Annotated in this window: 58 protein-coding genes, 1 tRNA gene and 1 pseudogene (2 of these 60 running past the window's edge); 37 read left to right on the forward strand and 23 right to left on the reverse strand. The window is 54.5% G+C overall.

The window, feature by feature from the left end; translation table 11 throughout:
- From mutM to radC, 4 genes are all read right to left on the reverse strand, one after another.
- A protein-coding gene (mutM, locus tag ACOTZF_RS12225; protein ID WP_013094894.1) for a bifunctional DNA-formamidopyrimidine glycosylase/DNA-(apurinic or apyrimidinic site) lyase crosses the window boundary here: on the reverse strand, positions 1-168 show its 5' portion. The gene continues 642 nt to the left of window position 1, outside the view; 168 of the gene's 810 nt are visible here — the first part of the coding sequence; the start codon lies at positions 166-168; its stop codon lies off the left edge, out of view.
- 74 nt (positions 169-242) lie between these two features.
- A complete protein-coding gene (rpmG, locus tag ACOTZF_RS12230) occupies positions 243-410 on the reverse strand; it encodes a 50S ribosomal protein L33 (protein ID WP_013094893.1) in 168 nt (55 codons plus the stop codon).
- 22 nt (positions 411-432) lie between these two features.
- Complete coding sequence (gene rpmB, locus ACOTZF_RS12235; RefSeq protein ID WP_002436699.1) at positions 433-669, reverse strand: 50S ribosomal protein L28; 237 nt, start codon at positions 667-669, stop codon at positions 433-435.
- A 217-nt stretch (positions 670-886) separates the two neighbouring features.
- On the reverse strand, positions 887-1555 hold the full coding sequence (gene radC, locus ACOTZF_RS12240) for a RadC family protein (RefSeq protein WP_129253087.1): 669 nt from the start codon (positions 1553-1555) through the stop codon (positions 887-889).
- Between the two features lie 172 nt (positions 1556-1727).
- Here radC and coaBC point away from each other — a divergent pair, with 172 nt between their 5' ends.
- The 3 genes from coaBC (at position 1728) to slmA (ending at position 4092) form a co-directional block, all read left to right on the forward strand.
- On the forward strand, positions 1728-2939 hold the full coding sequence (gene coaBC / locus ACOTZF_RS12245; protein WP_129317657.1) for a bifunctional phosphopantothenoylcysteine decarboxylase/phosphopantothenate--cysteine ligase CoaBC: 1212 nt from the start codon (positions 1728-1730) through the stop codon (positions 2937-2939).
- Positions 2917-3375: a dUTP diphosphatase gene (gene dut, locus ACOTZF_RS12250; RefSeq protein WP_015570042.1), complete on the forward strand. Its 459-nt coding sequence runs from the start codon at positions 2917-2919 to the stop codon at positions 3373-3375. Before coaBC ends, dut begins: the two co-directional genes overlap by 23 nt.
- A 120-nt stretch (positions 3376-3495) precedes the next feature.
- Complete coding sequence (gene slmA, locus ACOTZF_RS12255) at positions 3496-4092, forward strand: nucleoid occlusion factor SlmA (protein WP_014830147.1); 597 nt, start codon at positions 3496-3498, stop codon at positions 4090-4092.
- An 83-nt stretch (positions 4093-4175) separates the two neighbouring features.
- Here the strand turns inward: slmA and pyrE are convergent, their stop codons facing one another.
- Both pyrE and rph read right to left on the reverse strand, forming a co-directional pair.
- The gene (gene pyrE, locus ACOTZF_RS12260) at positions 4176-4817 is read right to left on the reverse strand and encodes an orotate phosphoribosyltransferase (protein ID WP_013094889.1); all 642 of its coding nucleotides are present in this window, start codon (positions 4815-4817) and stop codon (positions 4176-4178) included.
- Between the two features lie 67 nt (positions 4818-4884).
- Positions 4885-5601: a ribonuclease PH gene (gene rph / locus ACOTZF_RS12265; RefSeq protein ID WP_062935117.1), complete on the reverse strand. Its 717-nt coding sequence runs from the start codon at positions 5599-5601 to the stop codon at positions 4885-4887.
- 125 nt (positions 5602-5726) lie between these two features.
- On the opposite strand from rph, the gene ACOTZF_RS12270 reads away from it, so the two are divergent.
- Positions 5727-6590 carry a YicC/YloC family endoribonuclease gene (locus ACOTZF_RS12270; RefSeq protein WP_013094887.1) on the forward strand — a complete coding sequence of 288 codons (864 nt, stop codon included), beginning with the start codon at positions 5727-5729 and terminating at the stop codon, positions 6588-6590.
- A gap of 205 nt (positions 6591-6795) precedes the next feature.
- Positions 6796-7413 (forward strand): trimeric intracellular cation channel family protein, encoded by a 618-nt coding sequence (locus ACOTZF_RS12275; RefSeq protein WP_013094886.1) that lies wholly within the window; start codon positions 6796-6798, stop codon positions 7411-7413.
- A 2-nt stretch (positions 7414-7415) separates the two neighbouring features.
- On the opposite strand, the gene ligB is transcribed toward ACOTZF_RS12275, so the two are convergent.
- Positions 7416-9086, reverse strand: a complete 1671-nt coding sequence (ligB, locus tag ACOTZF_RS12280; protein WP_040021022.1) for an NAD-dependent DNA ligase LigB — start codon at positions 9084-9086, stop codon at positions 7416-7418.
- A 251-nt stretch (positions 9087-9337) separates the two neighbouring features.
- Between ligB and gmk the strand changes: the two genes are divergently transcribed.
- The 5 genes from gmk to recG are packed head-to-tail and all read left to right on the forward strand — an operon-like array spanning position 9338 to position 15204.
- On the forward strand, positions 9338-9961 hold the full coding sequence (gene gmk, locus ACOTZF_RS12285; protein ID WP_013094883.1) for a guanylate kinase: 624 nt from the start codon (positions 9338-9340) through the stop codon (positions 9959-9961).
- 54 nt (positions 9962-10015) lie between these two features.
- Positions 10016-10291, forward strand: a complete 276-nt coding sequence (gene rpoZ / locus ACOTZF_RS12290; RefSeq protein WP_000135058.1) for a DNA-directed RNA polymerase subunit omega — start codon at positions 10016-10018, stop codon at positions 10289-10291.
- Positions 10292-10310: 19 nt separating this feature from the next.
- On the forward strand, positions 10311-12425 hold the full coding sequence (gene spoT, locus ACOTZF_RS12295) for a bifunctional GTP diphosphokinase/guanosine-3',5'-bis pyrophosphate 3'-pyrophosphohydrolase (RefSeq protein ID WP_013094882.1): 2115 nt from the start codon (positions 10311-10313) through the stop codon (positions 12423-12425).
- A gap of 4 nt (positions 12426-12429) precedes the next feature.
- A complete protein-coding gene (gene trmH, locus ACOTZF_RS12300) occupies positions 12430-13119 on the forward strand; it encodes a tRNA (guanosine(18)-2'-O)-methyltransferase TrmH (protein ID WP_020686483.1) in 690 nt (229 codons plus the stop codon).
- 3 nt (positions 13120-13122) lie between these two features.
- On the forward strand, positions 13123-15204 hold the full coding sequence (gene recG, locus ACOTZF_RS12305; RefSeq protein ID WP_062935118.1) for an ATP-dependent DNA helicase RecG: 2082 nt from the start codon (positions 13123-13125) through the stop codon (positions 15202-15204).
- Between the two features lie 2 nt (positions 15205-15206).
- Here the strand turns inward: recG and gltS are convergent, their stop codons facing one another.
- Positions 15207-16409 (reverse strand): sodium/glutamate symporter, encoded by a 1203-nt coding sequence (gene gltS, locus ACOTZF_RS12310; RefSeq protein WP_013094878.1) that lies wholly within the window; start codon positions 16407-16409, stop codon positions 15207-15209.
- 225 nt (positions 16410-16634) lie between these two features.
- Between gltS and xanP the strand changes: the two genes are divergently transcribed.
- Complete coding sequence (gene xanP / locus ACOTZF_RS12315; RefSeq protein WP_014830139.1) at positions 16635-18026, forward strand: xanthine/proton symporter XanP; 1392 nt, start codon at positions 16635-16637, stop codon at positions 18024-18026.
- A gap of 119 nt (positions 18027-18145) precedes the next feature.
- Positions 18146-19849 carry an AsmA family protein gene (locus ACOTZF_RS12320; RefSeq protein WP_029881892.1) on the forward strand — a complete coding sequence of 568 codons (1704 nt, stop codon included), beginning with the start codon at positions 18146-18148 and terminating at the stop codon, positions 19847-19849.
- 60 nt (positions 19850-19909) lie between these two features.
- Here ACOTZF_RS12320 and yicI read toward each other — a convergent pair whose 3' ends face one another.
- Positions 19910-22228 (reverse strand): alpha-xylosidase, encoded by a 2319-nt coding sequence (gene yicI, locus ACOTZF_RS12325; protein WP_062935120.1) that lies wholly within the window; start codon positions 22226-22228, stop codon positions 19910-19912.
- A 328-nt stretch (positions 22229-22556) separates the two neighbouring features.
- On the opposite strand from yicI, the gene ACOTZF_RS12330 reads away from it, so the two are divergent.
- From ACOTZF_RS12330 to ACOTZF_RS12345, 4 genes are all read left to right on the forward strand, one after another.
- Positions 22557-22651 (forward strand) — tRNA-Sec (locus ACOTZF_RS12330).
- 161 nt (positions 22652-22812) lie between these two features.
- Positions 22813-23991: a tyrosine-type recombinase/integrase gene (locus tag ACOTZF_RS12335; RefSeq protein WP_129317640.1), complete on the forward strand. Its 1179-nt coding sequence runs from the start codon at positions 22813-22815 to the stop codon at positions 23989-23991.
- Positions 23992-24047: 56 nt separating this feature from the next.
- Positions 24048-24914: an HAD family hydrolase gene (locus ACOTZF_RS12340; protein ID WP_129317641.1), complete on the forward strand. Its 867-nt coding sequence runs from the start codon at positions 24048-24050 to the stop codon at positions 24912-24914.
- Position 24915: 1 nt separating this feature from the next.
- Positions 24916-25548 carry a hypothetical protein gene (locus ACOTZF_RS12345; protein WP_318758640.1) on the forward strand — a complete coding sequence of 211 codons (633 nt, stop codon included), beginning with the start codon at positions 24916-24918 and terminating at the stop codon, positions 25546-25548.
- Between the two features lie 391 nt (positions 25549-25939).
- Here ACOTZF_RS12345 and ACOTZF_RS12350 read toward each other — a convergent pair whose 3' ends face one another.
- From ACOTZF_RS12350 to ACOTZF_RS12360, 3 genes are read right to left on the reverse strand one after another with little or no spacing between them, the layout of a single operon-like run.
- Entirely contained in the window at positions 25940-26503 is a 564-nt protein-coding gene (locus tag ACOTZF_RS12350; protein ID WP_310825690.1) for a phage polarity suppression protein, read from the reverse strand.
- Positions 26504-26531: 28 nt separating this feature from the next.
- Positions 26532-26750: an ogr/Delta-like zinc finger family protein gene (locus ACOTZF_RS12355; protein WP_129317645.1), complete on the reverse strand. Its 219-nt coding sequence runs from the start codon at positions 26748-26750 to the stop codon at positions 26532-26534.
- A 2-nt stretch (positions 26751-26752) separates the two neighbouring features.
- The gene (locus tag ACOTZF_RS12360; RefSeq protein ID WP_129317646.1) at positions 26753-27496 is read right to left on the reverse strand and encodes a capsid protein; all 744 of its coding nucleotides are present in this window, start codon (positions 27494-27496) and stop codon (positions 26753-26755) included.
- A gap of 537 nt (positions 27497-28033) precedes the next feature.
- Here ACOTZF_RS12360 and ACOTZF_RS12365 point away from each other — a divergent pair.
- The 8 genes and pseudogenes from ACOTZF_RS12365 (at position 28034) to ACOTZF_RS12400 (ending at position 34175) form a co-directional block, all read left to right on the forward strand.
- On the forward strand, positions 28034-28300 hold the full coding sequence (locus tag ACOTZF_RS12365; protein ID WP_000556587.1) for a helix-turn-helix transcriptional regulator: 267 nt from the start codon (positions 28034-28036) through the stop codon (positions 28298-28300).
- Positions 28297-28848, forward strand: a complete 552-nt coding sequence (locus ACOTZF_RS12370) for a host cell division inhibitor Icd-like protein (RefSeq protein ID WP_129317647.1) — start codon at positions 28297-28299, stop codon at positions 28846-28848. Before ACOTZF_RS12365 ends, ACOTZF_RS12370 begins: the two co-directional genes overlap by 4 nt.
- Positions 28845-29072, forward strand: coding sequence for a hypothetical protein (locus ACOTZF_RS12375; protein WP_129317648.1), 228 nt, complete (start codon positions 28845-28847; stop codon positions 29070-29072). Before ACOTZF_RS12370 ends, ACOTZF_RS12375 begins: the two co-directional genes overlap by 4 nt.
- The gene (locus tag ACOTZF_RS12380; RefSeq protein WP_129317649.1) at positions 29069-29389 is read left to right on the forward strand and encodes a DUF5375 domain-containing protein; all 321 of its coding nucleotides are present in this window, start codon (positions 29069-29071) and stop codon (positions 29387-29389) included. Before ACOTZF_RS12375 ends, ACOTZF_RS12380 begins: the two co-directional genes overlap by 4 nt.
- Positions 29390-29403: 14 nt before the next feature.
- Positions 29404-31737 carry a primase-helicase zinc-binding domain-containing protein gene (locus ACOTZF_RS12385; protein ID WP_129317650.1) on the forward strand — a complete coding sequence of 778 codons (2334 nt, stop codon included), beginning with the start codon at positions 29404-29406 and terminating at the stop codon, positions 31735-31737.
- 492 nt (positions 31738-32229) lie between these two features.
- On the forward strand, positions 32230-33042 hold the full coding sequence (locus ACOTZF_RS12390; protein WP_129317651.1) for a hypothetical protein: 813 nt from the start codon (positions 32230-32232) through the stop codon (positions 33040-33042).
- A 526-nt stretch (positions 33043-33568) separates the two neighbouring features.
- Positions 33569-33874, forward strand: a pseudogene (locus ACOTZF_RS12395) (RNase A-like domain-containing protein); the annotation flags it as partial.
- A gap of 7 nt (positions 33875-33881) precedes the next feature.
- A complete protein-coding gene (locus tag ACOTZF_RS12400; protein ID WP_020686479.1) occupies positions 33882-34175 on the forward strand; it encodes a contact-dependent growth inhibition system immunity protein in 294 nt (97 codons plus the stop codon).
- Positions 34176-34217: 42 nt separating this feature from the next.
- On the opposite strand, the gene ACOTZF_RS12405 is transcribed toward ACOTZF_RS12400, so the two are convergent.
- Positions 34218-34409, reverse strand: a complete 192-nt coding sequence (locus ACOTZF_RS12405) for a toxin-antitoxin system HicB family antitoxin (protein ID WP_028028019.1) — start codon at positions 34407-34409, stop codon at positions 34218-34220.
- 125 nt (positions 34410-34534) lie between these two features.
- On the opposite strand from ACOTZF_RS12405, the gene ACOTZF_RS12410 reads away from it, so the two are divergent.
- Positions 34535-34876, forward strand: coding sequence for a SymE family type I addiction module toxin (locus ACOTZF_RS12410; protein WP_038982749.1), 342 nt, complete (start codon positions 34535-34537; stop codon positions 34874-34876).
- Positions 34877-34935: 59 nt separating this feature from the next.
- Complete coding sequence (locus ACOTZF_RS12415; RefSeq protein WP_154693945.1) at positions 34936-35964, forward strand: virulence RhuM family protein; 1029 nt, start codon at positions 34936-34938, stop codon at positions 35962-35964.
- Here the strand turns inward: ACOTZF_RS12415 and ACOTZF_RS12420 are convergent.
- The 5 genes from ACOTZF_RS12420 to ACOTZF_RS12440 form a co-directional block, all read right to left on the reverse strand.
- Positions 35961-36401 carry a GNAT family N-acetyltransferase gene (locus ACOTZF_RS12420; protein WP_129317652.1) on the reverse strand — a complete coding sequence of 147 codons (441 nt, stop codon included), beginning with the start codon at positions 36399-36401 and terminating at the stop codon, positions 35961-35963. The genes ACOTZF_RS12415 and ACOTZF_RS12420 overlap by 4 nt on opposite strands.
- A 96-nt stretch (positions 36402-36497) precedes the next feature.
- On the reverse strand, positions 36498-37496 hold the full coding sequence (locus tag ACOTZF_RS12425) for a class I SAM-dependent methyltransferase (RefSeq protein WP_129253081.1): 999 nt from the start codon (positions 37494-37496) through the stop codon (positions 36498-36500).
- Positions 37497-37581: 85 nt separating this feature from the next.
- The gene (locus ACOTZF_RS12430; RefSeq protein ID WP_129253079.1) at positions 37582-38469 is read right to left on the reverse strand and encodes a GlxA family transcriptional regulator; all 888 of its coding nucleotides are present in this window, start codon (positions 38467-38469) and stop codon (positions 37582-37584) included.
- 238 nt (positions 38470-38707) lie between these two features.
- A complete protein-coding gene (locus tag ACOTZF_RS12435) occupies positions 38708-39190 on the reverse strand; it encodes a hypothetical protein (protein WP_129317653.1) in 483 nt (160 codons plus the stop codon).
- Between the two features lies 1 nt (position 39191).
- Complete coding sequence (locus tag ACOTZF_RS12440; protein ID WP_129253077.1) at positions 39192-39983, reverse strand: winged helix-turn-helix domain-containing protein; 792 nt, start codon at positions 39981-39983, stop codon at positions 39192-39194.
- 710 nt (positions 39984-40693) lie between these two features.
- Here ACOTZF_RS12440 and ACOTZF_RS12445 point away from each other — a divergent pair.
- The 6 genes from ACOTZF_RS12445 to ACOTZF_RS12470 are packed head-to-tail and all read left to right on the forward strand — an operon-like array spanning position 40694 to position 46726.
- Positions 40694-41296, forward strand: coding sequence for a LuxR C-terminal-related transcriptional regulator (locus tag ACOTZF_RS12445; protein WP_045293145.1), 603 nt, complete (start codon positions 40694-40696; stop codon positions 41294-41296).
- A 52-nt stretch (positions 41297-41348) separates the two neighbouring features.
- Positions 41349-41933 (forward strand): fimbrial protein, encoded by a 585-nt coding sequence (locus ACOTZF_RS12450; protein WP_013094864.1) that lies wholly within the window; start codon positions 41349-41351, stop codon positions 41931-41933.
- Between the two features lie 53 nt (positions 41934-41986).
- Positions 41987-42664, forward strand: a complete 678-nt coding sequence (locus ACOTZF_RS12455) for a fimbrial biogenesis chaperone (RefSeq protein ID WP_023621016.1) — start codon at positions 41987-41989, stop codon at positions 42662-42664.
- A gap of 23 nt (positions 42665-42687) precedes the next feature.
- The gene (locus ACOTZF_RS12460) at positions 42688-45210 is read left to right on the forward strand and encodes a fimbria/pilus outer membrane usher protein (protein ID WP_129253075.1); all 2523 of its coding nucleotides are present in this window, start codon (positions 42688-42690) and stop codon (positions 45208-45210) included.
- Positions 45201-45716: a fimbrial protein gene (locus ACOTZF_RS12465; RefSeq protein ID WP_023621018.1), complete on the forward strand. Its 516-nt coding sequence runs from the start codon at positions 45201-45203 to the stop codon at positions 45714-45716. The genes ACOTZF_RS12460 and ACOTZF_RS12465 overlap by 10 nt, the downstream gene beginning before the upstream one ends.
- Positions 45716-46726, forward strand: coding sequence for a fimbrial protein (locus ACOTZF_RS12470; RefSeq protein WP_129253109.1), 1011 nt, complete (start codon positions 45716-45718; stop codon positions 46724-46726). The genes ACOTZF_RS12465 and ACOTZF_RS12470 overlap by 1 nt, the downstream gene beginning before the upstream one ends.
- Before the next feature lie 3 nt (positions 46727-46729).
- Here ACOTZF_RS12470 and ACOTZF_RS12475 read toward each other — a convergent pair whose 3' ends face one another.
- Positions 46730-47254 carry a lipocalin family protein gene (locus ACOTZF_RS12475; protein ID WP_029881878.1) on the reverse strand — a complete coding sequence of 175 codons (525 nt, stop codon included), beginning with the start codon at positions 47252-47254 and terminating at the stop codon, positions 46730-46732.
- Positions 47255-47371: 117 nt separating this feature from the next.
- Here ACOTZF_RS12475 and ACOTZF_RS12480 point away from each other — a divergent pair, with 117 nt between their 5' ends.
- From ACOTZF_RS12480 to ACOTZF_RS12500, 5 genes are all read left to right on the forward strand, one after another.
- The gene (locus ACOTZF_RS12480; protein ID WP_038982482.1) at positions 47372-48097 is read left to right on the forward strand and encodes a MerR family transcriptional regulator; all 726 of its coding nucleotides are present in this window, start codon (positions 47372-47374) and stop codon (positions 48095-48097) included.
- A gap of 99 nt (positions 48098-48196) precedes the next feature.
- Positions 48197-48607 carry a hydroxyisourate hydrolase gene (uraH, locus tag ACOTZF_RS12485; RefSeq protein WP_013094857.1) on the forward strand — a complete coding sequence of 137 codons (411 nt, stop codon included), beginning with the start codon at positions 48197-48199 and terminating at the stop codon, positions 48605-48607.
- Between the two features lie 102 nt (positions 48608-48709).
- Entirely contained in the window at positions 48710-49669 is a 960-nt protein-coding gene (locus tag ACOTZF_RS12490; RefSeq protein WP_029881877.1) for a YbgA family protein, read from the forward strand.
- Between the two features lie 145 nt (positions 49670-49814).
- Entirely contained in the window at positions 49815-50903 is a 1089-nt protein-coding gene (locus tag ACOTZF_RS12495) for an AAA family ATPase (RefSeq protein ID WP_013094854.1), read from the forward strand.
- Between the two features lie 115 nt (positions 50904-51018).
- Entirely contained in the window at positions 51019-51750 is a 732-nt protein-coding gene (locus ACOTZF_RS12500) for a carbonic anhydrase (protein ID WP_013094853.1), read from the forward strand.
- 60 nt (positions 51751-51810) lie between these two features.
- Here ACOTZF_RS12500 and ACOTZF_RS12505 read toward each other — a convergent pair whose 3' ends face one another.
- From ACOTZF_RS12505 to ACOTZF_RS12520, 4 genes are all read right to left on the reverse strand, one after another.
- The gene (locus ACOTZF_RS12505) at positions 51811-52788 is read right to left on the reverse strand and encodes a GlxA family transcriptional regulator (protein WP_013094852.1); all 978 of its coding nucleotides are present in this window, start codon (positions 52786-52788) and stop codon (positions 51811-51813) included.
- A 25-nt stretch (positions 52789-52813) separates the two neighbouring features.
- Positions 52814-53593 carry an MBL fold metallo-hydrolase gene (locus ACOTZF_RS12510; protein ID WP_129253070.1) on the reverse strand — a complete coding sequence of 260 codons (780 nt, stop codon included), beginning with the start codon at positions 53591-53593 and terminating at the stop codon, positions 52814-52816.
- 89 nt (positions 53594-53682) lie between these two features.
- Complete coding sequence (locus ACOTZF_RS12515; RefSeq protein ID WP_013094850.1) at positions 53683-54933, reverse strand: HlyD family secretion protein; 1251 nt, start codon at positions 54931-54933, stop codon at positions 53683-53685.
- 6 nt (positions 54934-54939) lie between these two features.
- A protein-coding gene (locus ACOTZF_RS12520) for a hypothetical protein (protein WP_421636095.1) crosses the window boundary here: on the reverse strand, positions 54940-55468 show its 3' portion. It continues 221 nt past the right edge of the window; the window shows 529 of its 750 coding nt (coding positions 222-750); the start codon falls outside the window, past its right edge; the stop codon is at positions 54940-54942.

The following is a 55468-nucleotide window of genomic DNA, read 5'->3' on the forward strand; positions in this document are numbered from 1 at the left end:
CGCGCGGCGCTGGACGCTGAGGATCGGTTTATCGCTTAACGCATGGATCTCATCAGAAACCGGCCAACGGAGGCGACCGTTACGCACGGTAGCATGAAGAATAGTCGCGCCGACCAGATGCGGCTCAATACCGCGGCGGCTGGTCTCCACCTCAGGTAATTCAGGCATGATTCCTCCGTAGTAAGATGCAGAATGCAAAAAACCCCGCAGTTGCGGGGTTTTTCAATACAAGGAGGCTAAAATTATTTGATTTTAGCTTCTTTGTACATTACGTGCTGGCGTACAACTGGATCGAATTTTTTCAGTTCCAGTTTTTCCGGCTTAGTACGTTTGTTCTTCGTGGTGGTGTAGAAGTGACCTGTACCAGCAGAAGAAACCAGCTTGATTTTCTCGCGAATACCTTTAGCCATGATTTATTTCCTCTTTAAGTACTTAGTACTTTTCGCCACGGGCACGCAGTTCGGACAGAACTGTATCGATGCCTTTCTTATCAATTACACGCATACCTTTAGCAGATACGCGCAGGGTGACAAAACGCTTCTCGCTCTCAACCCAGAAACGGTGAGAGTGCAGGTTCGGCAGGAAACGGCGTTTAGTCGCGTTCAGTGCGTGGGAACGGTTGTTACCGGTCACCGGACGCTTGCCAGTAACTTGGCAGACTCGGGACATGTCTATTCTCCAAAAATCAAATTAGCTCGAGCTTCGTATGGGGTATCGGCGCCTCGTCAGGCTTTACAGCCCGGTCATCGCATAGTTCTATTGAACTCTCGATTGCCAGGCCCAAATGCCAAACCCGAGATTCTCAAAGGTGGCGTAGTATACGCTGACTCGGCGGTGTGCTCAAGTCCCGAACAGACAAAGATCCCGATGGATCGCGAGAAATAGCCTAAATCCAGCCATGTTCTGCAAAAGAAAGGTACTCTCCGCGGCCAATTATCAGATGGTCCAGCACACGAATGTCCATGAATTGACAGCATTTGACAATGCGGTCGGTGATCTCTTTGTCAGCCCTGCTTGGTTCTGCACAGCCAGAAGGGTGATTATGCGCGAGTATCACGCCGGCTGCATTCAATTTTATTGCTTCGCGCACAATTTCACGCGGATGAACCTCTACATGGCTTAGCGTGCCCGAGAAAAGGTGGCTATGCTTGAGCACCCGGTTCCGGTTGTCGAGAAAGATCACCATAAAGATCTCGCGTTCAATATCGGTTAACTGACTTTGCAGAAACTCGCGCGTCATCGCAGGAGTCAGTATCGGGTTCTCTTCCTGCATACGAACACACTGAAAACGGCGGGCCAGTTCGGCAATCCCCTTGAGCTGGGCATATTTCGCCACACCGATACCCTCCACATGCGCAAACTCCGCCAGTTCCGCCGTCATCAAACCGTAGAGTGAACCAAAATGGCCTATCAGATCTTTTGCCAGCGTAAAGACCGTTTTGCCCGACGTACCGGTGCGCAAAAAAAGCGCCAGCAGTTCCTCATCTTTTAGCAAAGTGACGCCATAGCGCAGCAATTTTTCGCGCGGCAAGAGCAGTTCATCCTCGTCGTCCATGCTTTTTCTCCCTGTTTTTTGCCCATCTTGCCATAGGCTACTCAGGTACCTGACTCTCGCGTCTCGTTCTTGCGTAACGCCTCGCAAAGTGACCGAAGGACAAGATCACCCCGTTTTTGGGATTGTGATAAAATGCCCGCTCTCTGGTGAAACCCAACAGGAAAGAATCATGATGAGCCTGGCCGGTAAAAAAATCGTTCTTGGCGTTAGCGGCGGCATTGCAGCCTATAAAACGCCGGAACTGGTGCGCCGTCTGCGCGAGCGCGGGGCCGACGTACGGGTCGCGATAACCGAAGGCGGCAAAGCCTTTATCACTCCTCTGAGCCTGCAGGCCGTTTCAGGATACCCGGTATCTGACAGCCTGCTTGACCCTGCCGCAGAAGCCGCGATGGGCCATATTGAGCTTGGGAAATGGGCAGACCTGGTTATCCTTGCCCCCGCCACGGCCGATTTAATTGCCCGCGTTGCCGCCGGGATGGCGAACAATCTGGTTTCGACCATTTGTCTGGCCACGCCCGCCCCTGTTGCCGTTGTGCCGGCCATGAATCAGCAGATGTATCGCAATGCCGCGACCCAGCATAATCTACAGACGCTGGCCTCGCGCGGCCTGCTGATCTGGGGGCCGGACAGCGGGAGCCAGGCCTGTGGCGATGTTGGCCCAGGCCGTATGCTTGATCCATTGACTATTGTCGATATGGCCGCGGCCCATTTTTCGCCTGTCAACGACCTGCAACATCTCAACATCATGATTACAGCCGGCCCAACGCGCGAGCCGCTGGATCCGGTACGTTACATTACCAACCACAGCTCCGGTAAAATGGGCTTTGCGATTGCGGCCGCAGCGGCGAAACGCGGCGCGAACGTCACGCTGGTCAGTGGCCCGGTCTCCTTACCTACGCCGCCTTTTGTGCAGCGTATTGACGTCACCACCGCGCTGGAAATGGAGGCCGCGGTACAGGCCCGTGCGCAAAACCAGCAGATTTTTATCGGTTGTGCTGCCGTCGCGGACTACCGCGCAGAGACCATTTCCGATGCCAAAATCAAAAAGCAAGGCGATGAATTAACACTAAAAATGGTGAAAAACCCGGATATCGTTGCTGGTGTCGCCGCGCTGAAAACCCATCGTCCTTACGTTGTTGGGTTTGCCGCAGAAACAAATAATGTGGAAGAATATGCCCGGCAAAAACGTACCCGCAAAAACCTCGATTTGATTTGCGCGAATGACGTATCGCTGGCCACGCAAGGATTTAACAGCGACAGCAACGCACTGCACCTTTTCTGGCAGGATGGAGATAAAATCTTACCGCTTGAGCGCAAGGAACTCCTGGGCCAACAATTACTGGACGAGATCGTTACCCGTTATGATGAAAAAAATCGACGTTAAGATTCTGGACCCGCGTGTTGGCGAGCAATTCCCGCTGCCAACCTATGCCACCTCCGGCTCTGCCGGTCTTGACCTGCGCGCCTGTCTCGATGACGCCGTAGAACTGGCTCCGGGTGCGACCACCCTGATCCCAACGGGCCTGGCGATTCACATTGCTGACCCTTCACTGGCGGCGGTGATCCTGCCACGTTCAGGCCTGGGTCATAAGCATGGTGTCGTGCTGGGTAACCTGGTCGGCCTGATCGACTCTGACTACCAGGGCCAGCTGATGGTCTCCGTCTGGAACCGGGGTCAGGACAGCTTCACCATTGAACCGGGCGAGCGTATCGCGCAGATGGTCTTTGTACCTGTGGTGCAGGCAGAATTTAACCTGGTGGCAGACTTTGATGCCACCGACCGTGGCGAAGGCGGCTTCGGCCATTCCGGGCGCAAATAACCGCCCGACAGACACGCATCTCACAGCGCCATAATGTCATAACAAACCGCAAACGCCAGTTTGCGGTCGCTGTGTGGATGCCAGCCTGACAAGTGCTTATTTTCAGGGGTATTTTGCAACATGGCAGAAAAACAAACCGCGAAAAGGAACCGTCGCGAAGAAATACTTCAATCTCTGGCTCTGATGCTTGAATCCAGCGATGGCAGTCAACGCATCACCACCGCAAAACTGGCCGCCTCTGTAGGCGTGTCTGAAGCGGCGCTGTACCGTCATTTCCCGAGCAAAACCCGGATGTTCGACAGCCTGATCGAGTTTATCGAAGACAGTCTGATCACGCGTATCAACCTGATTCTGAAAGACGAAAAAGACACCACTGCGCGTCTGCGTCTGATTGTGCAATTGATTCTGGGATTTGGAGAACGTAACCCGGGCCTGACCCGTATTCTGACTGGCCATGCGCTGATGTTTGAGCAGGACAGACTGCAGGGTCGCATTAACCAGCTTTTCGAGCGTATTGAAGCGCAGCTGCGCCAGGTACTGCGTGAGAAGAAAATGCGTGAAGGCGAAGGTTACAACACGGATGAAACGCTGCTGGCAAGCCAGATCCTGGCGTTTTGCGAAGGGATGCTCTCCCGTTTTGTACGCAGTGAGTTCAAATACAGCCCAACGGACGATTTCGACGCCCGTTGGCCGTTAGTGGCGGCGCAGTTGCAGTAACGTCGTTGCCGGATGGCGGCTTCGCCTTATCCGGCCTACGGATTGCGCAGGCCCGGCAAGCGACGCGCCACCGGGCGATTCCGTTACACGCCGAACTCTTCGCGATATGCCCGCACCGCAGCCAGATGATCCGCCATCTCTGGCTTCTCTTCCAGATACGCAATCAGGTCTTTCAGGTTGATGATTGACGTCACTTTGCAGCTGTAATCACGTTCAACTTCCTGAATGGCCGAGATTTCACCACGCCCCCGTTCCTGACGGTCCAGAGAAATCAACACGCCAGCCAGCGTCGCGCCGTTGGCCTGGATAATCTCCATGGATTCGCGAATGGCGGTACCCGCGGTGATGACGTCGTCCACCAGCATCACGCGCCCCTGCAGTGGGCTGCCGACCAGGTTGCCGCCTTCACCGTGGGTTTTGGCCTCTTTACGGTTAAAGCAGTACGGCACGTCGCGGTCATGGTGTTCTGCCAGCGCAACCGCGGTGGTGGTCGCAATCGGAATGCCCTTATAGGCAGGGCCAAACAGCAGGTCGAAATCAATCCCTGAATCCACCAGCGCTTCGGCATAGAAACGGCCTAACAGCGCCAGATCGCGCCCGGTATTGAACAGCCCGGCATTGAAGAAATAGGGGCTCTTGCGCCCGGATTTCAGCGTAAACTCGCCAAACTTGAGGACCTGCTTGTTAAGCGCAAACTCAATAAACTGGCGCTGATACGGTTTCATGGATTCGCTCCTTTGTCTTTTCTGTCTTACAGGCAAAAAAAAGGCGACTCATTGGTCGCCTTTAAAATCAATTTTGTAACGCCGCTTTCTGCGTCGTTACAATAGATTCAATTCCCCCTCGGGCCAGAGCCAGCAAGGTGAGAAGTTCTTCGTGGGTAAACGGTTCGCCTTCTGCGGTGCCCTGCACCTCGATGATACGTCCGTCTTCGGTCATCACCACGTTCATGTCAGTTTCGGCAGCGGAGTCTTCTACGTATTCCAGATCGCAAAGCGCTTCACCGTTAACGATACCGACGGACACCGCGGCAACCATCCCTTTCATTGGGTTTGTTTTCAGCTTACCAGCCGCAACCAGTTTATTCAGGGCATCCGCCAGCGCCACACAGGCACCGGTAATCGATGCGGTACGCGTGCCACCGTCAGCCTGAATGACGTCGCAGTCCAGGGTAATGGTGAATTCGCCCAGCGTTTTCAGATCAACAGCGGCGCGCAGCGCACGCGCGATGAGGCGCTGAATTTCCATGGTACGGCCGCCCTGCTTACCCTTTGCCGCTTCACGGGCATTACGGGTATGCGTTGCACGCGGCAGCATGCCGTATTCAGCCGTGATCCAGCCCTGGCCCTGACCTTTCAGGAAGCGCGGAACGCCTTCTTCAATGGAAGCCGTGCACAGCACTTTGGTGTCACCAAACTCAACCAGAACGGAGCCTTCAGCGTGTTTTGTATAGTTACGGGTCAGGGTGACGGGACGCACCTGATTGGCGCTACGACCTGCTGGACGCATGATGAATTCTCCGGCTTGAAACGAATGTGGCTGCGCATTATACGGATAAAGGACGCTTATTCCTATCCTGAGAAGCCCCTGAAAGCTATAATCCCCCCATCTCTCCTTTAAAAACGGGAATATCTATGATCCGCAGTATGACCGCCTACGCCCGGCGTGAAATCAAGGGTAGCTGGGGTAGCGCTACCTGGGAAATGCGTTCGGTAAACCAGCGCTATCTGGAAACCTATTTCCGTATGCCGGAGCAGTTCCGCAGCCTTGAGCCTGTGGTGCGTGAGCGTATCCGTACGCGTCTGACGCGCGGCAAAGTGGAATGTAATCTGCGTTTTGAGCCGGATGCCAGCGCGCAGGGCGAACTGATCCTCAACGAAAAACTGGCAAAACAGCTCGTCAATGCGGCGAACTGGGTCAAAATGCAAAGCGACGAAGGCGAAATTAATCCGGTTGATATTCTGCGCTGGCCTGGCGTCATGGCTGCCGGAGAGCAGGATCTGGATGCAATTGCCGCTGAAATCCTTGCCGCCCTCGACAGCACGCTGGATGACTTTATCGTTGCTCGCGAAACCGAAGGCCAGGCGCTGAAAGCGATGATTGAACAGCGCCTTGAAGGCGTCAGCGCCGAAGTGGCAAAAGTACGTACCCATATGCCAGAAGTGCTGCAGTGGCAGCGCGAGCGTCTGGTTGCCAAACTGGAAGAAGCGGAAGTTCAGCTGGAAAATAACCGTCTGGAACAAGAGCTGGTGCTGATGGCGCAGCGCGTTGACGTTGCCGAAGAGCTGGACCGTCTGGAAGCACACGTTAAAGAGACCTACAACATTCTGAAGAAGAAAGAAGCCGTTGGTCGTCGTCTCGACTTTATGATGCAGGAATTCAACCGCGAGTCGAATACCCTGGCGTCTAAATCAATCAATGCCGACGTAACGAATTCCGCCATTGAGCTCAAGGTACTGATTGAGCAGATGCGCGAGCAGATCCAGAATATCGAGTAATACTATTCGGGTGGCGTCGACCGACGTCACCCATTACTATTTCTAATCCATTTTAACCCGTCTTTTCTCGCCTTGCCGCCACCAATCAACCTTCTCCACTATGGGTTGATAAAATTTTATATGGCAAACCTGCTCACTTTAGAAAATCTCAATCGTGATCGTGCGCACAAAACGTTAACCTTCCCGGCTTCACACCGGAGGTTATATGCTGCTTCACACTCTTTATCTCATTGGCATTACTGCAGAAGCCATGACTGGCGCGCTTGCAGCCGGTCGTCGCCGAATGGATACCTTCGGCGTGATCATAATTGCCACAGCGACCGCGCTGGGCGGCGGTTCCGTGCGCGATATTCTGCTGGGCCATTACCCGCTGGGCTGGGTGAAAAACCCCGAGTACGTGATTATTGTGGCGACCGCCGCCGTAGTAACCACCATTGTCGCGCCCGTTATGACCCATCTGCGTCGCCTGTTTTTGGTGCTTGATGCGCTCGGGCTGATTGTCTTTTCCATCATTGGCGCACAAATCGCGCTCGATATGGGTGAAGGGCCAGTTATCGCCACCATTGCCGCCGTGGTGACCGGGGTGTTTGGAGGCGTGCTGCGCGATATGTTCTGCAAACGTATTCCTCTGGTCTTTCAAAAAGAGCTGTATGCCGGCATCTCCTTCGCGGCAGCGGTGCTCTATATTGCCCTGCAGCATTATGTTTCGAACCATGATGTGGTGGTCATCTCCACGCTGCTGTTCGGCTTTACGGCCCGCATGCTGGCGTTGCGACTGAAGCTCGGCCTGCCGGTGTTTCACTACAAACACAGCGCTCACTAATTTCAGAATCCCTTGATGTGCTGTTCAGCCAGCCACTTTGCCAGCACATCCACCTCCGGCGCGTGGAGCCAGTTAACGATTTGCCGCGCTTTCTCCTCTCCCGTCCCCGGCAAGGTCTGCCAGTCCATAGCGCTACGCTGGTGCATGATCTGCCATGATAGCTCTCCGGCGGCTTTCAGAGTCGCCTGAGCCAGCGGAACACCCATCGCCATGATCCAACGAATAAAAGGACGCTCGCGCACCAGATTAAACTGATGCCAGAGCGCCAGTCCGCGTGCAGCCGAAAACCCCGGCGTGGTTTGCAGCTGCGCCTGGGTTAACAACAGCCATGAGAAAATATGTTCAAAGCGATGCGCCTGCCAGAGCGCCCGCCAGCCTGACTCGCCTAAACCGGCAATATCCAGCCCCTGCTTAGAACTGAGCCACGTCAGCCGGGCAAAGAACTGCTCCATACATTCCGGTGAAGCGTAAAAACAGCTGAGAGAATGGTACTGCGGGACTGGAGGTTCTGGTTTTTGCCGGTCGGTCCCTCGCCAGACGACTTTGTCGAATCGGGGGATCCCCTGTCCGGCCAAGCTTACCTGGATCTGATCGCCCGGCGCGATATCCAGCCTTTGCCAGCGGCCAACGGACCCGAGGCTAACCCGCTGCACCTGTTTATCATCCAGCCGTACTGGCTCCAGCCCCGCCACAACGGCAATTTTCCCCGTTCGGCCCACAGTGAAGTGAATATCCCGTACTTCAGCAACCTGCGCGACAGGGGGATATTTCCAGGCAACAACCCAACTGCCCTCTCCAGGCAGCCAGTTTTCACCCGGCAGTTCATCCGCCGAGCGAACCACAATGCCGTCCGTGGCAAAGGGTAATGCTGCGGTGTGCCACGCTGAGCGCTGCTTTTCGACGGCCTCAATATGCTCTACGGGCAAGGTATAGCGCGCCGTCAGGGTAAACCCCGCGTCAGACAGTTCCGCCAGTGCGGTTTTCATCTCTTTTGGCCCGTCTGGCCAGGCCCAGATGAATACCCCAACCTCTCTCAAAAACGCGTTATCCTGCTGGCGCATCATCGCACCTGCGACTTTTGCGCGTGCATTCATTCCGCCCATCTGCTGCTGAATGTGGTTTTCACGCTGCCAAAAAAGCTCTCCCTGTAACACGCTGTTCGCCAGCGCGCCGGAAAGGTGTTGTGGCACCGACGGTATTAAACGCACCTGCGATGTCCAGTCTTCACCTTTTAGCCCATCGCCACGGCTAATGGCCTGAGCCAATGTTCCCCCCCGATACACCAGCGTTACCGCTACACCGTCAACTTTGGGTTGCATCCAGAGATTGCGCCGGGCATGCATCCACTGGCCAAGCTCTTCTTTACTGCTCACCTTATGAACCCCTGTATGGGCGACGGGGTGTTTGATACGTCCCGTCAAGGCGGGAAGTGCTGCGTCAGGTGATGCATGCCCAAAACAGTGCTGCCACTGTTTTAACCGCCCGTTGAGCTGGTCATACACTTCATCGTTCACTTCGCTGATACCCTGCTGCCAGTAGGCGTCATCCCAGCGTTTGATTTGTGCACTTAACGTCGTAATCTCTTTCTCCGCCCTCGCCTGAGACCACACCGGGCACACCGCCGCCGCAGAACCACACCACAACAGCATGAAGCCGCTTATCCATCGCCACATCGCTACCCCTCCTTTACGTTGCTGGAGGTATAACCCGGCGACGAAAACCACGCTAATGGCAACATTGCGCTTTGCGAGGCGCTATCCAGAGTGAATTTATGTTGCTGCAAAACACAGGTAAAACCTGAAAACGACACGCAAAATGCAATAATCCAGGGGAAAAAGTGTGACAAAGGCTACGTCACACAGCGGCGACGTGTATAATAAGCCCGTATGTAGGACTTCTTCGTTAACACATACAAAAGACTCTCATGGCTCAAGGCACGCTTTATATTGTTTCTGCCCCTAGTGGCGCGGGTAAATCCAGCCTTATTCAGGCACTGTTAAAAACCCAACCGTTGTATGACACTCAGGTTTCTGTTTCACACACCACGCGTAAACCGCGTCCGGGTGAAGTGCACGGTGAACACTATTTCTTTGTCGATCACGACGAATTTAAAGCGATGATTGGCCGAGATGCGTTTCTTGAACACGCAGAAGTTTTCGGGAACTACTACGGTACTTCGCGTGAAACCATTGAGCAGGTTCTGGCAACCGGCGTGAATGTGTTCCTGGATATCGACTGGCAGGGCGCACAGCAAATTCGCAAGAAAATGCCTGATTCGCGCAGTATCTTTATTTTACCGCCGTCGAAAGATGAGCTGGATCGCCGCCTGCGTGGCCGCGGTCAGGACAGCGAAGAGGTCATTGCAAAGCGTATGGAACAGGCAGTTGCAGAAATGAGCCATTACGCCGAATATGATTACCTTATTGTGAATGATGATTTTGATGCCGCACTGAGCGATCTCAAAACCATCCTTCGCGCAGAACGTCTGCGTATGAGCCGCCAGAAGCAGCGACATGACGCATTAATCACCAAACTGTTGGCAGACTGAACCCACTTTCAGTATTATGCCCAGTCATTTCTTCACCTGTGGAGCATTTTAAGTATGGCACGCGTAACTGTTCAGGACGCTGTAGAGAAAATTGGTAACCGTTTTGACCTGGTGCTGGTCGCCGCGCGTCGCGCTCGTCAGATGCAGGTAGGCGGAAAAGATCCGCTGGTACCGGAAGAAAACGATAAAACCACCGTAATTGCACTTCGCGAAATCGAAGAAGGTCTGATCAACAACCAGATCCTCGACGTACGTGAGCGCCAGGAGCAGCAAGAGCAGGAAGCCGCAGAACTGCAGGCCGTAACCGCCATTGCTGAAGGTCGTCGTTAATTAAACCTGCGGGTCGCCCTTGTATCTGTTTGAAAGCCTGAATCAACTGATTCAAACCTACCTGCCTGAAGACCAGATTAAGCGTCTTCAGCAGGCTTATCTCGTTGCACGTGACGCTCACGAGGGCCAGACACGTTCAAGCGGTGAACCCTATATCACGCACCCGGTAGCGGTGGCCTGCATTCTGGCCGAGATGAAACTCGACTATGAAACGCTGATGGCCGCTCTGCTGCACGACGTGATCGAAGATACCCCTGCCACTTACCAGGATATGGAACAGCTGTTTGGCAAAAGCGTTGCCGAACTGGTGGAAGGGGTGTCCAAGCTTGATAAGCTGAACTTCCGCGACAAGAAAGAGGCGCAAGCCGAAAACTTTCGCAAGATGATTATGGCGATGGTGCAGGATATCCGCGTCATTCTCATCAAACTCGCTGACCGTACCCACAACATGCGCACGCTGGGCTCACTCCGCCCGGACAAACGTCGCCGCATTGCCCGTGAAACCCTCGAAATCTACAGTCCGCTGGCGCACCGTTTAGGTATCCATCACATTAAAACCGAGCTGGAAGAGCTGGGTTTTGAAGCGTTGTACCCGAACCGCTATCGCGTCATTAAAGAGGTGGTGAAAGCCGCCCGCGGTAACCGTAAAGAGATGATTCAAAAGATCCTCTCGGAAATTGAAGGACGTTTACAGGAAGCGGGCATTCCCTGCCGCGTGAGCGGTCGCGAAAAACACCTGTACTCCATTTACTGCAAAATGGTGCTCAAGGAGCAGCGTTTTCACTCGATCATGGATATCTACGCGTTCCGCGTGATCGTCCACGATGCCGACACCTGCTATCGCGTTCTGGGGCAGATGCACAGCCTCTACAAGCCGCGTCCAGGGCGCATGAAAGATTACATCGCCATTCCAAAAGCGAACGGCTATCAATCTTTGCATACCTCGATGATCGGCCCGCATGGCGTCCCTGTTGAAGTGCAGATCCGCACCGAAGACATGGACCAGATGGCGGAGATGGGTGTCGCCGCACACTGGGCCTATAAAGAGCACGGTGGTGAAAGCAGCACCACGGCACAAATTCGCGCCCAGCGCTGGATGCAGAGTCTGCTGGAGCTGCAGCAGAGTGCGGGTAGCTCGTTTGAATTTATCGAGAGCGTAAAATCCGATCTCTTCCCGGATGAGATTTACGTTTTCACGCCTGAAGGGCGTATTGTCGAACTGCCTGCGGGCGCGACCCCGGTCGACTTCGCGTATGCCGTGCATACCGATATCGGCCACGCCTGCGTAGGCGCACGCGTTGACAGACAGCCTTATCCGCTGTCTCAACCGCTCGCCAGCGGCCAGACTGTCGAAATCATCACCGCACCCGGCGCACGTCCAAACGCGGCCTGGCTGAACTTTGTTGTGAGCTCCAAAGCGCGCGCCAAAATCCGTCAGCTGCTGAAAAACCTCAAGCGTGATGACTCCGTTAGCCTTGGGCGTCGTCTGCTCAACCATGCGTTGGGTGGCAGCCGTAAGCTGGCAGAGATCCCACCAGAACATATCCAGCGTGAACTCGACCGGATGAAGCTCACCTCTCTGGACGATCTGCTGGCGGAAATTGGGCTGGGTAACGCCATGAGCGTCGTGGTAGCCAAAAACCTGCAGCAGGGTGAAGCAATACCTTCCGCACCTGGCGCATCCGGCCACGCGCATCTGCCGATCAAAGGCGCGGACGGGGTGCTTATCACCTTTGCGAAGTGTTGCCGTCCAATTCCTGGCGATCCGATTATTGCGCACGTCAGCCCGGGCAAAGGGCTGGTTATCCACCATGAATCTTGTCGTAACATCCGCGGCTATCAAAAAGAGGCGGAGAAGTTTATGGCGGTCGAGTGGGATAAAGAGACGGCGCAGGAATTTATCACCGAAATTAAGGTGGATATGTTCAACCACCAGGGTGCCCTGGCGAACCTGACGGCAGCGATCAACACGGCCTCTTCCAACATTCAGAGCCTGAATACGGAAGAAAAAGATGGCCGCGTGTACAGCGCCTTTATTCGTCTGACCGCCCGCGACCGCGTGCATCTGGCAAATATTATGCGCAAGATCCGCGTCATGCCGGACGTCATTAAAGTCACCCGAAACCGAAACTAGTTTTATGAATGCACAACGTTATGCACGTATCTGCGAAATGCTCGCCAGGCGTCAGCCTGATCTGACGGTCTGCATGGAGCAGGTCCATAAACCTCATAACGTCTCTGCCATTGTCCGTACCGCAGACGCCGTCGGCGTGCATGAAGTGCACGCCGTCTGGCCCGGTGCCCGCATGCGCACCATGGCGTCGACAGCCGCAGGCAGTAACAGCTGGGTGTCCGTCAAAACCCATCAGACCATCGGAGAAGCCGTATCGCACCTGAAAGGTCGCGGTATGCAAATTCTTGCCACCAACCTGTCTGCCAAAGCGGTCGATTTCCGCGAGATCGACTACACCCGCCCGACCTGCATTTTGATGGGTCAGGAGAAAACCGGGATCACTCAGGAAGCGCTGGATCTGGCGGATCAGGACATCATCATCCCCATGATCGGCATGGTGCAGTCCCTGAATGTCTCTGTGGCCTCCGCGCTCATTCTGTATGAAGCCCAACGCCAGCGTCAGAACGCCGGGATGTACGAGCGCAGCAACAGCATGCTGCCGGAAGACGAACAGCAGCGCCTGCTGTTTGAAGGCGGCTATCCGGTGCTGGCTCGTGTTGCGAAGCAGAAAAAATTGCCCTACCCCCACGTCAACGCGCAGGGCGAAATTGAAGCCGATGCCGGGTGGTGGGCCACCATGCAGTACGCAGGGTAACCGATGAAAGGCCGCCTGCTGGATGCCATCCCGCTCAATAGCCTGACGGGCGTGGGCGCGGCACAAAGCAGTAAACTGGGCAAAATTGGCCTGCACACCGTGCAGGATCTCCTGCTCCACCTCCCCCTGCGTTATGAAGACCGCACGCAACTTTATAAGATTGGCGATCTGCTGCCCGCGATTTACGCCACCGTTGAGGGCGAGGTGCTGAACTGCAACATCACCTTTGGCGGCCGCCGGATGATGACCTGTCAAATCAGCGACGGCACCGGCATTCTCACCATGCGCTTTTTCAACTTCAACGCGGCGATGAAAAACAGCCTTGCAACAGGCCGCCGGGTGCTGGCGTATGGCGAAGCCAAACGCGGGAAATATGGCGCAGAGATGATCCACCCGGAGTACCGCGTGCAGGGCGATCTCAGCACGCCGGAGCTGCAGGAGACGCTCACTCCGGTCTACCCGACAACGGAAGGTATCAAGCAGGCGACGCTGCGTAAGCTCACCGACCAGGCCCTGGAGTTACTCGATACCTGCGCCATCGCCGAGCTGCTACCGCCTGAGCTGGCGCAGGGAATGATGAGCCTGCCGGAAGCGCTGCGTACGCTGCATCGCCCGCCGCCCACGCTGCAGCTCAGCGATTTAGAAAGCGGCAAACACCCTGCCCAACGGCGTCTTATCCTTGAGGAATTACTGGCGCATAACCTGAGCATGCTGGCGCTGCGCGCCGGTGCGCAGCGTTTCCATGCCCAGCCCTTAAGCCCGCGTGATGAGCTCAAGGATAAGCTGCTGGCCTCCCTGCCGTTTAAACCTACCGGTGCCCAGGCGCGCGTCACCGCCGAGATCGAACGCGATATGGCGCTTGATTTGCCCATGATGCGCCTGGTGCAGGGCGATGTAGGCTCTGGTAAAACGCTGGTTGCTGCTCTGGCAGCCCTGCGCGCCATTGCCCACGGCAAGCAGGTGGCACTGATGGCGCCGACGGAACTGCTGGCGGAGCAGCACGCGAATAACTTCCGCGCCTGGTTCGCCCCGCTGGGCATTGAGGTGGGCTGGCTTGCCGGAAAACAAAAGGGCAAAGCGCGTCTTGCGCAACAGGACGCCATCGCTCGCGGTGAGGTGCAGATGATTGTCGGCACCCATGCCATCTTCCAGGAGCAGGTGCAGTTTAACGGCCTCGCGCTGGTGATCATCGATGAACAGCACCGCTTTGGCGTGCATCAGCGCCTGGCGCTGTGGGAAAAAGGGCTGCAGCAGGGCTTCCATCCGCACCAGCTGATCATGACCGCCACGCCTATTCCGCGAACCCTGGCGATGACCGCCTACGCCGATCTGGACACCTCCACCATTGACGAGCTGCCGCCGGGCCGTACGCCGGTCACGACGGTGGCCATCCCGGATACCCGCCGCAGCGACATCATCGATCGCGTGCGCAACGCCTGCACCCATGAAGGACGTCAGGCGTACTGGGTCTGCACGCTGATTGAGGAGTCTGACCTGCTTGAAGCGCAGGCCGCAGAAGCAACGTGGGAAGAGCTGAAGCTGGCGCTACCGGAACTGAAGGTGGGCCTGGTGCACGGGCGCATGAAGCCCGCAGAAAAACAGGCCGTCATGCAATCCTTCAAACAGGGCGAGCTGCATTTGCTGGTCGCCACAACGGTGATTGAAGTGGGCGTGGATGTGCCAAACTCCAGCCTGATGATCATCGAAAACCCGGAGCGTCTGGGGCTTGCGCAGTTGCACCAGCTACGTGGCCGTGTGGGCCGTGGTGCGGTGGCCTCACATTGCGTTCTGCTCTACAAAGCCCCGCTCTCAAAAACCGCGCAGATGCGTTTGCAGGTACTGCGTGACAGCAACGACGGATTCGTCATTGCGCAAAAAGACCTGGAGATCCGTGGCCCGGGCGAGCTCCTGGGCACACGTCAGACCGGGAACGCTGAATTCAAAGTGGCAGATTTGCTGCGCGATCAGGCCATGATCCCTGAAGTTCAGCGCCTTGCCCGCCATATTCATGAACGCTACCCCGAACAGGCGGCAGCGTTAATTGAGCGCTGGATGCCGGAAACTGAGCGCTACTCCAACGCCTGATCTCAGGCGAACATCGGCAGCATCAGGTACAGCTTGATCACCAGCGCGTTGACGATATCAATAAAGAATGCCCCAACCATCGGTACCACCAGAAACGCCATGTGCGAAGGCCCGAAACGTTCGGTGATTGCCTGCATATTGGCGATTGCCGTTGGCGTGGCACCCAGACCAAACCCACAGTGCCCCGCCGCCAGCACCGCGGCATCGTAGTTTTTGCCCATCATGCGCCAGGTAACGAACATGGCATAGAGCGCCATAAACAGCGCCTGCACCGCCAGAATGGCTACCATCGGCAGCGCCAGCGACGCCAGTTCCCACAGCTTAAGGCTCATCAGGGCCATCGCCAGGAACAGCGACAGGCAGACGTTACCCAGCACCGAGACCGCACGTTCAAACACGCGATAGAAGCCCATCAGGGCCAGACCATTGCTCAGGATCACCCCGATAAACAGCACACAAACAAAGGTCGGCAGTTCAAAGGCCGTGCCCGCCAGCCATTGCGCAACCACTTTACCCAGCGTCAGACAGATGGCGATCATGGCGATGGTTTCAATCATCACCAGCGAGGTGATGGTGCGGCCAACGTCCGGCTTTTCGAACGCGGTGGGGACCAGTTCATCGTCCGGTCTGCCGTCCGGCGTGGTGGAGTGCTTCACCAGGTAGCGCGCTACCGGGCCGCCAATCAGACCGCCAAGCACCAGACCAAAGGTCGCGCAGGCCATCGCCACTTCCGTTGCGTTTTCAAAGCCATAGCGCTCGATAAACAGCTTACTCCACGCCGCCCCGGTACCGTGCCCGCCGGACAGAGTGATGGAGCCAGCCAGCAGACCCATCAGCGGATCCAGCCCCAGCAGAGACGCCATACCGATGCCGATGGCGTTTTGCATCAGCAGCAGACCAACCACGACAATCAGAAACACGCCCAGCACCTTACCGCCCGAGCGCAGGCTCGCCAGGTTGGCGTTCAGGCCGATAGTGGCAAAGAAGGCCAGCATCAGCGGATCTTTGAGGGACATATCGAAATCGATTTCCCAGCCCATGCTTTTTTTCAGCACCAGCAGGGCCAGCGCCACCAGCAACCCACCGGCAACAGGTTCAGGAATGGTGTACTTTTTCAGAAAGGAAACACTGTGTACCAGCTTGCGACCAAGCAGAAGAACCAGCGTTGCGGCAACAAGGGTCGACAACGTATCGAGATGAATCATAAGAGGCTCCTGTTATGCGCGTGTTCCATACACACGCGGCGTTATCCTGGGCCGGCTTATGCTCGTCATGAGCCACCGGCGCGAAAAGTGTAATTTTTTTTTCCTCCACGTTGTAGAAAACCTGCTCATACCGGCAGATTTTCTCTGTTTTTTTTGCTGGCAATCGTTTGCTTTTACCAGGTGGTCAGATAAAATGCCCGCTTTTCCACCGTGGGATTACCGTCGATGTCCGTTAACAGCATAGAGTCTCCTGATGCGCAACCGATTGCGCAGAAGCAAAATAGCGAACTGATTTACCGTCTTGAAGACCGCCCACCGCTTCCGCAGACGCTCTTCGCTGCCTGCCAGCATCTTCTGGCCATGTTTGTTGCGGTGATCACCCCGGCGCTGTTGATCTGCCAGGCGCTGGGTTTACCGGCTCAGGATACGCAGCACATCATCAGCATGTCCCTCTTTGCCTCCGGCGTAGCCTCAATTATTCAAATTAAAGCCTGGGGTCCGGTGGGGTCTGGCTTGCTGTCGATTCAGGGTACCAGTTTTAACTTTGTGGCACCGCTGATAATGGGCGGTACGGCGTTAAAAACCGGCGGGGCGGATGTCCCGACCATGATGGCGGCGCTGTTCGGCACGCTGATGCTGGCCAGCTGCACGGAGATGGTGATCTCCCGTGTTCTGCATCTGGCTCGCCGCGTGATCACCCCGCTGGTCTCGGGCGTGGTGGTGATGATTATCGGTCTGTCGCTGATTCAGGTGGGGCTGACCTCCATCGGTGGGGGTTATGCCGCAATGAGCGACCACACCTTTGGCGCACCAAAAAACCTGCTGCTGGCTGGCGTGGTGCTGGCCATCATTATTCTGCTCAACCGTCAGCGTAACCCGTACCTGCGCGTGGCCTCGCTGGTGATCGCCATGGCGGCCGGTTACCTGCTGGCGTGGGCGCTGGGCATGTTGCCGGAAAACACCGCGCCGACCAACAGCGCGCTGATCACCGTTCCTACTCCACTGTACTACGGCCTGGGCATAGACTGGGGTCTGCTGCTGCCGCTGATGCTGGTCTTTATGATCACCTCCCTGGAGACCATCGGCGATATCACCGCCACCTCCGATGTCTCGGAGCAGCCGGTGTCCGGCCCGCTGTACATGAAGCGTCTGAAAGGGGGCGTGCTGGCAAACGGTCTGAACTCCTTTGTCTCCGCCGTGTTTAATACATTCCCGAACTCCTGCTTCGGGCAGAACAACGGCGTGATCCAGTTGACCGGCGTGGCCAGCCGTTATGTCGGGTTTGTGGTGGCGCTGATGCTGATTGTCCTTGGCCTGTTCCCGGCCGTGAGTGGCTTTGTACAGCACATCCCTGAGCCGGTTCTGGGCGGAGCAACGCTGGTGATGTTCGGTACTATCGCGGCCTCGGGTGTGCGAATCGTCTCCCGCGAGCCACTGAACCGCCGCGCGATCATGATTATTGCCCTGTCGCTGGCCGTGGGTCTGGGCGTTTCTCAGCAGCCGTTGATCCTGCAGTTTGCCCCGGACTGGGTGAAAAACCTGCTCTCTTCCGGCATCGCCGCTGGCGGTATCACCGCTATCGTGCTGAACCTCGTTTTCCCGCCAGAGAAAAACTGATTGTCCTCACGGCAGGCTGTCAATGCCTGCCGTGACATCTCTTTACACCATTCCCGCCTTGAGCATTGCGCATAAATCGTGCATAACTCCTTTATGTACGTTTCGCGGGAAGGAAGACCATGAAATTTATTGGAAAGCTGCTCGTCTATCTTCTGGTAGCCCTGCTCCTTGTGCTGCTGGCACTCTATTTTCTGCTTCAGACCCGCTGGGGTGCGTCACAGGTCAGCAGTTGGGTAACGGTGAACACCGATTACGAACTTAGTTTCGACCTGATGGACCACCGCTTTTCGTCGCCTTCCCACATCCTTCTGGAAAACGTCACCTTTGGCCGCGACGGTCAGCCCGCCACGCTGGTGGCTAAAAAAGTCGATATTGGTCTTGGCAGCCGACAGCTCACCGATCCGCTGCATATGGACACCATCACCCTGGTCGACGGCACGCTGAACCTCTCTCCGCAGACCGCGCCGATGCCCTTCCAGGCAGACCGTCTGCAGCTAAACAACATGGCCTTCAACAGCCCCAACACGGAGTGGGATTTAAGCGCGCAAAAAGTGACGGGCGGCGTCAGTCCGTGGCAGCCAGAAGCGGGTAACGTGCTGGGCAAAAATGCGCAGATCCAGATGAGCGCGGGTTCGCTCACCCTGAACGGGGTACCGGCCACTAACGTGCTGATCCAGGGCCAGCTGAACGGCAAGGAGGTGGTGCTGAACACCATCGGCGCCGATATGGCGCGCGGCTCGCTTACCGGCTCCGCCCTGCGCAACGCCGACGGAAGCTGGGTCATCGACACCATGCGCCTGAACGAGATCCGCCTGCAGAGCGATAAATCGCTGCTGGATTTCTTCGCGCCGCTCAATACCATCCCCTCCTTGCAGATTGGCCGCCTGGAAGTCACCGATGCGCGCCTGCAGGGGCCAGACTGGGCCGTAACCGATTTGGATCTCAGCCTGCGCAACCTGACGCTGAGCAAAGGAGACTGGCAGAGCCAGGACGGGCGTTTATCCATGAATGCCAGCGAATTTATTTACGGCTCGCTGCATCTGTTCGACCCGATCCTGAATGCGGAATTCTCTCCGCAGGGCGTGGCGCTGCGCCAGTTCACCTCCCGCTGGGAAGGGGGCATGGTGCGCACCTCCGGCAACTGGCTGCGCGACGGTAAAGCGCTGGTACTGGACGATGTCGCCGTCGCCGGGCTGGAGTACACCCTGCCGCAGAACTGGAAAACGTTGTGGATGGATCCGCTGCCGGAATGGCTGAACAGCGTGACGCTGAAGAAATTCGGCCTGAGCCGCAACCTGGTGATCGACATTGATCCCGCGTTCCCGTGGCAGATCACCTCTCTTGATGGCTATGGGGCTAACCTGCAGCTGGCGCAGGACCACAAATGGGGCGTATGGGGCGGCAGCGCCACGCTAAACGGCGCAGCAGCCACCTTTAACCGCGTGGACGTGCGACGCCCGTCGCTGGCGCTGAACGCTAACGCCGCCACGGTCAATATCACCGATCTGAGCGCCTTTACCGAGAAAGGCATTCTGGAGGCCACCGCGACGGTTTCTCAGCTTGCGCAACGACAGACCACGGTGAGCCTGAACGGGCGCGGCGTGCCGCTCAACATCCTGCAGCAGTGGGGCTGGCCCGCGCTGCCGGTGAGCGGCGACGGCAATATTCAGCTGACTGCCAGCGGGAGTGTGCAGGCGAATGCCCCGCTGAAGCCAACGGTAAATGGCAAGCTGAGCGCGGTAAATATGGATAAACAGCAGGTTCAGCAGACCATGACGGGTGGTGTAGTTTCAACACCACCCTCACCCCAGCCCTCTCCCTGAAAGGGAGAGGGAGTAAACCATTCCCTCGCCCCTTTGGGGAGAGGGTTAGGGTGAGGGGAATTAAAGGTGAACCACCACCTCATCCCCCTCCGCGTTCACCACCACGCCCCACTCGCTGCCCGCGTATGAGCCACCTTTCACACCAGTCACCTTCTGCACGTTGCGCAAGCATACCGACCAGTTCCGCGCTTCACCCGCGCCGGTAAGGGTCATGGTGTCGCCCTTGCGTGACGCCTTCAGCGTAAACGCCACGGAGCCGTCAGCAGCAGGCACTTCACTCACCGCCGTTGCGCCCTCATCCAGGTTAAACAGCTGGAAGGCCGTGTCCTCATTCCAGGCGTAGTCCGGTTTGTGCTTGTTGTTACCCAGCGCCAGCAGGGTGTTGTCGCGCACATAAACCGGCAGGCTCATGAAATCGTGCTGCTGCTTATGCCAGCGACAGCCCTGAAGCTCATCGTTGTGCCACAAGTGCGTCCAGCGACCTTCCGGCAGGTAAAACTGCACCTCACCCGCCTCGGAGAACACCGGCGCCACCATCAAGGCATCCCCCAGCATGTACTGACGGTCGAGATAGTCACACGCCGGATCGTCCGGGAACTCCAGCATCATCGCCCGCAGCATCGGCGTGCCGCACTCCCGTGCCAGCGCCGCCTGACGATAGAGGTACGGCATCAGCTGGCATTTCAGCTGCGTAAAGTGACGCACCACGTCACAGGACTCATCATCGTACGCCCACGGCACCCGGTAGGATTTGCTGCCATGCAGGCGGCTGTGGCTGGAGAACAGCCCGAACGCGCACCAGCGTTTGTAGACGTGCGCCGGGGCGGTGTTTTCGAACCCGCCGATATCGTGGCTCCAGAATCCGAAGCCGGACAGACCAATCGACAGCCCGCCGCGCAGGCTTTCCGCCATGGATTCATAGGTGGCATAGCAGTCGCCACCCCAGTGTACCGGGAACTGCTGCGCGCCGACGGACGCCGAGCGGGCAAACAGTACCGCCTCCTCCTCGCCTACCGTCTCTTTCAGCACGTTCCACACCAGCGCGTTATAGATGAAGGCGTAATGGTTGTGCATCTTCTGCGGATCGGAACCGTCAAACCACTGCACATCCGTCGGGATACGCTCGCCGAAATCGGTTTTGAAGCAGTCCACGCCAATCTCCACCAGGCCCTTCAGCTTGTCGGCGTACCACCGGCACGCGTCCGGGTTAGTGAAGTCGTAAATCGCCAGCCCGGGCTGCCATTTGTCCCACTGCCACACGCTACCATCCGGGCGCTTCAGCAGATAACCTTTCTCTTTCAGCTCGTTAAACACCGGCGATTTCTGGCCGATGTACGGGTTGATCCACACGCAGACCTTCAGCCCCTTATCTTTCAGGCGGCGGATCATCCCTTCTGGATCCGGGAAGGTCACCGGGTCCCACTCAAAATCACACCACTGGAAGGCCTTCATCCAGAAGCAGTCAAAATGGAAGACGTGCAGTGGCAGGTCGCGTTCGGCCATGCCGTCGATGAAGCTGTTCACCGTCGCTTCGTCGTAGTTAGTGGTAAACGAGGTGGTGAGCCACAGGCCGAAGGACCACGCCGGCGGCAGCGCCGGACGACCGGTGAACTGCGTGTAGCGGTCCAGGACCGCTTTTGGCGTCGGGCCGTCGATCACAAAATACTCCAGATATTCGCCCTCGACGCTGAACTGTACTTTGGAGACCTTCTCCGAGCCGATTTCAAACGACACATTTTCCGGATGGTTGACCAGCACGCCGTAGCCGCGGTTGGTGAGATAGAACGGAATATTTTTGTAGGACTGCTCGGTGCTGGTACCGCCGTCGCGGTTCCAGGTATCGACCCGCTGACCGTTACGCACCAGGGCGGTAAAGCGCTCACCGAGGCCATAAACTGTTTCCCCGACGCCCAGATCCAGACGTTCGAACAGATAGTTGCGATTCGTGTTGCTGTCCTGCACGTAGCCGTTGTTTTTCAGTTCACTGCCGGTGATCCGCTGGCCGTTACGCAGAAAATCGAGCGCCCAGAATTCGCCTTTGGTGACGCGCACGCTGAGATTACCGCTTTTCAGCTCGGCGTATTCGGCGTTATTTACCGTCTCGACCCTTACGTCCTTCAGCACGTTGAGCGGATAGTGCGGGCCTTTGTCCTGCGCCCCCTGGAAGTGCTCGATGCGCACCCCGACAATCCCTTCCTGCGGTGCGAAGAGCCGGACGGTGAACATTAACGTATCGAGCTGCCACGCGCGTTCGCGGACGTCGCGCGGTGCCACATACACCACCAGGTCATTGCCCTGCTGCTCCACATCGAACACCTGGACCGGATACGTCACGGTCAGGCCAGGTTGAATAAGCCAGTTTCCATCACTGATTTTCATACTTTCGTCCTCCTGGTTCTGTAATCCTTTGCTGGCCGTCAGGTGCCTGCCTTGTGGCGATACGGGCACTGAGACCGGTTACAGAGGTTTTAAACCATTGTTTCAGGAGCGAGTATTGCGTTTTCTGGTTAGCAAATTACGTTTCTTGTTTTTTGTGATCGGGGTAAATGTCGCGGAGCACGAAATGCTAACCTGAGGATTTTCTTAAGAATTAACTGAAATGGGGGTGTTCAGGTCAAAAGAGAGGTGAAAAAAGTGTGTCGGGGTATGTGGTAAATGTCTGAAAGTAGCTATAATGCGCCCCGCCTCCATGTAGCAATGCAGGCGCGGAAGATCGTCATCTCCGGTGAGGTGGCTGGACTTCAAATCCAGTTGGGGACGCCAGCGTTCCCGGGCAGGTTCGACTCCTGTGATCTTCCGCCAAAATTCCTCCGCCGTCATCCGAGAACGTCTAAAAATCCTTTATTTTCAACATACATAGTAAATCACTTATCCGTAACCGTCCGACAGGTTCTCCCTGAATCCGTGAAAAATATGTATAGTGATGTGTATAGATCTTTTATACACATTTTTGACTTATACACATGCCACTCACAGACATTCAAATTAAACGAGCAAAGCCCCAAGACAAGCCCTACACATTGAACGATGGACAAGGCCTGTCATTACTCATCAATCCAGACGGCTCAAAGGGCTGGCGCTTCCGCTTTCGTTTTGCCGGTAAAGCACGGCTAATGTCATTTGGCAGCTACGACCTTGTGAGCCTCGCAGAAGCACGTGAGAAACGCGATACAGCTCGTAAGCAGGTAGCAAACGGCATAGACCCAGTAGAAGAACGTAAAGCCCAAAAGCTGGCACAGCAACTCTCAACAGAGAATTCATTCGAAGCCATATGTCGAGAATGGCACACCAACAAAGCTGACCGCTGGACAGTGGCCTATCGCGAAGAAATCATTAAGACATTTGAACAAGATGTGTTCCCGTTCATTGGTAAACGCCCTATCAGTGAAATCAAACCGTTAGAACTGCTTGAAGTATTGAGACGAATAGAGAAGCGTGGAGCACTAGAGAAGACCAGAAAAGTGCGCCAAAGATGCGGCGAGGTCTATCGCTATGCAATCATAACTGGTCGCGCAGAATATAATCCTGCTCCTGATTTGGCTATTGCTTTGGCCGTTCCGAAGCAAAAGCATCATCCATTTTTATCCGCTGAAGAGTTACCTCATTTTATTAGGGATCTTGAAGCGTATACCGGCAGCATCATCACTAAAAATGCAACAAAGATAGTAATGCTAACCGGTGTAAGAACTCAGGAAATGCGCTTTGCTAAATGGGAAGAGATCGATCTCGACAAAGGAATATGGGAAATCCCGGCAGAACGGATGAAAATGCGTAGACCTCACATTGTCCCTTTATCTATTCAAGTGATTGACCTCTTTAAGCAGCTCAAGCCTATCACCGGCCACTATCCATACATTTTTATTGGTAGGAATAATCGTAGCAAACCAATATCGAAAGAAAGCGTGTCACAAGTGATTGAACTTCTTGGCTACAAAGGGCGTGCTACAGGCCACGGATTTAGACATACTATGTCGACAATATTGCATGAACAGGGATTTGATAGTAAATGGATTGAAATTCAATTGGCTCATGTTGATAAAAATACTATTCGAGGAACATATAATCATGCTCAATATTTAGAGAAAAGAAGTTCTATGATGCAATGGTATAGTGATAACATTATGAATAAAGATAACATATAGAATAATTAGAATTAATGTTATATACTGTATATAAAAACAAATCGCAAGAGGTAAGAATGAAAAAGACAGTGCTCATAACCGATCTAGATAATACACTATTCGATTGGTTTAGTGTTTGGTATCATAGCTTTAATGCAATGCTAAATAAAGTTGTCGAAATTTCAGGGTTTTCTAGAGATGATCTCATAGCACAGATAAAACCCATTCATCAAAGATATGGCACTGCCGAGTACTCTTTTATTTTAGAGAGCATTCCTTTGTTGCAAGAAAAATATGGCGACAGAGATTCTATTAATTCAGCGATGGATGATGCCATACACGCTTTCAGAAGTGAGAGAAAGAAATACCTTACCCTTTACCCAACAGTTATGGACACCTTAAACACACTAAAAAATAAAGGTTGTTATATTGTTGCATACACTGAATCTAAAGCTTATTACTCCAACTTTCGCTTAACTCGCTTAGGATTAGATGGGGTAATCAATGTCCTTTTCTCACCAGAAGATCATGAAATTCCAGATGGTGAGAAAAAACAAAGTAAATATGACTTAATTCTTACAAAGCAAGAGTATACACCAGTTGATGAAATAAAACCTAACCCACAACTTCTACTAGATATAATAAAATCAATTGGAGCAACTCCAGAAGAGTGTGTATATATCGGTGATAGTGAAATGAAAGATATTGAAATGGCCCAAAAAGCGAATATTTCAGATGTATTTGCCAGTTATGGAACCGGTCATTTTGAAGATAACAAGGAAGGATATGAATTACTTCGTGCTGTAACTCACTGGACTGATGCCGACGTAGAGCGGGAGAGAAAAATTAAAGAAAACTCATTTGGTGCAAAACCAACTTATGTAGCCCAACAATTTTCAGACATTTTATCTTTTTTTAATTTCACCACATTCAAAGGTAAATGAAATGAGTGATTTAGAATTAAAACGACATGAAGACGCTATGAAACTCGAGCAACTAAAGTTAAAAATTGATGTTTGGAAAACGGTTATTGACGTCCAAAAACATTTTAATGACCTTGAGATGAAGGTCAGAAACTTTGGCATTCTAATATTATCAGCTTTTATTGGCGCCATTGGTGTAAGTTTTAATTCTGGCTCTGAATTTATAGTCTTTGGATATAATCATTCTGTTGCTGCTATTCTCGCTTTAGGTGCATCCGTTGTTTGGTTGTTATTCTATTTTGTCGATGTATATTGGTACCACCCTTTGCTTCTTGGGGCTGTTAAAAAGGGGCTAGCACTTGAACAAGAGATCGCATCTGACCTCCCAAATATAAACCTTACGGAAACAATAGGTAATAGCAGTCCAAAAAACATTTTGTGCTGGAAAAACATGCATAGCACTGGAAAAGCCAATTTATTCTATTTTGGGGTTTTAAGTGTTCTACTAGCCATATGTTTCGCGCTGTTTATCTTTAAGGCCCCACAAAAAACAAACCAACTAAACAAAGTAAATATCGAAGCAACTTGCACCAGGAATAGCAATTACAATGGAGTTAACTGCATTATCGCATCCCCATCGAATGACAATAAGTAGAAGATAATATTTCAACCGCTAATGCTAAATAATATCCCTATGCGCCTACTTCATGGGCGCATTTTTACGTCCTTACTCACCCTTTCGAATGCTCGTCACAACATATACAGCGATACCCCCCAACGCTGTTACAAAGCCAAAACAGTACTACGAGGTATAGGCGTTAGATAATAAAAATAAATAATCCACTCAGCGCGCAATGCTCTCCCCGCCCCGCCTGCCCGCTTAATGGGGCGCTTTTAATGCAGGTGCATGACCGGCCTCAGGGCGCGCCAGTGCTGGTGCTGGCGGGGGATCCTGTGTCTGTAAAACGCATGCAAAACCATGCACCTTATGCATGCATGGCTTTTTTACGTAAAAATGGCGGGATTTTCGGGGATTTTTGAAAGGACTACTGCGCAGCCAGTTCTGCACGGCGGCGGGTGTAATTCAGGTTCTGTGCAGGTGTGAATTTTTCACGACTATCATCGCGCGAAGCCGCGTCAGGCCTGAATCCGATGGCCGTTAAAATGTCATTATCCTGCACCGAATAATTAATTTTTTCACCGGCGGCCAGCCAGACCTGCAACGCCTCACGCAGATAGTCGACCGAGTGCTGCATGGCGCAGCGCTGAACGGCGGAATGTTGCCCGGAATAATTCATCAGCTCCGGGGCAAGGGCGGCGGCCAGCTCCGCGCCATGCGCCTGCATAAAATCATTTAATCGGTCGCGGATGCTGATGCGCTGCACCTCCTCATGCGAGCGGATATAACGCCCGGCAGCCTGGTTAATTTCCCACTTTTTCACGTCGATAATCTCGCGCAGCGTTTGCAGGCTCCGGCCGCTGTGGCCGCTACCGGCAAGCTGTTCGCGGTATGCCTGTTCGGCCTGCATCAGTTCTTCCCTGCGTTGCAGCCAGGCGGATTTATTTGTCTGACAGGCCTCAAAGGCTTTCTGTAGCGTCAGTGTGGTCATGTAAGTTTCTCCTGATGACTGGTCGTGCTTACGCACCGGCACGGTTAACGGTGGCTGCCGGTTCGGACGCAGGAATGACCGGCTCTGTCGGCGGCGAACAGATAATCCCGTCAACGGATTCAAGCGTGCGGAAAGTTGCCGAGCACTCGATATTCATGCACTGGTGATAGCGCTGTTTAACGTTCTCTGACAGATAACGACTGGTGCGGGCGTGTGCACTGGTTTTGCAGAACGGACAGTGAAACATACTTATGCCTCCGCCTTAGTGCCGTCATTTTCAGCCAGCTTTCTGGCGAGCTTCATTCTCTTCGCCGGGCTGCGTAACAACTCCGTATCCACACCGGTAATCTGCGGCCGGTGCATGCCCGTCACGGACAATACCGGCTCCTGCTTCATATCGAAGTGATACAGGCTGCCCTGACGGCTCAGCGCATCGCGCAGCTCACTGATAGCCACGGACTGCGGGGCGCTTTCTCCCTTCATTTCGAGGGCGCGAATGCGCAGCAGGAAAGCACGAATGAGGGCGACGGGAACCGAATTGACAGCCTGAGCCCATTCCGCACTGGCGTAAGCGGTAAAGGCATCGTCATGCGCTGACAGGTATTTACTGGCGGTGGAGCAGGCATTCAGCATGGCGCGTGTCCGGTCGGTCTCCAGCTCCGCAATCAGGCCGGTGAACTCGTCGGCCAGCTCGCGACTGGCGATACGCTTGCTGTGCTCAGCTTTCATTTCAGGGGTGAGACTGCCGCGCAGGGTGCGGAAGCGGCTGCGCCAGTCCTGCTCCGCCTCAGTGCTCTCATCGAGGGCAGTCTGCCGCTCCTGCTTACAGCGTTCAATGGACGTATCAATCTCTTTCAGTTCCTGCATGCTGGCCATGTGGGTGTCTCTGGCCGCAGTGAATGTGCTCAGCTTGTCTGTGATGCGCTGGCTTTTCTCTGCGGACTGCTGAGCAGCTACATTCTGCATGGCGGTAATGACTGTTTCGGGTTTCATATTCAGGTTCTCCTTGTGTTCAACCTGAAATGATTCTGCCCTTCATCACACAACATCTCGATTCATTGCAGTTGTGGCAGTTCTGGCACAAACACCACTCAAAACCCGGCTTGCCAGAGAAAGGTCTCAGCAAAACCTTGCTCATCGTTTGTTTTTTTACTTATAACTATTCACCACTGTTCACCTTAAATAAAAATATAAGCAATACAGTAAGATAAAGGGTGAACAGTTGACGACATGACTGTTCACCGTCTGTTCACCACTGTTCACCCTTCTGTTTTGATCTGTCTATACCACTTAGACTTTATTTCGATTAAAAATGAAAAACGTATAACTAAAAGCAATAGAAATTGCTGCATTGTAATGCAGTGATTTGCATATGTTTGCCAGCGTTTTCCTTTGTTTGCCATAGCGAAAAGTCAATGTTTGTTTCCCCAAAAATCTCACATGACCTGAGGAAAAATATAGACATAATAAGGAGCTACCCGAAGCCGGACGGACATGACCGGCACTGTATGGACATTATGAGGTAGCCCGATGCACACCGCTTTTTCTTCCCCGTCTTCTGCCCCTGCCGCGCCGCTGATGCCGGTTTCTGATACCGTTCACGAGCGCTTTATCCGTCTCCCCGAAGTGATGCACCTGTGCGGCCTGTCCCGGTCAACCATTTACGACCTCATCAGCCGGGAGGCTTTCCCGAAACAAATCTCCCTCGGCGGTAAAAACGTGGCGTGGGCGCAGTCTGAAATCACTGCATGGATGGCGGATCGCATTGCCGAACGTAACCGGGGCTATGACGCATGATGATGACCGTTCAGCAAACAGCCCCTTTTTCTGGCTTGCTTCTTTTCGCCGTTTCCAGGTATAGTTTTATCGCTGTCGCAAAATCGGCAGCCGGGCGTAGGAACCCGAGTTACTTATTGGCGACACCAGACGCGCCATGCGTCTTTTTTTACGTCGTTGCTCAGGCACACCCATTTTCCGGGCTGTGGTGCTTATACCTTAGCCCCTGTCAGATAATGGTGGTCCGGGCGGGGCAGCCTTCGGGCTGGCCGGTTTCCAATAAGGCCGGTATTCCTACCCCCGTTCGGGTCACCACCCATGAGCGTAGGAACTCCGGTGGTGGCAATTACCGCTACTTATTGGAGGTTGCCCCTATGGCTACGACCCTCACCCCGTCACACCCGCAATTCGTCTTTGTGTTTGCCGCCGTTCCTCGCGCAGACCGTAAACCCCGTATCTGTATGCTCCGCACCGTTGCCGGTGATGAACACGCCGCACGTCGTTCCCTCGTTCGCGATTACGTCCTCTCGTTTGCTGGCCGTCTGCCGGTTGCGGAGGTGCGCGCATGAGACACTCCACCATTACCGCCCGTGACCTCGAATGCCTTGAACATATGCGCAACGTCGGCCAGCTCGTCAATGAGCTGATGCAGGTGCAGGACTGCACAACCGTGCGCCGTGACCCGGCGCAGCAGTTACAGCTCACCTCTGTGATTTACCTTATGACCGCCCAGCTCGACGGTGTGGTTGAGCGCTGCAATCAGCACTGGCTGACCGGGGAGGGCAACGTATGAAAAAGCCATTACCGCCCGTATTACGCGCCGCGCTGTATCGTCGCGCCGTGGCCTGTGCATGGCTGACGGTATGCGAACGCCAGCGCCGCTACCCAAACCTCACCCTCGACACACTGGAAAGCGCCATTGCCGCCGAGCTGGAGGGATTCTACCTGCGCCAGCATGGCGAGGAAAAAGGCCGTCAGATTGCCTGTGCACTGCTGGAAGATTTAATGGAAGCCGGACCACTCATGGCCGCGCCGTCGCTGTCATTTCTCGGGCTCGCCGTAATGGATGAACTCTGCGCCCGTCATATCACCGCACCGGTACTGCACTGAGGGAGAAAATAACAATGAAAATGAATGTAACGGAAACCGTAAAACAGGCGTGCGGCCACTGGCCGAATATTCTCCCGGCGCTGGGTGTGAAGGTCATTAAAAACCGCCATCAGTCCTGTCCGGTGTGCGGCGGCTCTGACCGTTTCCGCTTTGACGATAAAGAGGGGCGAGGCACATGGTTCTGCAACCAGTGCGGCGCAGGTGACGGGCTTAAGCTGGTTGAGAAAGTATTTGGCGTGTCGGCCTCCGAGGCCGCCGGAAAGGTGAATGCTGTCACCGGCAACCTGCCGCCGGTTGCCCCGGAGGTGATTGCGGCCGCAGAGACAGAAACCGATGCCGACCGCAAAGCGGCGGCCGGGCTAGCCGCGAAACTGATGGAGAAAACCCGACCGGCCACCGGCAACGCTTACCTCACCCGCAAGGGCTTCCACGCTCTGGAATGTCTGACGCTCACCGTCATGCATAAAACCGGCGGCGTGACGTTCCGCGCCGGTGATGTGGTGGTCCCGCTGTATGACGATACCGGCGCACTGGCTAACCTCCAGTTTATCAATGCTGACGGTCTCAAACGCACCCTGAAAGGCGGGCAGGTCAAAGGAGCCTGCCATATCATCGAAGGGAAAAAACAGGCCGGAAAACGCCTGTGGATTGCGGAGGGGTATGCGACCGCGCTCACCGTGCATCACCTGACCGGGGAAACCGTCATGGTGGCGCTGTCCTCCGTGAACCTCCTTTCTCTGGTGAGCCTTGCCCGTCAGAAATCCCCGGCCTGTCAGATTGTCCTCGCCGCCGACCGTGACCTTAACGGCGATGGCCAGAGCAAAGCCGCTGCGGCCGCAGACACCTGTAAGGGCATTGTTGCCCTGCCGCCGGTGTTCGGTGACTGGAATGATGCGTTTATGCAGAATGGCGGGGAGGCCACGCGGAAAGCCATTTATGACGCCGTCCGCCCACCGGCACAAAGTCCGTTCGATACCATGAGCGAGGCGGAATTTACCGCCATGGGTGCCAGCGACAAGGCTCTGCGGGTGCATGAGCATTACGGAGAAGCGCTGGCCGTCGATGCGAACGGCCAGCTCCTGTCCCGCTATGAAAACGGCATCTGGAAAAATATCCCGGCCGCCACTTTTTCACGGAGTGTGGCTGATTTATTCCAGCGCGTACGCGCACCGTTCTCGTCGGGGAGAATCACCTCGGTGGTGGAGACGCTTAAGCTGATTATTCCTCAGCAGGAGGCACCGGCACGCCGTCTGATTGGTTTTCGCAACGGGGTACTCGATACCCAGAGCGGCCTGTTCAGCCCGCACCACAAATCGCACTGGCTGCGCACGCTGTGCGACGTGGATTTTACCCCGCCGGTGGAAGGCGAAATGCTGGAGACTCACGCGCCGAACTTCTGGCGCTGGCTCGACCGGGCGGCCGGTAAAAATCCACAAAAGCGCGACGTGATTCTGGCCGCACTGTTTATGGTGCTGGCGAACCGCTACGACTGGCAGCTCTTTCTCGAAGTCACCGGTCCCGGCGGGAGCGGCAAAAGTATTCTGGCCGAAATTGCGACCCTGCTCGCCGGAGAGGATAACGCCACGTCGGCCGACATCGACACGCTGGAAGACCCGCGCAAGCGTGCATCCCTGATTGGCTTCTCGCTTATCCGTCTGCCCGACCAGGAAAAATGGAGCGGTGATGGCGCAGGACTCAAGGCCATCACCGGCGGCGATGCGGTCTCGGTTGACCCGAAATACCAGAACCCGTACTCAACACATATTCCGGCGGTGATTCTGGCCGTGAACAATAACCCGATGCGCTTTACCGACCGCAGCGGCGGCGTCTCACGTCGCCGGGTGATTATTCACTTCCCGGAGCAGATTGCGCCGGAAGAACGCGACCCGCAGCTTAAGGATAAAATAGCCCGTGAGCTGGCCGTTATCGTACGCCAGCTTATGCAGCGGTTCAGCGACCCGATGACCGCCCGTGCACTGCTCCAGTCACAGCAGAACTCCGACGAGGCTCTCAACATCAAGCGCGATGCTGACCCGACGTTTGATTTTTGCGGCTATCTGGAAATGCTCCCGCAGACCAACGGGATGTTTATGGGGAATGCCAGCATCATCCCGCGTAATTATCGTAAATATCTCTATCACGCGTATCTGGCCTATATGGAGGCTAACGGATACAGGAACGTGCTCAGCCTGAAAATGTTCGGGCTGGGGCTGCCCATGATGCTGAAAGAGTACGGCCTGAATTATGAAAAGCGGCACACAAAGCAGGGGATACAGACCAATCTGTCGCTGAAAGAGGAAAGCTACGGTGACTGGCTGCCGAAGTGCGACGAACCCATAGCAACATAACCTCACTCAGACCGGCAACAGCCGGTCTTTTCCTTTCTGGCCATTGCCACAAGGTGAACAGTCCACTGTTCACCCTTCACCGTATATTCACCCTGTATCACCATGAAATCATTGCTAAAAAACCAGAGGTGAACAGTGTGAACAATAAAACCTGAAAAAACTTTTTTTCACCCTGCGCATCGCCTGAGCGGACGGATCCAGAACGAGCAAAAATCACAAAGGTGAAGAGTCGACTGTTCACTCTTCACCAACTCATCACCACCTAACAAATTGATATTAAATGAAAAATAATCGAGGTGAACAGTGTGAACAGTTAAATGCAAAAAAACTTTTTGTAGGTATAGTCGAAACTAGTGCTTGAATGGAAAGTACTGCGTGCCCATAGTAACTAAAATGTTAATCCTTGATAGAAATCTCAACAATCGATTCATCCTTATGTTAAACAAGCATATATTTTAAGTATTATCATGCAACATATAAGGAATCATTCAGATGGATGATGATAATTTCGATATTATTGAATTTAGAAATGAAATAGATAGTTTAAATCCTTCTAATAAAAAAAGATTAGCAGAACAGTTCGCTCTTGCAGCATTAGGGAGCATACCTTGGATTGGAGGTTTTTTAGGTGCTATTGCAAATTTTAAAAGCGAAGAAGGCAATATAAAATTAAACTCATTACAAACAAAGTGGCTTGAAGAACATCATAAAAAACTAGAAAATTTAAATTCCACTTTAAATGTTATAGCAAAGAGATTTGAACAACTAGGCGAGGATATCAATGAAAGACTTGAGTCTGAGGAGTATCTTGATTTAGTCCGCAAAAGTTTTCGTGTATGGAATGATGCTGATACACAAGAAAAAAGACAGCTAGTCTCTAATATGATAACTAATGCTGTCAGTTCTAAAATATGTTCTGATGATATTATTCGTTTATTTATAGATTGGCTTAATATTTATCACGAAGTACATTTTCAAGTCATCAGAATTATTTATCAAAATCCAGGAGTAACCCGTTATGAAATATGGATGGAATTGCATGAAATAATTCCGCGCGAAGATTCGGCTGAGGCTGATCTCTACAAAATGTTAATTAGAGATCTGTCAACAGGTGGAGTGATTAGGCAAGCACGTAATACCACAGAAGATGGTCAGTTCTTAAAACAAAGACATGCCCCGCAAGCCAAGCGAGGCACATCAACGCTTGAGTCTGCTTTCGAGAACACAAAATCTTATGTACTGACCGAACTAGGAAAGCAATTTGTGCACTATACAATGAATGAAGTAGTGACCAAGCTGGATTGAGCCGGAGTTAAATTGCTATACACTGTGCCACAGCACATGTGTATAGCAATGCGTATAACCACATCATAATCCAGTAAAAAAAACAATATAAAACATTAAGTTATAACTCAACATTGACTCCTGTGATCTTCCGCCAAAAGTTCGTCCGCAACTATCCGAGAAAGTCTAAAAAATCTCTATTTTCCTTCGCATTATTATTCATTGAACCGTAGCAGTCCGACGAGCTATCTTTGAATCTATATTAAATAATAGTCGATCCTTTTACATCTACTGTTATTTCATAATTTAACAAGAAAGACAGATTAGGAATTTATTCTTACCAAACGAAGATATTTATGGTTATTATCGGGTAAGGATATGGTGATGGAATTATATTATGGAAGAAAGTGGAATGACCGTCGTTATGTCACCGGTACAACTGGCGGCGGTGCTTTCAGATAAGAGCGTGACAGAAGCGGAAACGCTAAGTAACCGATTACTGGGGGGGCTTGGCGTTTTACCTGGAGCAGTAGAAACGGATAATGAGTTACTTGCCCGATTCGGGCAGAATAAGCGACTCATAATGTCTTCAACATTTAAAAATTTAAACGTTGCAGAAAGCGTTATATCAAGAGCAATATATTATAATCGAGCAAATATAAAATCATTACTTGGCGGCGGAAACAGAGGGGGGCGCCTCACTATCGTTTACCCGGCAGGTCAGGAGATTGGATATGGGTTTTCACGAGGTAGTACACAGCGTATCAGCATGCGAAGTGTGAGGATTGTTATTGAGCTGAAAGAATATAATGGTAAGCCTTACTATATCCTTACTGCATTCCCGACCCCGTAGGTGAATTATGCAAAATTTCTATCATCTTGATCAGTTGATTCATGGTTACTTCAATCAGGATTATGACCTCATTAATGATGGTGAGGATACAATTGAGGGAATAATTGGGCTATTTAAAAAGACGGCACCTGGTTGGTTGTTAAAAGAGCTAGCCGAAGAGATTGATAATTTTATTGAGTGTTACGGAGACAAGCTGGATGATGAGTTCAAAAGCCGATATGGATTTGATTTTTCGCCTGAGCTGTGGGAGACGACCTCTTACGACTTCCTGATGACGGTGCGCAGACTTGCCCTTGCTTAGCAACCGCGACTCATTGTCGAAGTGCGATGAACCCGTAGTGAATTATCCCTTTGGCTCCAGGCCTTTTCGTCGTAAAGCCTCCCTCGCCAGTTCCTTCAACCAACTGGCGAGACTCACCCCTTCCTCAGCCGCCACGGCATCCAACTGCTCCTTCAATGCCGGATCAATACGCATCTTAAATTGCGGGGACTGCCCACCGCCTTTTGGTTTTTTTTCGCGCGATATGATTGACATGAGGCCACCTATCCATCTACTCTGAGCCATATAGGAGGCCACCTAAACCTCCTCTACTAGCAACGCTCCGATGTGCGGGAACACAACAGGAGCGTCTAACCTCACCAACTATCAAGGAGTTGATTATGGCTGATTCGCATTCTACCCCAGACACCGACCAATCCGGAACCGAGCGTTCGTTAATTGTGGGATACCGGCCGAATGTTTTCGACAAATCCACGCCGAAAATCATCCTTTCCGGCAAGTGGCTGCGCGCGGCGGGTTTTGATACTGGGCAGCAAGTCACGATAAAAGTCATGAAAGGATGCATCGTTCTGGTGGCGTATAACGAGCAAGAGCAGAGGTTGCAGGATGATTATAAACGGACGAAAGCAAAGCTTATTGAGATAGAGAACGCGCTTACAGCCATCCAAACTCCGCGTGCTGGAAAGCGCCTCGCAAAAACAAATACAAACCACCTGGCTTAGCGGCTGTTTCTGGCATACTACGAACTTACCGACATCAACCTTATAGGGTGGGGGGCAGCATGACATATGAAGAATTAATCAATTCACCAGCCGGTGAGTTCGTCATGTTTGCCAGCAAGGATGGAAAAGTTCGCATTGAATGCCGCTTCGAAAGCGATACTTTGTGGCTCTCACAGGCTACGATCTGTGAGTTATACGGCAAAGCCAAAGCAACGATCAGTGGGCATATCAAGAATATTTTTGATGAGGGTGAGCTGGTCGAAAATTCAGTTGTTCGGTTTTACCGAACAACTGCCAACGATGGTAAAGTATATAACGTTCAATATTTTAGCCTGCCCGTCATTCTCGCCATCGGCTATCGCGTCCGCTCCACGCGAGGGACACAGTTCCGCCAGTGGGCCACCCAAACGCTGCAGGAATATCTGGTAAAAGGCTTCGTTATGGACGACGAGCGCCTGAAAAACCCGCCTGTGGGATCATCCGCCGTACCTGACTATTTCGATGAAATGCTGGAACGCATTCGCGATATACGGGCCAGCGAACGCCGGGTTTATCTCCGTGTGAGGGAGATTTTTGCATTAGCCGCTGACTATCAGCCGTCACTCAAAGAAACCACGCAATTCTTCCAGACCATCCAGAATAAACTGCATTTTGCCTGCACCGGCCTTACCGCCGCTGAGTTGATTCACCAGCGTGCGGACGCCACGCAACCGTATATGGGGCTGACCAGCTATAAAGGCGAAGAAGTCCGTAAATGCGATGTCACCACAGCAAAAAATTATCTGTCTCAGGATGAAGTCAGCGAACTAAATCGTGTCGTTAATATGTGGCTCGACTTTGCTGAAGATCAGGCCAAACGCCGCAAGCAGGTATTTTTACGAGACTGGCAAACCAAACTCGATCAGTTCCTGCAATTTAACGACCGGGACGTTTTAGAAGGCGCAGGCAAAATCAGCAAAAAAGCGGCGGATGAAAAGGCGTGTTCAGAATACATTGAGTATGAAAAGAAGCAGCGCCTGCTGAAAGAAGCCGAGGGAGAGAAAGATATTGTCGGCTTATTAAAATGGGATAAGCAGGCTAAGCGCTAATCCCTATTCAACCGCATATGCAACAGCGGAAACGGATTCCCCTGCCCATCAACCTCTGAGCGGCCGACCTGCACAAACCCCATATGGCGATAAAACGCGACGCCCTGCGGGTTTTGCTCATTTACATCCACTTCGTTTACGCCAAACTCTGCGATGGCATAGTGCAGCAGTAATTTCCCCACGCCCTTTCCCCGGCTCGCATCATCAACAAACAGCATTTCAATGCGGTTTTCATCCACGCCTAAAAAGCCGTGGATAACACCTGCATCATCGCGGGCCATCACGACGGTGAGGTTTGACAGATACGCGTTGAGCAATAGCGGGCGCAGAGCCGCGATATCGCTTTCCTGTAAAAAGTGATGGGTAGCGCGAACGGAAGATTCCCAGATTGCGACCAGGCGTTCGAAGTGTGAGGGATGTGCGGTTTCTATTTTCATGAGGGGATCATGTTTGGAAAACCGAACTAATGCAAGTCACGCTGTGCGTGCTGCTCCCCCTCACCCTCAACCCACAGGGAGAGAGAACCGATCGCGCTAAACCTTCACCTCCATCACCGCGTACACCCCATCCTTTGGCACCACCACGGTGACATTCTCCACCGGCACGCCCGCCGCGAGGTGGATATCCTGCAACTGCTGCAACGACCTGGGATGGATGTCCTCCCAGCCAATACCGCGCAGCACAAAGTCGATCTGCGGGCTGCTGGTCAGCATATTCGACACAATCACCGCCCCGCCGGGCTTCACCAGCCGCAGCGCGCGCTGCAGGAAAGTCACCGCATCGGTATCGTTGAAGTACTCAAATATACCCAGCGCGTCGACCAGTTCGGCCTGATGCTCGCCCAGCTCCAGCAGTAAATCGTCGTTACGCACCAGCGTATGCAGCAGGTTGCGCCTGAGCAGCGTCAGCTGTTCGCCCACAACCAGCCCCTCCTGCGCGGCCATGGTCTCGGCCCAGCTCAGCGCGACGGGGTCTTTATCTACCAGCGTCAGGTACACCTCCTGACCGTCGAGCTTTGCGTTGCGCAGCGCCTCAAGCACGGGAATGGCCGCCCCGCTGGCCAGGCTCACCCAGTTGTTCTCGCTCTCGTTATGGATGTACTTCTCTACCAGCGCAGCCAGCACTTTTGCGCGGGAGCGCACGCCGATGGCGTCGTTAGCGTGAATAAACCACTGGCGGCTGTCGCTGTCCATTTTCGTGCCTTCGGGGAGGCGCTCCTCCAGCGGATTTTGCACCACAAACAGCGCCAGCGCGGTGGGAACCAGCCGGGCGCGCCACGCGAGAAGCGCAGGCCGGTTGCGAAAAGCCTGTTCGGAGTAACGGTTCTGCGGGACAAGCACCGCCTGCCCGCCCTCTTCGTATTCAATCAGCGGAGGGCGAAGCGCCGGGTCGGCTTTCAGCGCCTGGTTAAGCGCGTTGATCTCCCGGGCAGTCTCGTCTTTCATCGGCCACTGGTCGCTGACATCAGGAAATGAGGCGCTGAAAATGGTCATATTTCCCGGTGCGCTGCCGCGAAAAGGCTGCCAGTTCATGTCATCGTCCCCCCGTTGGGCTTTTAACGGAAGTGTATCCAGGCAAACCAGTAATACCCTACGAAGAAAGCACGAAATCGGGGCATTAGCTCTGCGACGTGCGCCACACCCCTGGCGTACAGCCGTACTCAAGCTGGAAATGACGAATAAAATGGGCGCAGTCGCTAAAGCCCATCCGCCGCGCAATGTCCGTGACGCTTTGCTGCGAGTTCTTCAACAGCCAGCAGGCATAGCGCAGTCTGGCGCTGCGGATAAATTCACGTGCCGTTTTACCAAACTCGGCGTGAAACAGGCGATTAAGCTGACGCTCGCTCAGCTTGACGTCCTGGGCCAGCCCGGCGGCACTAAGCGGGCGTGTCAGGTACTGTTCGATGATCATGACCGCTCTGCGCAGCCGCGAGTCCGGGATCAGCGCAATATTGGCAGGCCGCGGGGTAGTAACAGCGTGCGGTGAGAGCGATAAACGCCGTGACGTGGTGGCGGCAATATCGTCGCCCGCATGGGCGCGAATCAGCGCCGTGGTTAGCGTCAGCGTCGAGATCCCGCCCGGGCAGGTCAGCACATCGCCTTCATCGATAAAATCCAGCCCCTGCTCGGCATAAACCTGCGGAAACCGTTGCGTGAAGACGTCATGATGATAAGGATGGATCGAGGCGCGCCGTTCATTGAGGATCTCCTCTTCCGCCAGGATAAAGCTCCCGGTGCCAATACCGATCAGCGGAATGGCGTTGTGATGCGCCTCTGCAAGAAATGCCCGGTCGTCCTGGAGCCCCTTATCCAGATCCTCCAGGCTTCCGCCAATCACGGCAATATAGTCGTATTCCCCCGGAGTAAGATGCGCGGCTTCAGGCTGCACGCTAATACCGGCGCTGCTGGTGATGGGCAATTCCGCCCGGGTGCTTATCAGACTGAGTTTGAACGTGATTTTCTGTCTGGATTTTTGTACACAGGACGCCGTACGTAACGCCTCCATTAACCCCGATAGGGCTAATAATGAAAAATGGGGCCACAGAAATAAACCGATATGCAGGGGTTTATTTCGTGCAGAACCACGCCTGCATGAGTCATCAATTAAAGTTTTCATTACCTTGCCAAAAAATATTAATTACATTATCGCAACATATTGTGTTGCTCTTATATTACTCTAAGATATTTCTTAGCGGTTCAATAAAGTATAAATGATGACCACAAAACAGCAACGCTTTTCCCGTTCAGCCCTCCGTTTTTGAGGGGTGGCACACATAGGTCGGTAACGTCCCCAGAATGAATAAATAATTATCATTCTGCTGTTTCTTAATTCGCACATAAATACTCTCGTTGGGGTAGATGAAAAATAACGGTTCGTACTTCTCCAGCCAGCTGTCGCTCACGTCATCATCGGGGAATTTGATATTGCGGACAGATCGCATGTAATAGACATTATCTTTGCGCTCTACCTGAAAGAATATTTTACGATTAAAGGTCTTACCCGGATCGCTCTTCACCCGACCGTTCATGCTGAGCGTGCCGTTGTTACCGTCCACCGTATAATTTAGCCACAGGGTCAGTGTCTCTTCAGGATGGTGCTGAATAAAGTTCACCTGACAGGCAAAAGGGTGAATGTAATAACGCTGCCACAGATAATAACCAGCGGCTAACGCCCCCACCAGCAGGCACAAACAGAGCGTTAACAGCGTTTGACGGTAACGAGCCATATTAATGATCCTGAATAAAGTAATCTGACATACAACGGTTTGGTTCCGTCATTGCCCGGTCGCAGCGGATCACCGAAGCACGCGGCAACAGGCTATATCCACCGATATAGATCCAGGGATAACTGCTGCATTCATCTTTAAATGGCGCAGCATAGGCCAGCGCTTTTTCCCTGTCCTGCGGCGTCTCGATATCGCGGGCAAAATAGAGCCGACACTCTCCCATCATTGTCGTGAAGCGGTAACCGTCCACAAAATAGTTGTCATGCGGCCGGCTATAGCTGATGACGCTCACGCTAACGATTAACAACAGCGCCAGCAGTGCGCCCACCAGCCAGAAGCGACGTTTCGCAACCGGAGCAACGGGAGTCACAGGAGCCACGGACTGCGGTACGCCAGCCTCTTCCTGAACGGTCTGGACCGGCGCTTCTGGCTCTGCCAAGGGCAACTGCGCCTCTTTAATCGTAATTTGCGTATCGCTTGCCAGCGTCAGGCCAATACGGGGGATCGTGACGATTGGATCGGTTTCAAACCCGGCTTTTTTCAGCCCCTTACGCAGAATAGAAATATTCTGGTAATAGGTATTCGGCGACACCATCATTCCCCGACGCTGCCAGACAATGTCCATACACTCCTGTTGAGTGACAATACTCCCGGCTCTTTCAATCAATAACAGCAAACAACGTCCGGCAGGCGAGTTTAATACCACCACCTGTTCAGGATTATTGAGGTCGCGTAATGTGCTGGCCGCAGGATGAAACTCGACGATGCCATTAATGATATAATACTTATGCATAAGACTCGTTAAATACCTCCTGTAAACGCCGGTTTAAGGATTAATGTGACCGATAAACCCGCGTCTGTATATCCTGGCGCCTGGCGAAAAATCTTATTTTTATTTTTTCTTAACCGCTTATCTGAAGTTCTCTTAACCGCCTTTTTGGCCATATGAGACCTGGCAAAGCACCTGAAAATGCCTCATGCTACCTTTTCCCACGCGGACTTGACACTGACAAAACTCGACAAAACGGCGAATTGAACGCTTCGGCCATCCGTGTCTGAATTATTCAGAGACCTTTATTCACTTTTTCCGAGGAAACCAGATAAGACGCGGCCTGTCGGCAATTTCAGTCATCCCAAACTCGTCGAAAAGCCCTGGCATAATTAACAGTTTCACCCTGAAATTGTTAGCAGAAGTAAGTAACAGGGCCGAATACCTGACACCACCAGACAATTTCCTTACAAAACATTTAGTAAAGCCAACTTTTCATTAAAAAGTGTCGGTATGATTAATTACAGGCAAATATGAGGCAGCCGGTACGGCAGGGAGATAATGAAGAAATCCGTTTAGCTCAACTTAATACAAATTAAGATTAATTCAGATTACCTGTTTCGCACTATCCGTATAGTGACTCCATACCGTGCAATGCTTAATTGCTTCGAAAATACAGGCATCGTTCTGCCAGACGGGCGAGCCTCATTACAATTATAAATCGAGGGAATAACATGGCGAATAAAACCGGAAATAAACGTCATTTAACAACCGCACTGTTGGGAGGCGATCACTTTTCACGTCAGGGGATCGCCGCGGTATTAAAAAACATGGTTCCTGAAATGCAGGTAATAGCATCAAGCGATGATTATTCATTAATGGAAACCGTGTTTTTAACCACCCCCGTTGATGTCATTTTTTTATCCGGCACGGAAAAGTATCACGCGGGATTTGATTGCCTGAAATATATAAAAAACATCAAATCCCGCCAGCCTGACGTCCTTATTTGTATGTATTCCACGCCAGCCAATTCCTGGCTGTGGATACGCGGCGATATAGATGCCTATATCTCGCTGCAGGAGCCACTTTATCACTGGCGAGCCAGCTTATTAAAAATGGTCGATAGCCGATATCGCCCAAAAAAGAAACCCACGGCGTTATCGCTGACGCCGGGCGAATGGCGAGTATTGAAGGATCTGCGAAAAGGTCTGGATATGCGTTATATCGCCGAAACAGAGCAGCTTTCTTACCGCCGCGTCAGCGCGTTAAAAAGCTCAGCGATAAGAAAACTTGGGCTCAGAAATAAGACAGATTTGCTGGTCTTTTTAACCAGTTAGATCTGTCGACCAAGAGCACAACCCGACATAACGACAACATGGAATCAGGACAATGAAAGCTCAATTTAAAACGAAAACACTGCTTGCCGTCGCCGTTGCGGCAGTACTGCCAGCAGGGTCGGCGTTCGCTGCAACCACCAGCGGCGGTACGGTGAACTTCAGCGGCAAGGTGGTGACCTCAGCCTGCGCCATTAGTGCTGGCAGCGCCAACATTGATGTCGACATGGGCGAAGTGCGTACCGCCACGCTGGCCGCGGCAGGCAGTGAAGCCAGCACCGCGAAAGCCTTCTCCATCACCCTGGAAGATTGCGAAATCGCCGATACCTCCGCCTCAACGGAAGACAACCCGATTGCCGCCACCACCGTGGCCGTGACCTTTACCGGTACGCCGGATGCGGCCGATGCCAACAGCCTGGCCGTTGGCGCAAACGGCGGCGCTAACTCGGCGCAGCACGTTGCGATTCGCCTGTACGACGAGCAGGGCAAAGTGGTGAAGCTGGGTGAACCTGCCGCCGCCATTCCTTTGCGTGCGGGGGCCAACACCCTGAACTTCAGCGCGAAATATTACTCACCGCAGGGCAACGCCACGGCGGGTGATGCCAGCGCGGTTGCAACCTACACCGTTACCTACTCGTAATTTTCAGGCCCGGTTCGCTGGCCGGGCCTGACTCAGCTTTAAGGAGACGCACCATGCGCGCAAAAGCAGGGATCTGTCTGGCTATTTCATTATGTTCATCCGCCGCATATGCAGGCGGCGTAGGGCTGGGCGCCACGCGAATGGTCTACTCCAGCACTACTAACCAGTCCATGCTGCAGGTCAGGAACACGCATCCCGACGCCACGTTCCTGATCCAGTCATGGATGGAAAACGAAAAAGGGCAAAAAACCAACGACTTCGTTATTACGCCGCCGCTGTTCGTCATGAAACCGGCCAGCGAAAGCGCGGTGAAAATCATGTTTAACGGTAAAGCCCTGCCAGAGGATCGCGAAACGCTCTACTGGATGACGGTGAAAGCCATTCCACAGCAGACCAAAAGCGGTTCCGGCAATTCGCTGCAGTTTGCTTCGGCAAACCGCATCAAGGTGTTTTATCGCCCGGAGAGCCTTGGGCAAGGCGCAGGGGACGCCTGGAAAAGCCTGACCGGAGCCTATCGCGGCGGAAAGGTCACGCTCAGCAACCCAACGCCGTACTACCTCACCACCATCAACCTGAAAATCGATGGCATGCCGGTACAGCCGGTGATGGTGCCGCCGAAATCCAGCGTAACGCTGGGCGAAACCTTCAGCCACGCCAGCAGCGTGAGCTACCAGACCATTAACGATTACGGCGCATGGACGCCCGCGACACGCGCGGCATTGTCCCAATAATCCCGACTGTGAGGCGTGACCACGTGAAAAGAAAAATCCTGTGTGCCACGGTGATCTCCCTGGTAATTCGGCAGGCCATGGCGGCTGAAAGCGCGTTGCAATTTAACCCTGCGTTCCTCAACGGTGAGAGCGCCAACAGCGCCGATCTCGCCTGGGTCAACGCCGGGAGCGCATTGCCGCCGGGCGATCACAACCTCAACGTGTATATCAATAACAACTATGCGTTCACCGGCAATGTCACGTTCCGCACCGCTGAAAATACAGGGGAAGCCCTGCCATGCCTCACGCCTGAACAGATCGCGGCGCTGGGCATCGACAGCCAGCAGGCGAAAGGCGGCGCACTGCCGCTCGCGCAGCGCTGCATTTTTCTGACGGAGGCGTTTGCCGATACCCGGTTTGATTTTGACCAGCAGACGCTCTCCCTCAGCTTCACCGTACCGCAGAGCGCGATGCGCAATTTGCCGCGCGGGTATGTCAGCCCGGAAAGCTGGGAAGCGGGCATTCCTGCCGCGTGGCTGAACTATGTGGTAAACGGCTCGAACAATGACTATCAGGGCGAGACGCGCACGCGCGACCAGCAGCTGTTTGCGAGCCTGAACAGCGGCATCAATCTCGGCGCGTGGCGGCTGCGTGATTTCACCACGTGGACCAAAGATACTAACGAACTCACCCACGTGCAGACCTGGCTGCAGCGGGATATTCCCACCCTGAACGCGCAGGTTTACGCCGGGGAAACGTATACCTCCGCCCAGGTGTTCGACGCCGTGGGCCTGCGCGGCATTGCCCTGAAAACCGATGACAATATGCTGCCTGCCAGCCTGAGCGGCTATGCGCCGGAAGTGCGCGGCATCGCCCGCAGCAACGCCACGGTGACGGTTCGCCAGAACGGCAACATCATTTATCAAACCTCAGTGCCGCCGGGGGCGTTTGTGCTGAAAGATCTCTACCCGACCTCTTCCGGGGGCGATCTCGCGGTCACAATCCAGGAGAACGACGGCAGCCAGACGCAGTACACGCTTCCGTATGCCAGCGTGCCAAACCTGGTGCGTAACGGACAGCTGAAATATGCCCTGGGAGCAGGAAAATATCGTCCGATGGGCCATCAGGATGCGCCCTCTTTCGCGCAGGGCGAGCTGTTCTACGGCTGGCGTTATGGCCTGACGTTTTACGGTGGGGCGCAGTTTGCCGATCGCTATAACGGTCTGGCCTTCGGGATTGGGCAGAACCTGGGGCGCTTTGGCGCGTATTCCATCGACCTGACCCACGCCCGCAGCCAGCTGGCGGACGACCAGCACTACACCGGCGATTCCGTGCGCCTGCGTTACAGCAAGCTGCTGAATGATATCGGCACGCGGGTTAATTTTTTCTCGCTGCGCTACTCAACGAAAGGGTTTTATACCCTGAGCGATACCACGTACAAGGGCATGGCGGGCGGATCCCCAAAGCAGATTGTGGAAGACGATGGCACCGTCACCACCCACTACGACACGGTATATAACCTGCGCATGTCGCGTAAGGCCAAAAACCAGCTGCTGCTGTCACAGCCGATGGGGCAATACGGTTCGCTGTCGCTGTCGTGGGATCAGCAAACCTACTGGAACACGTCGAAAACCACGCAAAGTTTGCAGTTCGCGTGGAATGCCACGTTTCGTAACGTGTCGCTTGGCGTCAGCGTTCAGCGCAGCTCTAGCCTGTATGACGACAAAAAAGATAACGTGCTGGCGATGTCACTTTCGGTGCCGCTGGGCAACCCGGCGCTGTCGACCCGCGCCCGCTTTACCACCACCCATGCGGATTCAACCGGCACTACGGCCAGTACCGGCGTGAGCGGTTATCTGCCGGGCCAGGAGAACCTGTTTTACAGCGTCAACCAGCGCTATAGCGCGCAGCAGCACTACGGCGGCGACGCCACGCTGCAATACGAAGGCGCAAAAGGAGACTACAACCTGGGCTACAGCTACACCCGCTCATCCCGCAACCTCAGCTACGGGATGAGCGGCGGGGCGGTGCTGCATGAAGATGGTCTGACGCTGAGCCAGCCGCTCGGCAACACCAACATTCTGGTGAAAGCCCCGGGCGCCAGTGACGTTGCCGTGCTTAACCACAAGGGTATCAAAACCGACAGCCGGGGCTACGCGGTGATCCCCTACGCCACGCCGTACCGCGTGAACCAGGTCGCGCTGGATGTCACAACCGCAGGTAATGACGTGGAGCTGGAGAATGCCATCGTCAACAAAACGCCGACCGACGGTGCGCTGGTTCGCGCCACCCTTGTCACACGCCAGGGGAAAAAAGCGATGTTTGTCGTGCGCCGCGGCAACGACGTGCTGCCCTTCGGCACGCTGGTCTCACTGAACGATGACAAAACCAGCGGCATCGTCGGCGACGGCGGCAGCCTGTATCTGTCGGGGTTAACCGAGCAGGGCACGTTGAGTGCCGTATGGGGGCGCAACAGCGACCAGCGCTGCACCATCAACTACGCGTTGAACAAGCAGAGCTATAACGCCCGCACCGGGCTCTATTCACAGGAGGTGGTATGTCAGTAACGCTTCGGACGTTCAGCATCGCTTTGCTGATCTTCACGTTCCCGGTTCGCGGCTATGACGTGCTGGTTTCCGTCACCGGGAATTTGATCGGCAACACCTGCGTTGTCGCGGCGGACTCTAAAGAGCAGGACGTTCCGCTGGGTACCATCGGGATTAAACAATTCCCCCGTGCAGGCGCGGTCAGCAATATCAAAACGCCCTTCACGATCAGGCTTGAAGCGTGCGGGCCAACCTTTGCCGGGGTCAAAATCCGCTTCAGCGGCACGCCGGATAACGACAACCCGCAGCTGGTGAAAATTGCCGACGGCGGCGCCACCGGCGTGGCGGTGCAGATCCTCGATAAAGACGGCGGGCTGATCCCCCTCGACACGCAAACCACCGCCCGGGGCACGCCGGGCGATGACAGCGTAGAGATGACCTTCTACGCTCGGCTGGCCGCCACGGGCGCGCCGGTGAATGCCGGAGACGTCTCCGCCTTTGCCACCTGGACCACGGAGTATCAATGATGCGTTTATTCTTGTTTATTAGCGGATTACTGCTCTGCGCCAGCGCACAGGCGATGGAATGGAAATCAGATATCACCCTCGCCCCGCAGCCGATGACCTACAGCGGCCCGGCAGATTCGGTGGTGCCGGGGAGCATTATCGGCTCCACCTGGAGCGCCTCCGTCAGCGTACAGGAAGTGTTCTGGTGCGGCTGGGTCTTTACCTGCTCCAAAGGCACGCTGGAGCCGAGCAGCAGCGCTATCTCCAGCGGCACAACGGTCACCGTCGACGGGGTGAACTACACCATTTTTGAAACCGGCGTGCCGGGGGTGGGGTATATCATCGGGCTAAAAGATTTTAACGGCTCGGCCTGGATACCCCTGCAAAGCGGTATTACCCAAAGCTATCCTGCAGAGGGCACCAATGGTTATGCGACTAGTTTAGGCTGGTCTGCCAAGGTAACCTTTATTAAGACCGCGACAGCACTGAAGTCAGGGGTTTACCAGATCCCTACCCTCGACGCTGCGGTGGTGACCGCCTATAACAACGAGGTCAAAACGGCAAAGGTCATCATTAACCCCACCACCATCACCGTGACGGCGAGCGGCTGTACGGTGGGCACCAAAAGCGCGAACGTCGATCTGGGTACGATCGATATCCGCACGCTGGCCACCGTGGGCAGTACATCGCCTTCGGGTGCGTTTAACGTCAGCCTGACCTGTGACGCGAACGTCGCGGTGAGCGCGGTGATGACCGATCAGACCACGCCGTCAAACACCTCGTCGGTGGTGACGCTGACCGGCGACTCCACCGCGTCCGGCGTAGGGGTGCAGTTTTTCTATAACGGCACCGGCCCGCTGATGATGGGGCCGGACAGCTCGGCGGCGGGCACAACTAATCAGTTCTTTATCCAGAGCACCACTGCGGCACAAACCCTGTCGCTGCCGTTCCAGGCGCAATACATCCGAACCGGCGAACTGCTCCCCGGCTCGGCGAACGCGCTGGCAAGCATTACGTTCTCGTACCAGTAGGGGTTAATGTTTTACCCACACCAGCTGATCGACCCGGAAGCCCAGACTGCGCGCGGTGTTCAGGTAATCCTGCTTCACCGCGTCCGGCACGGTTGGCGTGCGCGACAAAATCCACAGGTAGTCGCGGTTCGGGCCGCTGACCAGCGCGTACTGGTACTTATCGTCCAGCTTGATGACGTTATAGCCGCCGTAGAACGGGCCGAAGAACGAAACCTTCAGCGCGGCGGTGGTTGGCGCGCCGGTAAAGTACGCTTTGCCTTCACTCTCGTTCCATTTGTTCTTCACCGGGTCGTAACCCCGGTTAAGCACGCTGATTCCGCCATCGCTCCGTTGGCCGTAGGTGGCCGTCACCTGCTCCAGCCCGCGTTCAAAGCGGTTCTCCAGGCGGGCGACTTCATACCACTTGCCGAGATAGCGGCTGGCATCAAAACCGGAAATAGGCTGCACGCCTTTCGGCGGCGTGGGGGATTTACAGGCTACAAGGGTCAGCGCAATGGCAACCCCGGTGACAACAGGCCATAGCTTCATGAGAATTCCTTTCATTTGCACGGTTGGATGTTAAGTGTAGTGCACCCTTTCGGCGCTTCATCCCGTTCTGAAAAATTCGTAGTATATTGAGAGTATTCCTCCACTCTGGACATGGACATGGCTTACTCCATCGGCGAATTCGCCAGACTTAGCGGCATCACCGCCACCACGCTGCGGGCGTGGCAGCGTCGTTATGGTTTACTCAAGCCACAGCGCACGGAGGGCGGTCACCGCCAGTACAGCGATGAAGACGTTCAGCAGGCGCTGAAAATCCTCGACTGGGTGAAAAAAGGCGTGCCCATTGGCCAGGTAAAACCCCTGCTTGAGCGCCCTGTACCCCGCCGGACCAACAACTGGCAAACGCTACAGCAGAACATGCTGGAACGCCTGCAGGGGGGCAAAATCGAGTCCCTGCGCCAGATGATTTACGACGCGGGCCGCGAATACCCCAGACCTGAGCTGGTGACCAACGTGCTGCGTCCGCTGCGCAGCCAGGTGTCCGCCAACGTCGCCGCCGCCATGACCCTGCGCGCGATCCTCGACGGCATCCTCATCGCCTACACCTCGTTTTGCCTCGAAGGCGATAAAAAAGCGCCGGGCGATAACATTCTGCTCAGCGGCTGGTACCTGAACGACTCGTGTGAAATCTGGCTCGAAGCCTTGTCGCGGACCGGTCAGGGTCACCGCATCGACGTATTACCCACGCCCCCTGCCACGCTGGCACCGGAGATATTTCCCGATCGCAAATGGTTGCTGGTCACCAGCGGTAAACTGACCGCCGCGCGGAAAAAACAGGTGGCGCAGTGGCAGCAGCAGCTTTCCCTTGAGGTCATTATCCTCTAATGATTTTCTCCTGCGGGAATCTTCACGAAAAGTTGAATATTTTTCCGCGCCGCAGATGCTAACGTTTTCCTGTGACTGACAACTTCACAGGAAAACAACATGAAAAAAACTGCCCCTCTGCTGATCCTGGCCTCCATGGCTTTTGCCCCTGCCGCCTTCAGTGCCCCTGCCGGCACGCTGAGCGTACACGTTCTCGACCAGCAAACCGGCATGCCGCCTTCGGATGTCACCGTTACCCTGGAAAAGCAGCAGCAGGACAAATGGATCCCGGTTGCCAGCGGCAAAACCGACCATGACGGACGTATCAAATCGCTCTATCCCCAGGAACAGGACATGCAGCCTGGCGTGTATAAAGTGACCTTCAAAACCGCAGACTATTTCCACGCTAAAAAGCTGGAGACATTCTTCCCGGAAGTACCGGTACTGTTTACCGTCACCCGGACCAACGAGAAACTGCACATTCCACTTCTGCTGAGTCAGTACGGTTATTCAACCTACAAGGGCAGTTAAAACCTGTTGATTTTAAACGGCAATAAAAAATACCTCCGCCAATACTTGGACAAATAAGCAAGATTGTGTAAGTTTTAAGTATTGGCTCTGGAGGAACATACCATGACAACGAAACCTGTGCTGGGTATTAGCGGCTGCTTGACCGGGTCCGCCGTTCGCTTTGACGGCGGGCATAAGCGTATGGGTTTCGTCATGGATGAGCTGGCCCAGTGGGTGAATTTCCGACCCGTTTGCCCCGAAATGGCCATCGGCCTGCCTACACCACGCCCTGCGCTGCGTTTGATCATGACGACCGGCGGCGACACGCAGATGCGTTTTAGCCATCCGCCGCATGATGACGTCACGCAGAAAATGGCCGACTTTACGGCCAGTTATCTGCCAAAGATCGGCGATCTCGCCGGGTTTATCGTCTGTGCAAAATCCCCGAGCTGCGGCATGGAACGCGTGCGCGTGTACGATGAAAACGGCAACCGGGGCCGCAAGGAGGGCGTCGGGCTGTTCACCGCCGCGCTCCTTGAAACCTGGCCGTGGCTGCCCGTAGAAGAGGATGGCCGTCTGCACGACCCGGTGCTGCGGGAAAACTTCGTCGAGCGCGTTTTTGCGCTGCACGAACTGAACACGCTGCGTAAAAACGGCCTGACGCGCCGCGCGCTACTGGATTTTCACAGCCGCTACAAACTGCAGCTGCTGGCACACCATCAGGCGGGTTACCGTGAGATTGGTCCGTTTGTCGCCTCGCTGCATGAATGGGACGATCTGGACGCGTTCTTCGAGGCGTACCGCGAAAAACTGATGACCATCCTGAAAAAGCCCGCCTCGCGGAAAAATCACACCAACGTGCTGATGCATATTCAGGGCTATTTCCGTAACCAGCTTAACAGCCGCCAGCGGGGTGAGCTTCGTGACGTGATCCTGCATTACCGCGAAGGGCTTCTGCCCATTCTTGCGCCGATCACGCTGCTAAAACATTACCTGGCCGAATACCCGGATCAGTATCTGATGACGCAAAACTACTTTGATCCCTATCCTGATGATTTGGGTCTGCGTCTGGCCGTTAAATAATCAATAAGGCGAAGGCCCCCATTGACCCTCAGGGGCCCGAAGCAGTAGCCCGTTTAGACGACATCCTCACTGTCGTCTCTTTTTTGCATTTCGCCTGAAAGACTGTAAATATATACAGGTTATAACGCAAAAAAGGGATCGGCCTGTGATTAACACCCTGCACATTCAAAACTACCGCTCAATTCGCGATATGTCGCTGGAGCTGGAACAGCTCAACATTGTCTTCGGCCCGAATGGCACCGGGAAATCAAATATTTACAAGGCGATCCACCTGATGCACAGCGCCGCGCAGGGGCAGTTTTCTCAGGCTCTGGCGAATGAAGGCGGGATTTTGAAAGTGTTCTGGGCGGGTAAAACCCGCAGCGACCAGCTGCGACGGATGAACCTGGCGGTAGAAACCGAAACCTACGAATACGAGCTGCAGGTAGGCTTTGTTGAGAAGCTGCCCTATCCCTCGCAGTTTCAGCTCGATCCGGTGATCAAGGAAGAGTCGCTCTGGCTGAGCGGCCAGCACCGCCGCCCGTCGGCACAGCTGATGAAGCGCAGAAATCAGGCGGTTTTCCTGAATAACGTCCATCACGAGAAAGTGACCCACAGCGGCACGCTGTACGAGAACGAATCGGTATTCGGACAGCTCGGCGAACCGCACCTTTACCCGGAAGTGTCGCAGATGCGCGAGTCCCTGCGTAACTGGCGATTTTATCATGAGTTTTCCGTTGCAAGCGGCTCCATGATGCGTGCCCCGCAGGTGGGTTTCCGCTCTCCGGTGCTGGCGAGCGACGGCGCCAACCTCGCGGCGGCGTTTCAGACCATTGTCGAGATTGGCGATGAATTGCTGCTGATGCGCATTCTTGATCAGGCTTTCCCCGGCTGCGTGTTTTACAGCGACAACACCGGCGGACGTTTTCGCATGATGATGCAGCGCGAGGGCTTAAGCCGCCCGCTGGAACCGGCGGAGTTTTCTGACGGCACGCTGCGCTTTTTATGCCTGGCGGTGGCACTGTTAAGCCCGCGCCCACCGGCGTTTATCGCCCTCAACGAACCGGAAAACAGCCTGCATCCGCAGATGCTGCCCGCGCTGGCAAGCCTGATTGCCGAGGCCAGCCGCTACTCGCAGATCTGGCTCACCAGCCACTCGCCGGAGCTGGCGACGTTGATTGAGAAGCACCGATCGTTTTCGCTGTATCAGCTGTCAATGACGGAGGGAGAGACGAAGATGGAGAAGCTGGGGTAAGAAGGGGCTTTCATTTTCTTTAACGCAAATAACCACAATATAAGACGGGTCTTTTGGAAAAGAGTACAATGCCATCAGTATTTTAACGCGCATTTCTTATTCTGAGAGACACAACATGAAACACATTCTGACTGCATCCTTATTCGCCTTATCTGCCTCTGTCTTTGCGGGGTCTGCCCCACACTGGACGTATGAAGGCAAGAGTGGTCCGGAAAACTGGGGCGAGCTCAGCGACGAGTTTGCCACCTGCAAGACCGGGAAATTCCAGTCGCCCATCGATATCCGTAACGCCTATAACGCCACGCTGCCGCCGCTGGAGATGAATTTCCATACCGCCGCCGAAAAGCTGGTGAACAACGGCCATACCCTGCAGGTGACCGCCAGCGACGAAGATGAATTCCGTCTGGACGATCAGATCTTTACCCTGCGCCAGTACCATTTCCATACCCCGAGCGAAAACCGGATCAACGGCAAATCCTTCCCGCTGGAAGCGCACTTTGTTCATGCCAGCAAAGAGGGCGACGTCGCAGTGCTTGCCGTTATGTTTGAGGTCGGCCCGGAGAACAGCGCACTCAACCCGCTGCTGGCGCGCCTTCCGAAGGAAAAGGACCACGAAATCTCGATTGATAAACACCTCGATCTTCGTCCGCTGTTCCCGGCTGACCTGCACTATTATCGCTTCAGCGGCTCGCTGACCACCCCACCGTGCACCGAAGGGCTGCGCTGGCTGGTGATGAAAAACACCGTCACCCTGTCAGAAAAGCAGCTGGAGATGTTTAAGCAAGCGCTTGAGCACAGCAATAACCGTCCGCTTCAGCCGCTGAATGGCCGCGTGATTGTTCAGTAAGGTGTTGTGAGTTAAAAGCATCCGCAGGCCGGGTCTCCCGGCCTAAAAGACGGTGTTACTTCATGTCGCATCATGCCTGGCTACAGACGGCTGAATACGAAACGTCTTGCGCCACTCCGTCGGGCTGACGCCAAAACGCGCCTTAAACTGTTGTCGCCAGGTCACCGCAGAGTTAAACCCCACCAGCTCGGCCACGCGTTCAACCGGCATATTGCCGGCTTCCAGTAAGATCTGGCTGCGCCGCAGGCGCTCGGCGGTGAGCCAGTCGGCCACGGTCATGCCGGTGGCGTTGACAAAATGGCGGGTCAGCGTGCGGCGGCTCATCGAGACCACCTTCGCCAGCGAGTCGAGATTATGCGGCTCGGTAATGTGTTGCTGCAGGTAGTCGATCAGGCAGTTAATCCGCGCGTCGCGGGTGTCCTTCGGCACCGGCTGGGCAATGAACTGCGCCTGACCGCCTTCGCGGTGCGGCGGCACAATCATCCGACGGGCGATCTGGTTGGCAACCACGCTGCCAAAGCGCTGACGGATGATATACAGGCAGCAGTCCAGCGCGGCGGCGGTCCCGGCGGAGGTAATAATATTGTCGTCATCCACATAGAGGGCGTTGATATCAAGCTGGACGCGCGGAAAAAGCGACTGGAAGTGATGTTCAAACTCCCAGTGGGTGGCCGCGCGCTTGCCGTCGAGAATGCCCGCATACGCCAGCACAAACGACCCCAGACACAGCCCGACGATTTCCGCACCGTTATCTCTTGCCTGCACCAGGCTGTCGAGCAGCACCTGAGGCGGGCGATCCAGCACGTGCTGCCAGTAGGGCACCACCACAATATCCGCCTGCGCGATGGCTGAAAAATCCTGCGTCGCGTTAAGGGCAAAGCCCTCTTTTGAGGTGAGAACGCCGGGTTTTTCGGCGCAGATCGTCACGTTAAAGCGCTTTTCGCCGGAAACCGCGTCGCCAAACAGAATACAGGGAACGGAGTAGTGGAACGGGCTAAACCCGTCCACCGCGACAATCGCGACGTTGATAAGTGGCATCTGTCTCTCCTTCCCTTTTTGGTGCTCAGAATATAACGGTTTCGCCGTCCTGGGGAATGCTCACCGCATCACCGATCTGGTTCGCTTCCACGTATTCCCGCAGCGCGCGGCGGCTCAACAGGCAGTGGTTAATGGCTTCCATATGGACCGCCACAATTTTTGCCTGCGGCAGCAGGAAGTGAACGTTGAGCAAATCCTGTTCCCCCATAATGATGGGCCCGAAACCGATCACATGAGCGTATCCGGCATTAAGCACCACCACATCCGGCTGGTGTTTTTGCAGATCGGCCGCCACCGCATCACGCCAGACGGTATCGCCCGCGATGTAGAGCGTTTTCTCGTCGGGGTGGCGCAGAACCACACCGCAGGCTTCGCCCAGACGCTCTGCCAGCTCCGGCACCGCGTACGCGCGATCGGTACCGTGCTGGCCGCCGTGGGTTTTCGTGATGCGGATATCACCAAAGGTGGACTCGTCGGTCATGACCGTGAGGTTATCAAAACCCTGGCTTCGCAGCAGCGCGGCATCACGATCGTTTTGCACATAGATCGGTTTGTCTTTGGCGATCAGTTCCACCGCCGCGCGATCCCAGTGATCGTCATGGGTGTGGGTGACGATCACCGCATCGGCGTCCAGCAGCGTGCTGACGTCAACGGGCAGTTCAACCATTGGGTTACGGATCTCGGCCCGCGCCGTGCCGGGGAAACCGGGGTAAGCGTCTTTTGCGGCCAGCATCGGGTCGATCAAAAAGCGTTTACCGGCATACGTGATCAGTTGGGTGGCATTGCGAATATGAGTGATGTTCATGGGCTATTCTCCTGTGCGTGTGATAAGGAGAATAGCCCGCGACCCGGCGTTAGCCTGTGGGCTAATGGGCGATGAACGATGAAATCGGGTCAATCGATAAACCGTTTACGCACCCGCTCCAGCGGCGCAATCAGCAGATTGATAAGCGGTTTGCGATCGATAACGATATCGGCGTTAACCGTCATCCCGCCCATCAGCAGACGCTTTTTGTTGTCCGGATCGGTAAACCAGGAAGGCACCCGCACCTTGGCAAGATAGTAGTTCTGCCCCTCCTGCAGCGGGATAAGCGCCGAATGCGCATCAATATTCACCTCGTAAAAATCAGACAGGGTGGCCTCCACCGAGCCATATTTATCCACCGGCCAGGAGTCAAAGCGCAGCTTCACCTTATCCCCTTTCGCCACCCGGCCCACGCCCGTAGCTGGCACATAGAGGTACCCCTCCATCGACGCGGCGGTGTTTTTACGGATCACCACCACCACCTCGCTGTTTTGCGTAATGGCCCGGCCCGGCGGGAAGTTGATCGCTACCACGTAGCCATCGGCAGGGGCCAGCATGGCCATCGTAGAGCTGCCCCGGCTGGAGAGGTTGCGGTCAATTTCGCTGATCCGGTTTTTCACGTACAGCAGCTCCTGGCTCAGGGAGTCGATTTGCGACTGGGTGCTGTCGGTCAGGCTGGTTTTGCGCGCCTCCAGATCGAGGATACTGCTCTCCTCCAGCGTCAGGTTAAGCTGCGCGTTGAGCACGTCGTTGTGGCTTTTATCCAGATCGACCTTCGACACATAGCCTTTCCCGGATATCGCTTTCCACGCCTCATAGGTATCGGTGCTGTTTTTGAGCAACGCACGCAGCTTTTTCACTTTGTCGCGGGATACCACAATCTGCCGGTCGGCAATATCCAGCTGCTGCGCCAGGTTTTTCCGGTACGTAGCGATAGAATCTTCAATGGTCTGCACGCGCTGCTCGCTGCGCTTTTTCTCCGCCTCCATCTGCTGGCGATCGAACTGCACCACCGAGCCCTGCTTGCCGCCGTAGTCCTGCGACACGGTAAAAAGCGGGTCATTCTCTTTCACGTACTGGCCTGGACGTACGGCAAAATCCACGATGGTGCCGGACTCTCTGGCACGCACTTCCACATCCCCCTGGGCCGGGATCAGCACCCCGCGCGCCAGCGTGGTTTCCGAAAAGTTAAAGACGATCGAAAAGACCAGCAGACAGAGAAAAAAGGAGATAAACAGCGTTAACACGCCTTTCAGCCGCGGGGCGTTGATCTCGTAGCTCTTTGAAAAATGGTGCGGGATCAGCGCCCGACGTTGTCGGTTTCGGTTTCTTAATTTCACGACATGTCATCCATGATAAATCACTGAAAGATCGTCCCATGCACTCCAGAGCGTGGGGGTTTTACGCAACGCGTTCAGCGTGGCGGTGGCGGCCTGACGGTACTCCGCAGGGGCATAGGTCTGGCTCTCCAGCGCAAATTCCGCCGAGTGCAGCGAACAGCCGGGCAGCAGCGTACGAATCACGTATCCGTAGCGCGTTAAAAAGCGCGTCGACACGTCCGTTAACCACGCTTTCTGGTCGCCCGCCTGGGTCATGAACAGCGGCGCATCCGGGAGGCGCTCATCCACCAGCAGCACGGTCACCAGCCGGTGCGGGGTAAAAAACGCCCCTGCCCGCCGCTCCTCGTGTGCCGCCATCAGCTTGTGCAGCGCGGGAAGGCGGGTAACAAACTGAAAGCGCACGTCGTCTGGCGCGGTGGCGAGCAGCGCATCCGCGATCAGGCCAAATCCGGCCCAGCGCATGCCCAGCAGCAGAGTGCGGGACTGAGAATAGAAATCCTGCTCGCGGGTAAATGCCGCCACCCGGGCGTGGAGA

It is taken from the genome of Enterobacter cloacae complex sp. SHL021, from assembly GCF_049237765.1.
GTDB classification, from domain to species: domain Bacteria; phylum Pseudomonadota; class Gammaproteobacteria; order Enterobacterales; family Enterobacteriaceae; genus Enterobacter; species Enterobacter cloacae.

What these genes read in the sequence shown, in the direction of transcription:
- ACOTZF_RS12365 (WP_000556587.1), top strand. Translation starts at nt 28,034, where the DNA reads ATGCACACCGCTTTTTCTTCCCCGTCTTCTGCCCCTGCCGCGCCGCTG.
- ACOTZF_RS12435 (WP_129317653.1), bottom strand. Translation starts at nt 39,190, where the DNA reads ATGGCTCGTTACCGTCAAACGCTGTTAACGCTCTGTTTGTGCCTGCTG.
- gmk (WP_013094883.1), top strand. Translation starts at nt 9,338, where the DNA reads ATGGCTCAAGGCACGCTTTATATTGTTTCTGCCCCTAGTGGCGCGGGT.
- ACOTZF_RS12340 (WP_129317641.1), top strand. Translation starts at nt 24,048, where the DNA reads ATGAAAAAGACAGTGCTCATAACCGATCTAGATAATACACTATTCGAT.
- ACOTZF_RS12275 (WP_013094886.1), top strand. Translation starts at nt 6,796, where the DNA reads ATGCTGCTTCACACTCTTTATCTCATTGGCATTACTGCAGAAGCCATG.
- ACOTZF_RS12335 (WP_129317640.1), top strand. Translation starts at nt 22,813, where the DNA reads ATGCCACTCACAGACATTCAAATTAAACGAGCAAAGCCCCAAGACAAG.
- ACOTZF_RS12440 (WP_129253077.1), bottom strand. Translation starts at nt 39,983, where the DNA reads ATGCATAAGTATTATATCATTAATGGCATCGTCGAGTTTCATCCTGCG.
- ACOTZF_RS12375 (WP_129317648.1), top strand. Translation starts at nt 28,845, where the DNA reads ATGAGACACTCCACCATTACCGCCCGTGACCTCGAATGCCTTGAACAT.
- ACOTZF_RS12415 (WP_154693945.1), top strand. Translation starts at nt 34,936, where the DNA reads ATGACATATGAAGAATTAATCAATTCACCAGCCGGTGAGTTCGTCATG.
- rph (WP_062935117.1), bottom strand. Translation starts at nt 5,601, where the DNA reads ATGCGTCCAGCAGGTCGTAGCGCCAATCAGGTGCGTCCCGTCACCCTG.
- ACOTZF_RS12470 (WP_129253109.1), top strand. Translation starts at nt 45,716, where the DNA reads ATGCGTTTATTCTTGTTTATTAGCGGATTACTGCTCTGCGCCAGCGCA.
- ACOTZF_RS12455 (WP_023621016.1), top strand. Translation starts at nt 41,987, where the DNA reads ATGCGCGCAAAAGCAGGGATCTGTCTGGCTATTTCATTATGTTCATCC.
- trmH (WP_020686483.1), top strand. Translation starts at nt 12,430, where the DNA reads ATGAATGCACAACGTTATGCACGTATCTGCGAAATGCTCGCCAGGCGT.
- ACOTZF_RS12500 (WP_013094853.1), top strand. Translation starts at nt 51,019, where the DNA reads ATGAAACACATTCTGACTGCATCCTTATTCGCCTTATCTGCCTCTGTC.
- xanP (WP_014830139.1), top strand. Translation starts at nt 16,635, where the DNA reads ATGTCCGTTAACAGCATAGAGTCTCCTGATGCGCAACCGATTGCGCAG.
- ACOTZF_RS12420 (WP_129317652.1), bottom strand. Translation starts at nt 36,401, where the DNA reads ATGAAAATAGAAACCGCACATCCCTCACACTTCGAACGCCTGGTCGCA.
- recG (WP_062935118.1), top strand. Translation starts at nt 13,123, where the DNA reads ATGAAAGGCCGCCTGCTGGATGCCATCCCGCTCAATAGCCTGACGGGC.
- uraH (WP_013094857.1), top strand. Translation starts at nt 48,197, where the DNA reads ATGAAAAAAACTGCCCCTCTGCTGATCCTGGCCTCCATGGCTTTTGCC.
- ACOTZF_RS12380 (WP_129317649.1), top strand. Translation starts at nt 29,069, where the DNA reads ATGAAAAAGCCATTACCGCCCGTATTACGCGCCGCGCTGTATCGTCGC.
- rpmG (WP_013094893.1), bottom strand. Translation starts at nt 410, where the DNA reads ATGGCTAAAGGTATTCGCGAGAAAATCAAGCTGGTTTCTTCTGCTGGT.
- ACOTZF_RS12510 (WP_129253070.1), bottom strand. Translation starts at nt 53,593, where the DNA reads ATGAACATCACTCATATTCGCAATGCCACCCAACTGATCACGTATGCC.
- rpoZ (WP_000135058.1), top strand. Translation starts at nt 10,016, where the DNA reads ATGGCACGCGTAACTGTTCAGGACGCTGTAGAGAAAATTGGTAACCGT.
- ACOTZF_RS12465 (WP_023621018.1), top strand. Translation starts at nt 45,201, where the DNA reads ATGTCAGTAACGCTTCGGACGTTCAGCATCGCTTTGCTGATCTTCACG.
- pyrE (WP_013094889.1), bottom strand. Translation starts at nt 4,817, where the DNA reads ATGAAACCGTATCAGCGCCAGTTTATTGAGTTTGCGCTTAACAAGCAG.
- ACOTZF_RS12400 (WP_020686479.1), top strand. Translation starts at nt 33,882, where the DNA reads ATGCAAAATTTCTATCATCTTGATCAGTTGATTCATGGTTACTTCAAT.
- ACOTZF_RS12350 (WP_310825690.1), bottom strand. Translation starts at nt 26,503, where the DNA reads ATGACCACACTGACGCTACAGAAAGCCTTTGAGGCCTGTCAGACAAAT.
- ACOTZF_RS12360 (WP_129317646.1), bottom strand. Translation starts at nt 27,496, where the DNA reads ATGAAACCCGAAACAGTCATTACCGCCATGCAGAATGTAGCTGCTCAG.
- ACOTZF_RS12390 (WP_129317651.1), top strand. Translation starts at nt 32,230, where the DNA reads ATGGATGATGATAATTTCGATATTATTGAATTTAGAAATGAAATAGAT.
- ACOTZF_RS12370 (WP_129317647.1), top strand. Translation starts at nt 28,297, where the DNA reads ATGATGATGACCGTTCAGCAAACAGCCCCTTTTTCTGGCTTGCTTCTT.
- ACOTZF_RS12345 (WP_318758640.1), top strand. Translation starts at nt 24,916, where the DNA reads ATGAGTGATTTAGAATTAAAACGACATGAAGACGCTATGAAACTCGAG.
- ACOTZF_RS12490 (WP_029881877.1), top strand. Translation starts at nt 48,710, where the DNA reads ATGACAACGAAACCTGTGCTGGGTATTAGCGGCTGCTTGACCGGGTCC.
- ACOTZF_RS12385 (WP_129317650.1), top strand. Translation starts at nt 29,404, where the DNA reads ATGAAAATGAATGTAACGGAAACCGTAAAACAGGCGTGCGGCCACTGG.
- coaBC (WP_129317657.1), top strand. Translation starts at nt 1,728, where the DNA reads ATGAGCCTGGCCGGTAAAAAAATCGTTCTTGGCGTTAGCGGCGGCATT.
- ACOTZF_RS12410 (WP_038982749.1), top strand. Translation starts at nt 34,535, where the DNA reads ATGGCTGATTCGCATTCTACCCCAGACACCGACCAATCCGGAACCGAG.
- ACOTZF_RS12430 (WP_129253079.1), bottom strand. Translation starts at nt 38,469, where the DNA reads ATGGAGGCGTTACGTACGGCGTCCTGTGTACAAAAATCCAGACAGAAA.
- ACOTZF_RS12480 (WP_038982482.1), top strand. Translation starts at nt 47,372, where the DNA reads ATGGCTTACTCCATCGGCGAATTCGCCAGACTTAGCGGCATCACCGCC.
- ACOTZF_RS12425 (WP_129253081.1), bottom strand. Translation starts at nt 37,496, where the DNA reads ATGAACTGGCAGCCTTTTCGCGGCAGCGCACCGGGAAATATGACCATT.
- ACOTZF_RS12405 (WP_028028019.1), bottom strand. Translation starts at nt 34,409, where the DNA reads ATGTCAATCATATCGCGCGAAAAAAAACCAAAAGGCGGTGGGCAGTCC.
- ACOTZF_RS12355 (WP_129317645.1), bottom strand. Translation starts at nt 26,750, where the DNA reads ATGTTTCACTGTCCGTTCTGCAAAACCAGTGCACACGCCCGCACCAGT.
- gltS (WP_013094878.1), bottom strand. Translation starts at nt 16,409, where the DNA reads ATGATTCATCTCGATACGTTGTCGACCCTTGTTGCCGCAACGCTGGTT.
- slmA (WP_014830147.1), top strand. Translation starts at nt 3,496, where the DNA reads ATGGCAGAAAAACAAACCGCGAAAAGGAACCGTCGCGAAGAAATACTT.
- rpmB (WP_002436699.1), bottom strand. Translation starts at nt 669, where the DNA reads ATGTCCCGAGTCTGCCAAGTTACTGGCAAGCGTCCGGTGACCGGTAAC.
- dut (WP_015570042.1), top strand. Translation starts at nt 2,917, where the DNA reads ATGATGAAAAAAATCGACGTTAAGATTCTGGACCCGCGTGTTGGCGAG.
- ligB (WP_040021022.1), bottom strand. Translation starts at nt 9,086, where the DNA reads ATGTGGCGATGGATAAGCGGCTTCATGCTGTTGTGGTGTGGTTCTGCG.
- yicI (WP_062935120.1), bottom strand. Translation starts at nt 22,228, where the DNA reads ATGAAAATCAGTGATGGAAACTGGCTTATTCAACCTGGCCTGACCGTG.
- radC (WP_129253087.1), bottom strand. Translation starts at nt 1,555, where the DNA reads ATGGACGACGAGGATGAACTGCTCTTGCCGCGCGAAAAATTGCTGCGC.
- ACOTZF_RS12450 (WP_013094864.1), top strand. Translation starts at nt 41,349, where the DNA reads ATGAAAGCTCAATTTAAAACGAAAACACTGCTTGCCGTCGCCGTTGCG.
- ACOTZF_RS12505 (WP_013094852.1), bottom strand. Translation starts at nt 52,788, where the DNA reads ATGCCACTTATCAACGTCGCGATTGTCGCGGTGGACGGGTTTAGCCCG.
- ACOTZF_RS12445 (WP_045293145.1), top strand. Translation starts at nt 40,694, where the DNA reads ATGGCGAATAAAACCGGAAATAAACGTCATTTAACAACCGCACTGTTG.
- ACOTZF_RS12475 (WP_029881878.1), bottom strand. Translation starts at nt 47,254, where the DNA reads ATGAAGCTATGGCCTGTTGTCACCGGGGTTGCCATTGCGCTGACCCTT.
- ACOTZF_RS12270 (WP_013094887.1), top strand. Translation starts at nt 5,727, where the DNA reads ATGATCCGCAGTATGACCGCCTACGCCCGGCGTGAAATCAAGGGTAGC.
- ACOTZF_RS12320 (WP_029881892.1), top strand. Translation starts at nt 18,146, where the DNA reads ATGAAATTTATTGGAAAGCTGCTCGTCTATCTTCTGGTAGCCCTGCTC.